Source organism: Stenotrophomonas sp. 10N36, from assembly GCF_056395005.1.
This window is the reverse complement of sequence record NZ_JBFTIS010000013.1, coordinates 1-57671: the sequence shown is the minus strand read 5'-3', so window position 1 is coordinate 57671 and position 57671 is coordinate 1. Positions and strand designations below refer to the sequence as shown.

At 69.0% G+C, this 57671-nt stretch carries 41 protein-coding genes and 1 riboswitch; of the genes, 19 read left to right on the top strand and 22 right to left on the bottom strand.

Features of this window, described 5'->3' with window-relative positions:
* The first annotated feature begins 169 nt into the window (after positions 1 to 169).
* Together AC1DCJ_RS13625 and pilH are read left to right on the top strand one after the other, a co-directional pair.
* Positions 170 to 1165, top strand: coding sequence for a YhdH/YhfP family quinone oxidoreductase (locus AC1DCJ_RS13625; protein ID WP_478071195.1), 996 nt, complete (start codon positions 170 to 172; stop codon positions 1163 to 1165).
* Between the two features lie 89 nt (positions 1166 to 1254).
* Positions 1255 to 1638 carry a twitching motility response regulator PilH gene (pilH, locus tag AC1DCJ_RS13620; RefSeq protein ID WP_128098127.1) on the top strand — a complete coding sequence of 128 codons (384 nt, stop codon included), beginning with the start codon at positions 1255 to 1257 and terminating at the stop codon, positions 1636 to 1638.
* Positions 1639 to 1842: 204 nt separating this feature from the next.
* Here the strand turns inward: pilH and AC1DCJ_RS13615 are convergent, their stop codons facing one another.
* Complete coding sequence (locus AC1DCJ_RS13615) at positions 1843 to 2739, bottom strand: DnaJ C-terminal domain-containing protein (RefSeq protein WP_038686926.1); 897 nt, start codon at positions 2737 to 2739, stop codon at positions 1843 to 1845.
* A gap of 247 nt (positions 2740 to 2986) precedes the next feature.
* Here AC1DCJ_RS13615 and AC1DCJ_RS13610 point away from each other — a divergent pair, with 247 nt between their 5' ends.
* Positions 2987 to 3469, top strand: coding sequence for a redoxin family protein (locus tag AC1DCJ_RS13610; RefSeq protein ID WP_478071194.1), 483 nt, complete (start codon positions 2987 to 2989; stop codon positions 3467 to 3469).
* A gap of 29 nt (positions 3470 to 3498) precedes the next feature.
* Positions 3499 to 4086 (top strand): ferritin-like domain-containing protein, encoded by a 588-nt coding sequence (locus AC1DCJ_RS13605; RefSeq protein ID WP_038686923.1) that lies wholly within the window; start codon positions 3499 to 3501, stop codon positions 4084 to 4086.
* A 373-nt stretch (positions 4087 to 4459) separates the two neighbouring features.
* On the opposite strand, the gene pbpC is transcribed toward AC1DCJ_RS13605, so the two are convergent.
* From pbpC to prpB, 8 genes are all read right to left on the bottom strand, one after another.
* Positions 4460 to 6835: a penicillin-binding protein 1C gene (gene pbpC, locus AC1DCJ_RS13600; RefSeq protein WP_478071193.1), complete on the bottom strand. Its 2376-nt coding sequence runs from the start codon at positions 6833 to 6835 to the stop codon at positions 4460 to 4462.
* Positions 6836 to 6890: 55 nt separating this feature from the next.
* Positions 6891 to 11810, bottom strand: coding sequence for an alpha-2-macroglobulin family protein (locus AC1DCJ_RS13595; RefSeq protein ID WP_478071192.1), 4920 nt, complete (start codon positions 11808 to 11810; stop codon positions 6891 to 6893).
* A gap of 207 nt (positions 11811 to 12017) precedes the next feature.
* Positions 12018 to 13475, bottom strand: coding sequence for a bifunctional 2-methylcitrate dehydratase/aconitate hydratase (locus tag AC1DCJ_RS13590; protein WP_478071191.1), 1458 nt, complete (start codon positions 13473 to 13475; stop codon positions 12018 to 12020).
* A gap of 18 nt (positions 13476 to 13493) precedes the next feature.
* A complete protein-coding gene (prpF, locus tag AC1DCJ_RS13585; RefSeq protein WP_478071190.1) occupies positions 13494 to 14684 on the bottom strand; it encodes a 2-methylaconitate cis-trans isomerase PrpF in 1191 nt (396 codons plus the stop codon).
* 28 nt (positions 14685 to 14712) lie between these two features.
* The gene (locus tag AC1DCJ_RS13580) at positions 14713 to 15420 is read right to left on the bottom strand and encodes a hypothetical protein (RefSeq protein WP_478071189.1); all 708 of its coding nucleotides are present in this window, start codon (positions 15418 to 15420) and stop codon (positions 14713 to 14715) included.
* Between the two features lie 99 nt (positions 15421 to 15519).
* Positions 15520 to 18135 (bottom strand): Fe/S-dependent 2-methylisocitrate dehydratase AcnD, encoded by a 2616-nt coding sequence (gene acnD, locus AC1DCJ_RS13575; RefSeq protein ID WP_478071188.1) that lies wholly within the window; start codon positions 18133 to 18135, stop codon positions 15520 to 15522.
* A gap of 139 nt (positions 18136 to 18274) precedes the next feature.
* Positions 18275 to 19432, bottom strand: a complete 1158-nt coding sequence (gene prpC, locus AC1DCJ_RS13570; RefSeq protein ID WP_137191615.1) for a bifunctional 2-methylcitrate synthase/citrate synthase — start codon at positions 19430 to 19432, stop codon at positions 18275 to 18277.
* A gap of 29 nt (positions 19433 to 19461) precedes the next feature.
* On the bottom strand, positions 19462 to 20352 hold the full coding sequence (prpB, locus tag AC1DCJ_RS13565) for a methylisocitrate lyase (RefSeq protein ID WP_038686907.1): 891 nt from the start codon (positions 20350 to 20352) through the stop codon (positions 19462 to 19464).
* 160 nt (positions 20353 to 20512) lie between these two features.
* Between prpB and prpR the strand changes: the two genes are divergently transcribed.
* Complete coding sequence (gene prpR / locus AC1DCJ_RS13560) at positions 20513 to 22132, top strand: propionate catabolism operon regulatory protein PrpR (RefSeq protein WP_478071187.1); 1620 nt, start codon at positions 20513 to 20515, stop codon at positions 22130 to 22132.
* Between the two features lie 9 nt (positions 22133 to 22141).
* Here prpR and AC1DCJ_RS13555 read toward each other — a convergent pair whose 3' ends face one another.
* The 3 genes from AC1DCJ_RS13555 to pdxH all read right to left on the bottom strand — a co-directional run bounded on the left by AC1DCJ_RS13555 (position 22142) and on the right by pdxH (position 24213).
* Positions 22142 to 22978 carry an ankyrin repeat domain-containing protein gene (locus AC1DCJ_RS13555; RefSeq protein WP_478071186.1) on the bottom strand — a complete coding sequence of 279 codons (837 nt, stop codon included), beginning with the start codon at positions 22976 to 22978 and terminating at the stop codon, positions 22142 to 22144.
* A 75-nt stretch (positions 22979 to 23053) separates the two neighbouring features.
* On the bottom strand, positions 23054 to 23515 hold the full coding sequence (locus AC1DCJ_RS13550) for a DoxX family protein (RefSeq protein WP_428711665.1): 462 nt from the start codon (positions 23513 to 23515) through the stop codon (positions 23054 to 23056).
* Positions 23516 to 23613: 98 nt separating this feature from the next.
* Complete coding sequence (gene pdxH, locus AC1DCJ_RS13545; RefSeq protein WP_478071185.1) at positions 23614 to 24213, bottom strand: pyridoxamine 5'-phosphate oxidase; 600 nt, start codon at positions 24211 to 24213, stop codon at positions 23614 to 23616.
* A 41-nt stretch (positions 24214 to 24254) separates the two neighbouring features.
* Here pdxH and AC1DCJ_RS13540 point away from each other — a divergent pair, with 41 nt between their 5' ends.
* Positions 24255 to 25085, top strand: a complete 831-nt coding sequence (locus AC1DCJ_RS13540; protein WP_478071184.1) for a kinase — start codon at positions 24255 to 24257, stop codon at positions 25083 to 25085.
* 45 nt (positions 25086 to 25130) lie between these two features.
* Here the strand turns inward: AC1DCJ_RS13540 and AC1DCJ_RS13535 are convergent, their stop codons facing one another.
* Positions 25131 to 25334, bottom strand: coding sequence for a dodecin family protein (locus AC1DCJ_RS13535; RefSeq protein WP_038686896.1), 204 nt, complete (start codon positions 25332 to 25334; stop codon positions 25131 to 25133).
* Between the two features lie 95 nt (positions 25335 to 25429).
* Here AC1DCJ_RS13535 and AC1DCJ_RS13530 point away from each other — a divergent pair, with 95 nt between their 5' ends.
* The 4 genes from AC1DCJ_RS13530 to hemE all read left to right on the top strand — a co-directional run bounded on the left by AC1DCJ_RS13530 (position 25430) and on the right by hemE (position 28539).
* Positions 25430 to 25972, top strand: a complete 543-nt coding sequence (locus AC1DCJ_RS13530; protein ID WP_038686895.1) for a shikimate kinase — start codon at positions 25430 to 25432, stop codon at positions 25970 to 25972.
* A complete protein-coding gene (aroB, locus tag AC1DCJ_RS13525) occupies positions 25969 to 27078 on the top strand; it encodes a 3-dehydroquinate synthase (protein WP_478071183.1) in 1110 nt (369 codons plus the stop codon). Before AC1DCJ_RS13530 ends, aroB begins: the two co-directional genes overlap by 4 nt.
* A 72-nt stretch (positions 27079 to 27150) precedes the next feature.
* Positions 27151 to 27402: a WGR domain-containing protein gene (locus AC1DCJ_RS13520; protein WP_128097105.1), complete on the top strand. Its 252-nt coding sequence runs from the start codon at positions 27151 to 27153 to the stop codon at positions 27400 to 27402.
* Positions 27403 to 27465: 63 nt separating this feature from the next.
* On the top strand, positions 27466 to 28539 hold the full coding sequence (hemE, locus tag AC1DCJ_RS13515) for a uroporphyrinogen decarboxylase (protein ID WP_038686889.1): 1074 nt from the start codon (positions 27466 to 27468) through the stop codon (positions 28537 to 28539).
* A 508-nt stretch (positions 28540 to 29047) separates the two neighbouring features.
* Here hemE and AC1DCJ_RS13510 read toward each other — a convergent pair.
* Positions 29048 to 29251 carry a hypothetical protein gene (locus tag AC1DCJ_RS13510; protein WP_478071182.1) on the bottom strand — a complete coding sequence of 68 codons (204 nt, stop codon included), beginning with the start codon at positions 29249 to 29251 and terminating at the stop codon, positions 29048 to 29050.
* A gap of 38 nt (positions 29252 to 29289) precedes the next feature.
* Between AC1DCJ_RS13510 and mdtD the strand changes: the two genes are divergently transcribed.
* A complete protein-coding gene (gene mdtD, locus AC1DCJ_RS13505) occupies positions 29290 to 30693 on the top strand; it encodes a multidrug transporter subunit MdtD (RefSeq protein ID WP_478071211.1) in 1404 nt (467 codons plus the stop codon).
* Between the two features lie 201 nt (positions 30694 to 30894).
* Here the strand turns inward: mdtD and AC1DCJ_RS13500 are convergent, their stop codons facing one another.
* The 4 genes from AC1DCJ_RS13500 to AC1DCJ_RS13485 all read right to left on the bottom strand — a co-directional run bounded on the left by AC1DCJ_RS13500 (position 30895) and on the right by AC1DCJ_RS13485 (position 44967).
* A complete protein-coding gene (locus AC1DCJ_RS13500) occupies positions 30895 to 34449 on the bottom strand; it encodes a hybrid sensor histidine kinase/response regulator (protein WP_313423035.1) in 3555 nt (1184 codons plus the stop codon).
* Positions 34450 to 34527: 78 nt separating this feature from the next.
* Positions 34528 to 37713 carry a two-component regulator propeller domain-containing protein gene (locus tag AC1DCJ_RS13495; RefSeq protein ID WP_478071181.1) on the bottom strand — a complete coding sequence of 1062 codons (3186 nt, stop codon included), beginning with the start codon at positions 37711 to 37713 and terminating at the stop codon, positions 34528 to 34530.
* Positions 37714 to 37736: 23 nt separating this feature from the next.
* Positions 37737 to 41234, bottom strand: a complete 3498-nt coding sequence (locus AC1DCJ_RS13490) for an ATP-binding protein (RefSeq protein WP_478071180.1) — start codon at positions 41232 to 41234, stop codon at positions 37737 to 37739.
* Positions 41235 to 41403: 169 nt separating this feature from the next.
* Positions 41404 to 44967 (bottom strand): hybrid sensor histidine kinase/response regulator, encoded by a 3564-nt coding sequence (locus tag AC1DCJ_RS13485; protein ID WP_478071179.1) that lies wholly within the window; start codon positions 44965 to 44967, stop codon positions 41404 to 41406.
* 175 nt (positions 44968 to 45142) lie between these two features.
* Between AC1DCJ_RS13485 and AC1DCJ_RS13480 the strand changes: the two genes are divergently transcribed.
* From AC1DCJ_RS13480 to AC1DCJ_RS13470, 3 genes are read left to right on the top strand one after another with little or no spacing between them, the layout of a single operon-like run.
* A complete protein-coding gene (locus AC1DCJ_RS13480; protein WP_478071178.1) occupies positions 45143 to 45829 on the top strand; it encodes a YceI family protein in 687 nt (228 codons plus the stop codon).
* Entirely contained in the window at positions 45826 to 46398 is a 573-nt protein-coding gene (locus AC1DCJ_RS13475) for a cytochrome b (RefSeq protein WP_128097170.1), read from the top strand. Before AC1DCJ_RS13480 ends, AC1DCJ_RS13475 begins: the two co-directional genes overlap by 4 nt.
* Positions 46399 to 46400: 2 nt before the next feature.
* Positions 46401 to 46967, top strand: coding sequence for a YceI family protein (locus AC1DCJ_RS13470; RefSeq protein ID WP_137191628.1), 567 nt, complete (start codon positions 46401 to 46403; stop codon positions 46965 to 46967).
* A 136-nt stretch (positions 46968 to 47103) separates the two neighbouring features.
* On the opposite strand, the gene AC1DCJ_RS13465 is transcribed toward AC1DCJ_RS13470, so the two are convergent.
* A complete protein-coding gene (locus AC1DCJ_RS13465) occupies positions 47104 to 47322 on the bottom strand; it encodes a glutaredoxin family protein (protein ID WP_137191676.1) in 219 nt (72 codons plus the stop codon).
* A 97-nt stretch (positions 47323 to 47419) separates the two neighbouring features.
* On the opposite strand from AC1DCJ_RS13465, the gene AC1DCJ_RS13460 reads away from it, so the two are divergent.
* Positions 47420 to 48802: an L-serine ammonia-lyase gene (locus tag AC1DCJ_RS13460; protein ID WP_137191629.1), complete on the top strand. Its 1383-nt coding sequence runs from the start codon at positions 47420 to 47422 to the stop codon at positions 48800 to 48802.
* Between the two features lie 114 nt (positions 48803 to 48916).
* On the top strand, positions 48917 to 49918 hold the full coding sequence (locus AC1DCJ_RS13455) for an alpha/beta fold hydrolase (protein WP_463601474.1): 1002 nt from the start codon (positions 48917 to 48919) through the stop codon (positions 49916 to 49918).
* 595 nt (positions 49919 to 50513) lie between these two features.
* Here the strand turns inward: AC1DCJ_RS13455 and AC1DCJ_RS13450 are convergent.
* From AC1DCJ_RS13450 to metX, 3 genes are read right to left on the bottom strand one after another with little or no spacing between them, the layout of a single operon-like run.
* Positions 50514 to 51581 (bottom strand): homoserine dehydrogenase family protein, encoded by a 1068-nt coding sequence (locus tag AC1DCJ_RS13450; RefSeq protein ID WP_478071177.1) that lies wholly within the window; start codon positions 51579 to 51581, stop codon positions 50514 to 50516.
* Positions 51578 to 52822: an O-succinylhomoserine (thiol)-lyase gene (locus AC1DCJ_RS13445; RefSeq protein ID WP_137191632.1), complete on the bottom strand. Its 1245-nt coding sequence runs from the start codon at positions 52820 to 52822 to the stop codon at positions 51578 to 51580. Before AC1DCJ_RS13445 ends, AC1DCJ_RS13450 begins: the two co-directional genes overlap by 4 nt.
* Complete coding sequence (gene metX, locus AC1DCJ_RS13440) at positions 52819 to 53850, bottom strand: homoserine O-succinyltransferase MetX (RefSeq protein ID WP_314405267.1); 1032 nt, start codon at positions 53848 to 53850, stop codon at positions 52819 to 52821. Before metX ends, AC1DCJ_RS13445 begins: the two co-directional genes overlap by 4 nt.
* A gap of 78 nt (positions 53851 to 53928) precedes the next feature.
* A riboswitch (SAM riboswitch) is annotated at positions 53929 to 54049 on the bottom strand.
* 157 nt (positions 54050 to 54206) lie between these two features.
* Between metX and AC1DCJ_RS13435 the strand changes: the two genes are divergently transcribed.
* From AC1DCJ_RS13435 to trhA, 3 genes are all read left to right on the top strand, one after another.
* Positions 54207 to 55100: a M23 family metallopeptidase gene (locus tag AC1DCJ_RS13435; RefSeq protein WP_478071176.1), complete on the top strand. Its 894-nt coding sequence runs from the start codon at positions 54207 to 54209 to the stop codon at positions 55098 to 55100.
* Between the two features lie 76 nt (positions 55101 to 55176).
* Entirely contained in the window at positions 55177 to 56781 is a 1605-nt protein-coding gene (locus AC1DCJ_RS13430; RefSeq protein WP_137191635.1) for a peptide chain release factor 3, read from the top strand.
* A gap of 84 nt (positions 56782 to 56865) precedes the next feature.
* A complete protein-coding gene (gene trhA / locus AC1DCJ_RS13425; RefSeq protein WP_137191636.1) occupies positions 56866 to 57507 on the top strand; it encodes a PAQR family membrane homeostasis protein TrhA in 642 nt (213 codons plus the stop codon).
* Positions 57508 to 57671 lie beyond the last annotated feature (164 nt).

Sequence of the window (57671 nt, the reverse complement as noted above, 5' to 3'; positions counted from 1 at the left end):
TTCCGCACCGTCAACCATGAATCCTGTTCGATTCTACTAGATGGGGCGGATCGGCAGGATTGGAAGGGGCAAGGGGCCAACGGGATCGATTCATGCGCTGCCCAGCCGGGGGTCCCGGCCCGCGCAGGCAGCAGGTAAGGTGTCGTTCCACACCCCACGAGGCCGCCACATGCCCCTGCCCGCCCCCTTCAACGCCTTCCGCATCCACCAGGACGAGCACGGCCACCGCAGCGGCATCGAGGCGATCGGCCTGGACCAGCTCAACCCGGGCGAGGTGGTGATCCGCGCGCAGTGGTCGTCGGTGAACTACAAGGATGCCCTGGCCGGCACCGGCAAGGGCCGCATCCTGCGCCGCTTCCCGCTGGTGGGGGGCATCGACGTGGCCGGCACGGTGGTGTCCTCCACCGATCCGGCCTACCGCGAGGGCGATGCGGTGCTGGCCACCGGCTGCGGGCTCAGCGAGACCCGGGACGGCGGCTACAGCCAGTACGTGCGGCTGGCCGCGAGTGCGGTGATCGCCCAGCCGGCCGGGCTGAGCCCGCGCGAGGCGATGGTACTGGGCACCGCCGGCTTCACCGCCGCGCTGGCGCTGCTGCGCATGACCGACAACCGGCTGACCCCCGCGCATGGCCCGCTGGCGGTCACCGGGGCCACCGGCGGGGTCGGCTCGTTGGCGGTGGACATCTTCAGCCGCGCCGGCTTCGAGGTGCATGCCATCAGCGGCAAGGCCGACCAGGCCGACTACCTTCACCGGCTGGGCGCCAGCCAGGTGTTGCCGCGCGAGGCGCTGGCCACGGGCAAACCGATGGAATCGGCGCGCTTCGGCGGCGGCCTGGACAATGCCGGCGGCCCCATGCTGGCCAGCCTGCTGGCGCAGACGGTGCCTTACGGCAGCGTGGTCAGCGCCGGCCTGGCGGCCAGCCCGGCGCTGGACATGACGGTGATGCCCTTCATCATCCGCGGCGTGTCACTACTGGGAGTGTCCTCGGCGGCAGCACCGCGCGCGCTGCGCGAACAGGTGTGGGAAAAGCTTGCCGGCGACTGGAAGCCGCGCCACCTGGACGCGATCTGCACGCGCGAAGTAGGCCTGGACGGATTGGCCGACGTGTTCGAGGCGATGCTTGCGGGCGGTGCGTTGGGTCGCACGGTGGTGCGGATCGACTGAGCGTTGCAGGTGGGCGACGGACGGCATGCCGGACGCTTCCCGGCCATGCGGGCGCGGCACTACACTGCGGGCATAACCTGGGGAACAACATGGCACGCATTCTGATCGTCGACGATTCACCGTCGCAGCTGCTGGGGATACAGCGCATCGTCGAAAAGCTCGGGCACGAGATCCTGACCGCCACCGATGGCGCCGCCGGGGTGGAAGCGGCCCGGGCGCAGCTGCCCGATCTGGTGCTGATGGACGTGGTGATGCCCAACCTCAACGGTTTCCAGGCCACCCGCACGCTGGCCCGCGACGCGACCACCAAGCACATTCCGGTGATCCTGGTGACCACCAAGGACCAGGACACCGACCGCATGTGGGGCATGCGCCAGGGGGCCAAGGCCTACATCACCAAGCCGTTCTCCGAGGACGAGCTGTCTGAAGTGCTGGAGCGGGTCTTCAGCAACCAGGAACCGCCGACGGCGTGATGCCGACGGTACGGTGAGCCGACCAACGGTCGGCTCCTACCGCGACCGCGACCCGGTCGACGGCGTGATGCCGACGGCCGGCCCGGTAGGTACCGACCGTTGGTCGGTACGCCCTGACGGTCGGTACGCCCTGACGGTCGGTACGCACCAACGATCGGCACGCAACACCGGGCGGTACGCCGATGCATCGGCGCACCGCCGGCATCACACCTTCTCGCCGAACGCCTTGGCCAGCGCCTTGTAGGCCTTCTTCTGCGCCTCTTCGGTCGGGGCCGGCGCCACGATCTCCAGCTCCACGATCTGGTCGCCGTCCGGGTTGCCCGGCAGGCCGCGACCGCGCAGGCGCAGCTTGCGCCCGGCATCGGATTCGGCCGGCACCTTCAATTCCACCGACCCGCCCAGGGTGGGCACGCTGATGCTGGTACCCAGCGCGGCCTGCCACGGCGTCACCTGCAGGGTGTACAGGATGTTGCGGCCGTCCACCTCGAACTGCGGGTGCTCGGCATATTCCACTTCCAGCAGCAGGTTGCCGCCACCGGTCCCCTGCCCGGTCAGCCGGATCACCTGGCCCGGGCGGATGCCCTTGGGCACGCGCACGTCCAGCTGCTTGCCGTTGACGTTGATGCGCAGGCTGTCGCCGGTGTGGGCCGCTTCCAGCGGCACCGACAACTTGGCGCGGGTGTCGCGGGTGGGCTGCGGGCCCTGGCTGGCGCCGCCGAAGCCACTGGCCCGGCCACCGCCACCGCCGCGCTGGCGCGCGAACAGGCTTTCGAAGAAGTCGCTGAAGCCGCCGCCGCCGGCGCCGCCCCCAAACACTTCCTCGTAATCGAAGCCCTGCCCGCCGCCGTAGTTCGGCGGCGCATGGAACTCCTCGCCCGGCCGGTAGCCCTGGGCCTTGAGCTGGTCGTAGGCGGCACGCTTCTGCGGGTCGCGCAGGGCCTCGTAGGCCTCGTTCACGGCCTTGAACTTGTCTTCCGCGCCCGCCTCTTTGCTGACGTCGGGGTGGTACTTGCGTGCCAACCGGCGGTAGGCCGTCTTGATCTCCGCATCGCCCGCGGTCGGTTCCACCCCGAGCGTGGCGTAGTAGTCCTTGAATTCCATCGATACACCTCGAATAAGTTCGGTCGCCCGCGCCGGCGGGCACCGTCCCGTCAATTCTAGCCGCTGGCAGCGCCGCTGCCGTGACGCGCCGGCTTGATCCGGCGCAATGCGCGGCCAGTGGGCGGCGGCTACGCTGGCCCCGGCAGCGCTGCTCTGCCGTTGAAATGGGTGTCCACGCGATTTTTTCAACGTTTTGACGCCACCCTCCCACCCCGCTTACTACGCTGTCCGTGTCCAAGGAGTCCGCATGACCATCCACGTTGGCGACCGCATTCCCGAAGTCACCCTCAAGCGCATCCGCGAGGGCATGGAGACCATCGACACCCATGCCTTGTTCGACGGACGCCGAGCGGTGCTGTTCGCCGTGCCCGGCGCGTTCACGCCCACCTGTTCGGCCCGCCACCTGCCCGGCTATGTGGAGCACTTCGCCGATTTCCGCCACCGCGGCATCGACGTGTTCTGCATGGCGGTCAACGACCCGTTCGTGATGAAGGCCTGGGGCGAAAGCCAGCACGTGCCCGACGGCCTGCAGCTGCTGTCCGACGGCAACGGCGAGTTCACCCGCGCGCTCGGGCTGGAGATTGATGCCAGCAGTTCGGGCATGGGCCTGCGGTCGCGCCGCTTCGCGCTCTACGTCGAGGACGGCGTGGTGCGCCAGACCTTCATCGAGGAACCCGGCCAGTTCGAGGTGTCCTCGGCAACGTACGTGCTGGAGCACCTGCCCAGCTGATCCCCCGCAACAAAGGAACCCGGCCAGCCATGTCAACGCCAGCCAAGCAATCCAGCCCCGCCCCCGCCACCCGCAGCACCGGCCCGGACGGCATCAGCGATACCGCCACCCTGCGTGCCCGCGCGCGCAAGGACATCGAGGACGGCGCGATCACGCCGACCTACAGCGCCGACCGCGAGGCGGTGATCAAGCTGCTCAACGATGCACTGGCCACCGAGTACGTGTGCGTGCTGCGTTACTACCGCCACTACTTCATGGCCAAGGGCATGCTCGCCGACGCGGTCAAGGGTGAGTTTCTGGAACACGCCCAGCAGGAGCAGGCGCACGCCGGCAAGCTGGCCGAGCGCATCGTGCAGCTGGGCGGCGAACCGGATCTCAACCCGGACACCCTGACCGCGCGTTCGCATGCCGAGTACAAGGAAGGCAAGGACCTGCGCGACATGGTCCGCGAGAACCTCATCGCCGAGCGCATCGCCATCGACAGCTACCGCGAAATGATCAATTTCGTCGGCGACAAGGACACCACCACCAAGCGCATCCTCGAAGAGATCCTGGCCCAGGAAGAGGAACACGCCGACGAGTTCGCCGACCTGCTGGACGGCTGGATAGGGGAATAACGCCCCACGCATCCGAAACCGGACGTGCCGGCCGCTGGCCGGCTCTTCCGGTCCCCCTGCCGGAACCGCTGCTGCCCAGGCCCCTGCTCGCGGATGATCAAACCGGTAGGGTCGCGCCCCAGCCGACTGCCGATACGCCCTCAACATGCGGTGGTGGCGTGACCTGTGGCGGAGACGGGTGATGTTGCGCTTCTCCGATACGGATCATGCCCTACCGGACGTGGAATATGCATCGGCAGTCGGCTGGGGCGCGACCCTACCGGTGATATTGCCGCGTGCCGTTGGGATGGGTGGGCATTCCGTTGAATCGGTGTGGGTGACGTCGGGATGCCTGCGCGTGGTGTTGCCATGGCGGGACGCGCCATCGGGGTTGCTACCGCAGGATGCGGAACCGGACCTGCGTCCAGGCGCCATCGGAGGCGAGCGCGGTAAGCGTGTGCTCGCCGGTCTCGTCGAAATCGCGCTGGAACAGGCGCGCGCCCTCGGTGCGTGCGATCCAGCGACCATCCAGCAGCCAGTCGATGCTGTTGTCGTTGCCGAGCGCGCGCAGCTGCAGGCGTACGCCATGCTCTGCATTGGGCGCGCGCGCCAGCGTGGCGCGGTCGTTGAGGCCTTCGATGTGCAGACTGCCGCCGCTTTCGCGGCCATCGTCGCTGCAGTCCGGCGACAACGCCGGCAGCTGCGACGCATGCCGCTGTGCCAGGGGCAACCACGGGGACAACAGGGCCGGCCAACGCGCGATCTCGCGCACCTCGGTCTCGTGCGGCAGGCGGCAATCCGGCGACACCCGCAGGCCGCTGCGCGCGTCCACGTTGAACCGTTGTCGCCCCGGCTGCCACAGCCGCGCGTCGCGTTCGGCGAAGGTGGGCGGCACCACGCCGTCCAGCACGAACGCATCCAGGCGGCGCTGGCACAACGCGTCCTCGGTGCGCTCGGCCAGCTCCCCGGTCGGCCAGCAGATCGCCTCGCGGGTCACGTTGGGCGGCATCGGCGCGCCGCTGGCGTCGCCGGCCTGGCGAGGCAGGCTGTCCACCACTTCGAACATCAGCGGCAACGCGGTAACCGCACCGTACTGCCCGGGCAACGGCGTGCCATCGGGCCGCCCCACCCACACCCCTACGGTGTAGTGGCGGGTACTGCCGATCGCCCAGGCATCGCGATAGCCGTAGCTGGTGCCGGTCTTCCACGCCACCCGCGGGCGCCCGGTAACATCGAAGGTGCCACTGCCGTACCCGGGCCGCGGGTTGGACTCGAGCACTTCGCGGGTGATCCACGCCGCGCCCGGCGACATCAGGCGGCGCTCGATCACCGGGTCGGCCGCGGTATAGCGCACACGGCCAGCGATGCCATTGCGGTTGAACCCTGCGAATGCCCCAACCAGATCCTCCAGGCGCGCACCGGTGCCGCCCAGGATCAGCGACAGGTTGGGCGCGCTGCCGTGCGGGAAGCGCAGCGTGATGCCGGCGTGCGACAGCCGCGCGGCGAAGCGGGCCGAGCCAACCCGGTCCAGCAGGTCTACCGCCGGCACGTTGAGCGACAGCCGCAGTGCCGTGGCCGAACTGACCGGGCCATTGAACGCCGCATCGAAATTGCCCGGGCGGTAACCACCGAACGCCTGCGGTGCGTCCACCATCAGGCTTTCCGAATGGATGAGCCCATCATCCAGCGCCATGCCGTACAGGAACGGCTTGAGCGTGGAACCGGGCGAGCGCCAGGCCTGCACCATGTCCACGTGGCCCAGCCGCTGCTTGTCGCCGAAGGCCACCGAACCGACGTAGGCGCGGGCCTCCAGGGTGCGGTTGTCGACCACCAGCAACGCAGCGGAGGTACGCTCAGGCAGCTGCGAAAAGTACGACGACACCCGTTCTTCCAGCGTGCGCTGCAGGCCGATGTCCAGCGTGCTTTCGATCCGCGCCGCACGCGGTTGCGCCGAGCGCAGCCGTTGCGCCAGCAGCGCGGCATGCAGCGGTGGCTGCAGTGCGCGGGTGACCACCGGCTCGATGCGGGCATCGTCCACGTCGTCGCGGCTCCACACGCCCAGCGCGACCATGCGCTCGAGCACCTTGTCGCGCGCACGTTGCGCCGCTTCGGGGTGGCGGTCCGGGCGCAGTCGGCTGGGCGCCTGCGGCAACACCGCCAGCAACGCCGCTTCGGCCTGCGACAACCGCGCGGCCGGCTTGCCCAGGTAGGCCCAGCTGGCCGCCTCCACGCCTTCGATGGTGCCGCCATACGGTGCGCGTTCCAGGTACAGCGCCAGGATCTGCGCCTTGCTCAGGTGCACTTCCAGCTGCACCGCGCGCAGCATCTGCTTGGCCTTGCCCCACGGCGTGCGCGTATGCGGATCGAGGATGCGCGCCACCTGCATGGTCAGGGTGGAACCGCCGGACACGATCCGCCCCTGCAGCAGCCATTGCTTGCCGGCGCGCAGCAACCCCCACGGGTTGATCCCGGGGTGCCGCCAGAACCAGCGGTCTTCGTAATTGAGCAGGGCCTGCAGGTACAGCGGCGACACGCTGTCGATGGACGCCGGGTACCGCCACACACCGTCGGCATCGGCGAACGCGCGCAGCGGCGTGCCGTCGCGGGCGACCACCAGGGTACTGGTGTCGCGCAGCTTCGGCAGCGGCGGCGGGAAGGACAGGTCCAGCACCAGCAGCAGGCTGAGCACGGCCACCGTGCCCCAGCGCAGCGTGGGCAACAGCCACTGCCGCGCCCGCAGTGCCAGGCGCTTGAAGGGGGATGACGTCATCGGCTGAACGACAGCGTGGTGCGGGCCATCGCGGTGGCGATGGCCCGCACCCGGCTCACGGTTGGACCACGGTCAACGTGGTCGGGTAGCTGCGGCCCACCCCACGCAGGTCGGGGCGGTACATGTCTTCCACCAGCGGCGGCGGCACCGTGTAGGTGCCCGGGGTGACCGCGCGCACCAGGTAGAACACCTTGGCGGTGCTGCCCCGCGACAGCTTCACCGCGGCCACGTAGCGGTCGTCGCGGAACTCTTCGTGGCGCAGCGTGGCGGCATCGCCGCGGTCGTTGACGTTGAGCCCGTCCACCACCACGTCGGCCCACTGCTTGGCGTCGCCCAGGTTGAAGTTCTCGATCTCCAGGCCCGCCGGCAACAGGTCGGTGAGCAGCGCGTCGGGCATGTCCACGTTCGGGGTGATGCTGACCCGCACGATCAACGCCTCGCCTTCCTTCAACGCGCGCGGCGTCCACGGCTTGCCGTCGGTGGTGTACCAGGTGCGTTCCACGCCCAGGTGGCGGCTGTCCGGTTCCGGCGCGGTGCGCGGAATGCCGGCCACGTCCAGGCTGGCGAACATCGGCGGCTCCCCTTGCGGGGTGAAGCGCACGCCCTTGGCCAGCGCGGCGTAGTCGAAGCTGCGCCCGAACAGGCGGCGCGCGGCGATGGCCTCCACGTCGCCGCCCACGGCCAGTTCGCCGGACACCAGCTTCTTCTGGTTGGCCGACAGGGCCTTGCCCAGGCGCGCGATGGCGACCTGTTCCTGCGTGCTCAACCACAGCCCGCTGCTGCTGCGGCGTGCGTCCAGGGCCCGGCCCAGGTCGACCGCACGGGCGTCATAGCCCGGCTTGGACAGCTTGCGCTCGTGCAGCAGCGCGATCATCAGTGCGTCGTCGCGCACCGCGCTGCCGTAGTCACCGAAGTACTGCGGGCGCTCGCTGCTCGGCTTGGCAAAGCCGGCGGCAATGGCCGCATCGCCGCGCTTGTGGTCGCCCTGCAGCGACAACGCGATGCCCAGGTGGACCAGCGGCAGGCCGGTCAGCGCCTTGCTGCGTTCGTTGTCATACAGCGCGCGCAGCGTACCCAGCGGCGCGCGGTTGACCCGCGCCAGCACGTAACCGGAGTACGCCTGGTTGGCGAACTTGAGGTTCTCGCGGCGGTCTTCACCGTAGAACTGGTTGCCACCGGACAGCAGGTCTTCGCTGAGGCGGTTGAGCGCCTTCTGCAGCACGCTGTCGGGCACCGCGAACCCCCCGTCCTTGGCATCCAGCAGGAACTCGGCGATGTATGGGGTGAGCCATGGGTTCACATAGCCGTCGTCGCCCCACATCGAGAAGTTGCCGTTGGCCACCTGCATCGAGGCCAGCCGGCCGAACGCGCCTTCCATGCGCTCACGGCGGGTCTTGGCATCCAGGCCGTCGGCACCGAGCATGGCCGAGGTCGCCTCGTCCAGCATCAGCGCCGCGTAGCCCTTGCTGGTGGTCTGCTCGGCGCAGCCATAGGGATACTTCAGTGCGTCGTTGAGCGCGCTGGCAAACGGAATCGGCGGCAGCGCACTTACCAGCATGCGGGCGGTCACCGAATCGCTCATCAGGCCATCGGCCAGGCCGCTGCCCATCTCCACTGCACCCAGCGGGTCCAGCGTGCGGGTCTGCGAGCGCAGGATCTGCGGCCAGGCGGCGCGCACCGGCAGGTCGTAGCGGCGGTCCACCTTGAAGCCGTTGCCGTCCACCCGCACCCGCACCTTGGCCACCGTGTAGCCCTCGCGCGCGGTCAGCGGGAAGCTGAGGGTGGTCTTGGCGTCGGCCTTGAGCTGCAGCGTGCGGGTCGGTTCACCCAGGGCGAGCGGACCGATGCCGTCGACCTGCACCTTGAACTCGCCCGGCGTGCCGGTGAAGTTCTGCACGTCCAGGGTGACCGTGCTGCGGTCGCCCGGCGCCATCACCCGCGGCATGCTGGCCTCGGCCAGGATCGGCGCACGCACCACCGTTTCCACATCGCGCTTGCCGTACTGGTCATCGGAATACACCACCGCCGACACCCGCAGGGTGCCGTTGAAGTCCGGCACCTTCAGCGCGATCCGGGCGATGCCCTTGGCATCGAGCTTCACCGGGCCGGAGAACAGGTCCACGGTCTGCACGCGCGCGGTGGGACGCTTGGCCTGGGGCATCGCCGCCAGCGCCATGTCGCCGCCGAACTTGAGCTTGCCGCTGCTGCCGTCGAAGCTCTCGATCACGCGGCTGTAGATGTCATAGGCATCCACGTCCAGGCGGCGCTGCGCGAAGAAGTGGCCGGCCGCGTCGGGCACCGGGAAGCGGGTGATGTTGAGGATGCCCACGTCCACCGCCGACACGGTCACGTGCGCGACCTTGCCCGCCAGCTGCGGCGCGCTCACCGTCACCGGCAGGGTCTGCTCGGGGCGCATCTGCTTGGGCGCCGACAGGCCGACCGCGATCTGGCGCGCCTTGCGGTCCATCGGCACGTGCACCACGCCCACTGCACGGGCCGGGGTGATCTTGCTCGGCGCACTGCCGCCACGGAACACCAGCGCGGTGATGTAGACGTCGTGGCGCTCCCACTCGGCGGTGACCGGGATGTCGAAGGTGCTGCCCGGCTTGGCGTCGATCTCCTGCACGTACAGCATCTTGTCGCTTTCCACCATCAGGATGCCCTTGCCGGCATGCGGAGGGGTGACGGTGACGCGGACCTTGTCGCCGGCCTTGTAGCCGGTCTTGTCCAGGCCCAGCTTGATCTTGTCCGGGCGTGCATCCAGGCCGCGGTTGTCGTCGTTCCAGCTCCAGCCGGCGCGGAAGGGATAGCGGCTGGTCAGCCCGGTGGTCGGATCGAACACCTCCAGGCGGTACTCGCCCCACTCCACCGGCAGGTCGACCGTGGTGGCCACGGTGCCGGCGTCGACGGTGCGGGTGTCCTTGTTCTCGAAGCGGCGGGTGAAGTCGTAATCCCAGCGGTTGTCGTTGAAGGTCCAGTGGTAGTCGCGCAGCTCGCGCACCAGGGTGATCTTCAGGCCCTTGGCCGGCTGCGGCTTGCCTGCGGCGTCCACACGCATCACTTCGAAGCGCGCGGTGCTGTTGGCATCTGCGCCGTCATCGGGATTGAACAGCGGACGCACGCCGACCAGCGCCGGCGCCGGCCACATCACCCGCTTCAGCGTGCGGGTGACGGTGCGCCCGCCGGTTTCGTACACGCTGCCGGACACCACCACCGCGATCGGGGCGGTCGGCTTGACCTCGTCGGGCAGCGCCACGTCCTGGCGCAGCTTGCCGTCGGCGGGGAATTCGGTGTCGATGATGTCGCGTGCCTCACGCGGCAGCGCCATGGTGGGGTCACCGAAGAAGTAGCCCGGCAACGCCTCCACCGGGGACTGCTCGGCCGCCACGGCCAGGCGCGCGGTGAAGCGGTTGCCGTCGGCGGGCGCACCGTACAGGTAGGCCGCATCGGCGATCAGCTTGAGCGGCTCACCCGGCTTGAGGGTCTTCTGGACACTGTCCAGGTCCAGCTTCATGCGCTCGGGCAGGAACTCCTCAATGCGCAGGGTCATGCCCTGGATGGCTTCCTTGCTGGCCGGGTTGGTGCGGAATTCCACCTGCCAGCGCCCGGTCGGGGCTTCGGCCGGAATGGTCTGTTCGAAGCTGAAATAGCCCTGCTCGCCCGGCTGCAGGCGGGTCTCGCGGAAGGTCTTGCCGTCCGGCTGCTTCAGGCGCAGGAAGACCGGCTGCGGCTTGGTCGGCTTGCCATCGTTGTCGCGCAGCAGCGCGGAGATGCGCACCGTTTCACCGGGGCGGTACAGGTCGCGGCCGGACCAGGCGAACACGTCGAACCAGGCGTTGTCGCGCCCGGCCACCGCGAACTCGCTCAGGTCCAGCGCCGGCTGGTTGAACGGCAGCATCGAGGTGTCGGCACCGCTGCTGGCGATCAGCACGTGGCTGGCATCGAGCGTGTAGTTGAGCAGTGCATTGCCGTTGCCGTCGGTGCTGCCCTTGAGCACCACCTCGCCCTTGCCGTCGAGGATGCGCAGCTCGATCTTCTTCAGCGCCGCCCCGCTCTGCAGCGAGGCGGTGTGCACGAACAGCTTGTCCTTGTAGGCGCGGGTGTGCAGGCCGATGTCGCTGACGGTGAAGAAGGCGGTGTCGAACTCGCTTTCGAACGAGCCGCTACGCTTCATCACCGCGAAGTACAGGCCGGGCTCCTGCAGCTGCTTGATCTCCTGGGTGGGCAGGTAGGTCAGCACGCGCTCGTTCTGCTTGCCGCCCAGCACGAACCGGTTGACGTACACCGGCTCGGCCAGCTTGGACATCGGCACGCGGTCGTCATAGTCGCTGTCCAGGTCCCAGCTGCCGCGACGCCCGCCGCGCTGGTACTGGCTGAAGAAGGTGGGCAGCTGGTTCTCGCGCACGCGCAGGAACTCCACGTCCACTTCCTGCACGTTCACCGACACCACCGGCAGGCCCCGGCTGTCCTTGGCCGGCAGCACGCTGCCCTGCGAGGCGAAGCCGGCCACCGGCTTGAGCTCGCCGGTGAATACCTTTTGGCGCAGCTCCTTGCCGATGCGGCTGCCATCGGCGGCCAGCAGGTCGGGCGAGACGATGAGGTTGTATTCCTTGGCCGCCTCGACGAACGGGTAGCGCAGGGTCAGGCCGTCATCGGACAGGGTCCAGCTGCTGTCCTCGGTGCCCACCTTCTCGGCGAAGCGGACCAGCGCGTCGAAGTCCTGGGTGCCCACCAGCGGGCGCGAGAATTCCAGCGCCAGCGACACGCCGTCGCCCTTCTGGTCGGGGTAGGCCCGCACCAGGGTGAACTCGCTGACCTTCTCGGCCTTGGCCGCGATCGGTGCGCCGGACGGGGTGGGCAGCTGCCCGCTGTTGTTGCGGTTGCAACCCCCGATGCCCAGGGCCAGGCCGGCGACCAGCGCCAGGCCCGCGATTCCCTTCCAGCTCCACTGCCCGACCCGACTGCGGCTAGCCATGATGACGCTCCTTGATCAAGGCGGCCAGTATAGAGGGCGACCCGGCTTGAGCGGAGCCGGGCGACGGTCGGGTTTGTGTGGCGTCCGGGGCAGCCGACCAACGGTCGGCTCTACCGGGGATGGGGTGTGGCCGACCGTGCATCGGGCGTCGCAGACCGGGTATCTGGTTTGACCGACCGGGGATGAGCAGCCGACCGACGGTCGGCTCTACACGGCTACGTAGAGGTTTACGTAGTCGTGTACGGGCATCGCTTCGAGCACCACCGGGTCCAGTGAGGCGTCGAGGATGCGGCGCTGCTGCTGGGTCGGGTAGGTGGCGGTGAGGTGGGCGCGGAACTTGTCCTCCAGCAACGGGATGCCCTCGGCGCGGCGGCGGGCATGGCCCAGCGGGTACTCCACCTCGGCCTCCAGGGTGCTGCCGTCGGTGAACGCCAACGTCAGCGCGTTGGCGATGCTGCGCTTGTCCGGGTCCAGGTAGTCGGCGGTGTAGCGCGGCTCCTCGACGCAGGTGATCTTCGCCCGCAGCGCATCGATGCGCGGGTCGGCGGCCACGTCGTCCTCGTAGTCCTCGGCCACCAAGCGGCCGAAGATCAGCGCGATGGCGACCATGTACTGCACGCAGTGGTCGCGGTCAGCCGGGTTATGCAGGGGGCCGGGCTTGTCGATGATGCGCAGGCAGGCCTGCTGGGTGCGCAGGGTGATGTGGGCGATGTCCTCGCTGCGCTTGCCGGCCGCGCGCATGCGCGCATGCAGTTGCATCGCCGCCTCCACGGCGGTCTGCCCGTGGAATTCGGCCGGGTAGCTGATCTTGAACAGCACGTTCTCCATCACGTAGCTGCCATACGGGCGCTGGAAGCGGAACGGCTGCCCGCCGAAGCTGACGTCGTAGAAGCCCCACGTGGGTGCGGTCAGCGCACTCGGGTAGCCCATCTCGCCCGCCGCGGCCATCAGTGCCAGCCGCACGGCGCGGCTGGTGGCATCGCCGGCCGCCCAGCTTTTGCGCGACCCGGTGTTGGGGGCGTGCCGGTAGGTGCGCAGCGACTGCCCGTCCACCCAGGCCAGCGACACCGCGTTGAGCATGCGCTCGCGGTCCAGCCCGAGCAGGTGCGCGACCACGGCGGTGGAGGCCACCTTGACCAGCACCACGTGGTCCAGCCCGACCCGGTTGAATGCGTTTTCCAACGCCAGGCAGCCCTGGATCTCATGCGCCTTGACCATCGCCACGAGCACGTCGCGCATGGTCAGCGGCGGCCGCCGCAGTGCTTCGGCGTTGCGGCTGAGCCAGTCGGCGGTGGCCAGGATGCCGCCGAGGTTGTCGGACGGATGGCCCCATTCGGCGGCCAGCCAGGTGTCGTTGAAGTCCAGCCAGCGCACCATCGCGCCGATGTTGAAGGCCGCCTGCACCGGGTCCAGTTCGAAACGCGTGCCCGGCACGCGCGCGCCGTTGACCACCCGGGTGCCAGGCACCAGCGGTCCGAGCAGCTTGCTGCAGGCGGGAAACGCCAGGGCCGCCAGGCCGCAGCCAAGGGTGTCGATCAGGCAATGGCGCGCGGTGCTGAAGGCCAGCGGCGACTCCACCCGGACGTCGCGCACGTAGTCCACGATGTCGGTCATGACCGCATCCCACGGGGGTCGCTGGTTGCTGCTGTTGTCGTGACCGGACATCGTGATCTCCTGTTGAACCTACACCGTGTCGGCGGGTACCCGCACCGCGCCTTCCATCAGCACGCGTGCACTGCGGCTCATGATGGCCTTGGTGACCGTCCACTGCCCGTCAACGAACGCCGCCTGTGCGCCCACCCGCAGCGTGCCGGACGGATGCCCGAAGGTCACCGCCTCGCGCTCACCGCCACCGGCGGCCAGGTTGACCAGCGTGCCGGGGATCGCAGCCGCGGTGCCGATCGCAACCGCCGCCGTGCCCATCATCGCGTGGTGCAGCTTGCCCATCGACAGCGCGCGCGCGTGCAGGTCGATGTCGCCCGCGGCGATCTGCTTGCCGCTGGAAGACACGTAGTCCTGCGCCGGGGCGACAAATGCGACCTTCGGTGTGTGCTGACGGGTCGCGGCCTGCTCGATGGTCTCGATCAGCCCCATGCGCACCGCGCCGTGCGCGCGGATCGCTTCGAAACGCGCCAGGGCCGCCTTGTCCTCATTGATCGCCGGCTGCAGCTCGGTGCCGGTGTAACCCAGATCCGCGGCGTTGAGGAAGATGGTCGGGATGCCGGCGGTGATCATCGTCACCTGGAAGCTGCCCACGCCGGGCACGTCCAGGGTGTCGACCAGGTTGCCGGTCGGGAACATCGACCCGCCCTCGCCGTCGCCGTCATCGGACGGGTCGAGGAACTCCAGCTGGATCTCCGCCGCCGGGAAGGTCACCCCATCCAGCTCGAAATCGCCGATCTCCTGCACCTGGCCGTCCACGACCGGCACGTGGGCCAGGATGGTCTTGCCGATATTGGCCTGCCAGATCCGCACGGTGCAGGTGCCGTTGTGCGGGATGCGCGCCGGGTCGATGAAGCCGTTGCTGATCGCAAACGGGCCTACCGCGGTGCTGAGGTTGCCGCAGTTGCCGCTCCAATCCACGAACGCGGTATCGATCGCGACCTGACCATACAGATAGTCCACGTCATGATCGGGCACCGACGCGGCGGCGATGATCACGCACTTGCTGGTGCTGGAGGTGGCACCGCCCATGCCGTCGGTGTGCTTGCCATACGGGTCGGGCGAGCCGATCACGCGCATCAGCAGCGCATCGCGGGCCGGGCCCGGCACCTGCGCCGCCACCGGCAGGTCGGTCAGCCGGAAGAACACGCCCTTGCTGGTACCACCACGCAGGTAGGTGGCCGGAATGCGGAGCTGGGGGAGGAAGGTCATAACGGATGCCTTGGAAGTCTCAGAAAAATCAGCGCTGGGCGACCAGCGCGGGAAGAGGATGACGTTTGTGCGCGGCCAGGGCGCTGCGCTGCTCCCAGCGGAACAGCCACAGGATGGCCAGCTTGGTGCTGCCGCTGACCACGGCCAGCAGCAACAGCGGCCAGCCCAGGTGCAGCCCCATCGCGAAGGCGAAGACGACCGTGGAAACATCCATCAGCAGGATCAGCTGGCTCATCCGCAGCGATACCGCACCGGTGCGGCCGGAGCGCCAGATCAGCAGGATCTGGTGCGCATACCCCTGCGCCAGCAACGCGGTGATGGCCACGATCATCGCCGAGGCCAGCACCCGCCCTTCGTCGACGTGGCGCTGCCCCCAAACCAGCCCGGCCAGCGCACACAGCAGTGCCAGGCAGGCCAGCACCAGCCCGGTGGTGGCCGCGCGGCTGCGCCGGTCCGTCCAGATCTCGCGCAGGATCAGCAGCACCAGCACCGAGGCGAGCAGGCGCGGCCAGACAATGAAGTGGTTGAACGGCTGGATGGTGTAGCCGTAGACGAAGAACGACAGATAGGCCAGGAAACTGACCGTGAACTGGTTGAGCGACAGGATGTCGGTGGCGCCACCGTTGGCCGCGCCCGCGCTGCGGCGCCGCCAGACCTTGCGCAGCTGCGCCCACACGCCGACCAGGCTGAGCAGGATGAACGCGGTGTTGATGATGCCCGCCACGGTGTAGAACATGTCGCCGACCGTCCTGTCTGGTATCGCTTGCCAGCGCATCGGTGGCCCCATGCCACCGACGCTGCGGGCGCGCACACCGGGTGCGCGCCCGTGTTGCCCTCACGCCACCTGCGACGCTTCCAGGAAATCCTGGGCGAACCGCTGCAGTACCCCGCCGGCCTCGTAGATGGACACTTCCTCGGCGGTGTCCAGGCGGCAGGTGACCGGCACCTTCAGCTGTTCACCGTTGTGGCGGTGGATCACCAGGGTCAGCTCGGCACGCGGCACGCGTTCGCCGATCACATCGAAGGTTTCAGTGCCATCGATGCCCAAGGTCTTGCGGTTGACGCCCTCCTTGAACTCCAGCGGCAGCACGCCCATGCCGATCAGGTTGGTGCGGTGGATGCGTTCGAAGCCTTCGGCGGCGATCGCCTCCACGCCGGCCAAACGCACGCCCTTGGCGGCCCAGTCGCGCGAACTGCCCTGGCCGTAATCGGCACCTGCAATGATGATCAGCGGCTGCTTGCGCGCCATGTAGGTTTCAATGGCCTCCCACATGCGCGTGACCTGCCCGTCCGGCTCCACGCGCGCCAACGAGCCCTGCTTGACCTGGCCATCGACCACGGCCATTTCGTTGATCAGCTTCGGGTTGGCGAAGGTGGCGCGCTGTGCGGTGAGGTGGTCGCCGCGGTGGGTGGCGTAGGAATTGAAGTCCTCTTCCGGCAGGCCCATCTTGGCCAGGTATTCACCGGCGGCGCTGCTGGCCATGATCGCGTTGGACGGCGACAGGTGGTCGGTGGTGATGTTGTCGCCGAGCACGGCCAGCGGACGCATGCCACTGAGCGAGCGCGCACCGGCCAGTGCGCCTTCCCAGTACGGCGGGCGGCGGATGTAGGTGCTCTGCTCGCGCCACGCATACAGCGGGCTGATCGGCGCGCCGTGCTCCACCTTGAAGGTGAACATCGGGTCGTAGACCTGGCGGAACTGCTCCGGCTTGACGCAGGCCTTGACCACCGCATCGATCTCGGCATCGCTGGGCCACAGGTCCTTAAGCGTGATCGGGTTGCCATCGGCGTCGTGGCCCAGGGCGTCCTTCTCGATATCGAACCGCACGGTACCGGCGATCGCGTAGGCCACCACCAGCGGCGGCGAGGCCAGGAACGCCTGCTTGGCATACGGATGGATGCGCCCGTCGAAGTTGCGGTTGCCCGACAACACCGCCGTGGCGTACAGGTCGCGGTCGATCACTTCCTGCTGGATCTTCGGGTCCAGCGCGCCGCTCATGCCGTTGCAGGTGGTGCAGGCGAAGGCCACGATGCCAAAGCCCATCTTTTCCAGGTCGCCCAGCAGGCCGGCCTCTTCCAGGTACAGCTGCACGGCCTTGGAACCGGGCGCCAGCGAGCTCTTCACCCACGGCTTGCGGGCCAGCCCGGCGCGGTTGGCGTTGCGCGCCAGCAGCGCGGCGGAGATGACGTTGCGCGGGTTGCTGGTGTTGGTGCAGCTGGTGATGGCGGCGATGATCACCGCGCCATCGGGCATCAGCCCCTGCTCCTGCTCCAGCTTGCCCGAGGCCAGCTTGGCTTCATCGGCGATGCCGCGTGCGGCCAGCTCGCTGGTGGCCACGCGCTTGTGCGGGTTGGACGGGCCGGCCATGTTGCGTACCACGCTGGACAGGTCGAACTGCAGCACGCGCTCGTACTGCACGTTGGCCAGGTCCTCCGACCACAGGCCGGTGGCCTTGGCGTAGGTTTCCACCAGCTGCACCTGGGCTTCCTCGCGGCCGGTCAGGCGCAGGTAATCCAGGGTCTGCTGGTCGATGGAGAACATCGCCGCGGTGGCGCCGAACTCCGGGGTCATGTTGGAAATGGTGGCGCGGTCGCCGATGGTCAGCGCGGTGGCGCCTTCACCGAAGAACTCGATCCACGCCCCCACCACGCGCTCCTTGCGCAGGTATTCGGTCAGCGCCAGCACGATGTCGGTGCAGGTGATGCCCGGCTGCGGGCGACCGGTGAGTTCCACGCCGATGATGTCGGGCAGGCGCATCCACGAGGCGCGACCGAGCATCACGCTCTCGGCTTCCAGGCCGCCCACGCCGATCGCGATCACGCCCAGCGCGTCCACGTGCGGGGTGTGGCTGTCGGTGCCCACGCAGGTATCGGGGAAGGCCACGCCGTCGCGCACCTGCACCACCGGGGACATCTTCTCCAGATTGATCTGGTGCATGATCCCGTTGCCCGGCGGAATCACGTCGACGTTCTTGAACGCCTTCTTGGTCCAGTTGATGAAGTGGAACCGGTCTTCGTTGCGACGGTCCTCGATGGCGCGGTTCTTCTCGAACGCAGCCTTGTCGAAGCCGGGGAATTCCACGGCCAGCGAGTGATCGACGATCAGCTGGGTCGGCACCACCGGGTTGATCTGGGCCGGGTCGCCACCGGCATCGGCGATGGCATCCCGCAGGCCGGCCAGGTCCACCAGCGCGGTCTGGCCCAGGATGTCATGGCACACCACGCGTGCGGGGAACCACGGGAAATCCAGGTCCTGGCGGCGCTCGATCAGCTGCCGCAACGACGCGTCCAGGGTGGCCGGGTCGCAGCGGCGCACCAGGTTTTCAGCCAGCACGCGCGAGGTGTACGGCAGCGTGGCATAGGCGCCGGGCTGGATCGCATCGACCGCGGCCCGGGTATCGAAATAGTCCAGCGCGGTGCCGGGGAGATTCTTGCGGTACTGAGTATTCATGGCTGGCGATAGCTGCTTGTTGGCGGGCCGGGGCGTCGTGACACCGGCGAAGAAGGAGTAGCGACGCCGCAACGGATCAGACCGGCATCACGCCGGCCTGCTCCGCAAGGCACCCGCGAACGGGTGCGGTACGTCTGTCTTACTTGCGCTGGTCGATCGGCACGAAGGCCTGGTCTTCCGGGCCGGTGTAGTTGGCGCTGGGGCGGATGATCTTGCCGTCGATGCGCTGCTCGATGATGTGCGCGCTCCAGCCGGAGGTGCGTGCGATGACGAACAGCGGGGTGAACATCGCCGTCGGCACGCCCATCATGTGATAGCTGACCGCGCTGAACCAGTCCAGGTTCGGGAACATCTTCTTGATGTCCCACATCACCGTTTCCAGACGCTCGGCGATGTCGAACATCTTCACGTTCTGCTGCTCGGCCGACAGGTCGCGCGCCACTTCCTTTATGATGTTGTTGCGCGGGTCACTCACGGTGTACACCGGGTGGCCGAAGCCGATCACTACTTCCTTGCGCTCGACGCGGGCCTTGATGTCGGCCTCGGCGTCGTCCGGGCTGTCGTAGCGCTTCTGCACTTCGAAGGCCACTTCATTGGCGCCGCCGTGCTTGGGACCCCGCAGCGCACCGATGCCGCCGGTGATGCAGCTGTACATGTCGCTGCCGGTGCCAGCAATGACGCGGCAGGCAAAGGTGGACGCATTGAATTCATGCTCGGCGTACAGGATCAGCGAGGTGTGCATCGCCTTCACCCACGAGTCCTGCGGCTTCTCGCCGTGCAGCAGGTGCAGGAAGTGGCCGCCGATGGAGTCATCGTCGGTTTCCACGTCGATGGCGCGGCCGTTGTGGCTCCAGTGGTACCAGTACAGCAGCATCGAGCCCAGGCAGGCCATCAGCTTGTCGGCGATGTCGCGCGCGCCCGGATGGTTGTGGTCATCCTTTTCCGGCGACACGCAGCCCAGCACGGACACACCGGTACGCATCACGTCCATCGGGTGCGCCGACGGCGGCAGTTCTTCCAGCGCGGCCTTGACCGCGGCCGGGATGCCGCGCAGCGACTTCAGCTTGGACTTGTAGGCCACCAGCTCGGCGCGGGTGGGCAGCTTGCCATGCACCAGCAGGTGGGCGATTTCCTCGAACTCGCTGGTGTTGGCCAGGTCCAGGATGTCGTAGCCGCGATAGTGCAGGTCGTTGCCGCTGCGGCCCACCGTGCACAGCGCGGTGTTGCCCGCAGCGGTGCCGGACAGGGCGACGGACTTCTTCGGCTTGAAGCCGGGGGCGGTGGTTGCTTCGCTCATGATCCCTCCAGAAAACAAGTGGTGCGACGTTACTTCTTGGCGGCGAACAGCGCATCGAGCTGCTGCTCGAAGGCGTGGTAGCCGATACGGTCGTACAGCTCTTCGCGCGTCTGCATCGCATCGACCACATTACGCTGGTGGCCGTCGCGGCGGATGGTCTCATACACGTTCTCGGCGGCCTTGTTGGCGGCGCGGAACGCGGACAGCGGGAACAGCTGGATGGCAACGCCGGCCGAGGCCAGTTCGTCGCGGGTGAACAGCGGGGTCTTGCCGAACTCGGTGATGTTGGCCAGCACCGGCACCTTCACCGCGTCGACGAAGCGGCGGTAGGTGGCCAGGTCGTAGGCGGCCTCGGCGAAGATGCCGTCAGCGCCGGCCTCGACGCAGGCGATGGCACGTTCGATGGCCGCATCCACGCCGTCCACCTGGATGGCGTCGGTGCGCGCGATCAGGAAGAAGTCCGGGTCGGTCTTGGCGTCGGCGGCCGCCTTCACCCGATCGACCATCTCGCCCTGGGTGACGATTTCCTTGCCCGGACGGTGACCGCAGCGCTTGGCGCCGACCTGGTCTTCGATATGGCAGGCGGCGGCGCCGGCCTTGATCAGCGACTTCACGGTGCGCGCGATGTTGAACGCGCTGGGGCCGAAGCCGGTGTCGATGTCCACCATCAGCGGCAGGTCGCACACATCGGTGATGCGGCGCACGTCGATCAGCACGTCTTCCAGGGTGTTGATGCCCAGGTCCGGCAGGCCCAGCGAACCGGCAGCGACGCCGCCACCGGACAGATAGATGGCGCGGTAGCCGGCGCGCTGCGCCAGCAAGGCGTGGTTGGCGTTGATCGCGCCGATCACCTGCAGGGGCGATTCGGCAGCCAGTGCGGCGCGGAAACGGGCGCCAGCGGAAGAAACAGGGGTGCTCATCGGGCAGCATTCCAGGGTGGTTGACGGGAGTGAAGGCGCAAGGGCCGTGCCAAGTGCCAAGTGTCTGATTTGATTGAGACAGGGCGGTAACAGGCACGTTTCACCGTGCAACATTGAAACACCTGTAACATGGATGGAACTGAAACATTGAAACACCGCCATGTCGATCAGCCTGCCCCGCCACCGTTCCCGCCTGCCCGACCCGGACGCCGGCAGCCTGCCGGTGATCTGGACCGTCAGCGTGTCGCGCCTGACCGGGCTGCTGGGCGATGTGATCCCCGAGTTCGACCGCCGCGCGCGGATCGTGCCGATCAACCTCGGCTTTGAGGAAGCGGTGGACGTGATCGGCCAGCGCCTGCGTCGCGAGCACTGCGACGTGGTCATCGCCGGCGGCTCCAACGCGGCTTATCTGCGCAGCCGGCTGGAGGTGCCGCTGGTGCCGATCCAGGCCAACGGCTTCGACCTGATGGAGGCGCTGGCGCGGGCGCGCCGGATCGCGCCCCGGATCGGTCTGGTCACCCACGCCACCGACGTGCCCACCTTCGGCAGCTTCCAGCACAGCTTCGGGCTGGACATCGAACACCGCCGCTTCGTGACCCGTGAAGACGCACGCGACTGCATCGCCGACCTGCGCGCCAACGGCATCGAAGTGATCGTCGGCACCGGCATGGCCATCGACCACGCCGAACAGGTGGGCCTGCCCGGGGTGCTGCTGTACTCGGCCGATTCGGTGCGCCAGGCGTTCGAGCACGCACTGGAACTCACCCAGACCCTGGCGCGGGTGGGCGCCCCCTCGCCACGGCGTCGCCTGCCGGCCCGTCGCCGCGATGCCGACCACGCGTTGCTCGGCGACAGCACCGCGATGCAGCAGGTCCGCGACCGCATTGCGCTGTATGCCCCGCACGACAGCACGGTGCTGGTGACCGGCGCGACCGGCACCGGCAAGGAGCTGGTCGCCCGGCAACTGCACGGCAGCAGTGGCCGGCGCGGGCGTTTTATCGCGCTCAACTGCGGGGCCATCAGTGAATCGCTGCTGGAAGCGGAGCTGTTCGGCTACACCGAAGGCGCCTTCACCGGCGCGCGGCGCGGCGGCCGTGTCGGCCTGGTCGAGGCGGCCGATGGCGGCACCCTGTTCCTGGACGAGATCGGCGAATTGCCGCTGCCGTTGCAGACGCGGCTGCTGCGGGTACTGGAGGAGCGCGAAGTCCTGCGCGTGGGTGCCACCGAACCTACCCCGGTGGACGTGCGCGTGGTTGCTGCCACGCTGCAGACGCTGGAATCGCTGGTGGATGCCCAGCGCTTCCGCCGCGACCTTTATTACCGCCTGGCTGCATTGCGGATCGCGTTGCCGACCCTGCACGAACGCCGCGACGACGTGCCGCTGCTGCTGGAACACTTCTTCACCCTGCTGGCCGGTACGCCGTCACCGCTCGCCGCCGCGGCTTTGCAGCGACTGTGCGATTACGCGTGGCCGGGCAATGTGCGCGAGCTGCGCAACATGGTCGACCGGCTGCGCATCCATTGGCCGCATGGGCGGGGCGAGCTGTCGCTGGCGCAGATGCAGGCCTGGCTGCCGGAGCTGGCATCGGTTCCCACCACGCCGCTCGCTGCGGCCGACGCAGTGCCGGGCGGCGTGGCCCAGCGCGCTGGCGCGCGCCCCGGCAACGACACGCTGCAGCAGCTTCTCGACGACCACGGCGGTAACCGTGAGCAGGTCGCCCAGCGTCTGGGCGTGTCGCGTACCACGCTGTGGCGCTGGCTGCGCAGCACCACGGAATAACGATGCGGCTTACGCCACGCCGCGCAGGTCCACCGTGGGCCGCTGCGCTGCCGAGCCATTCCAGTCCACCACCAGCCCCGCCGCAGTGAAGGCATCCACGATCGTGCGCCCCACCTGTTCCATGGCGGCGCTGGCACCTTCCGGCCCGGCCCAGAAGCCCAGGCTGAGATCGCTGCTGCGCTTGGCCCGGTTGAGATCCTGGCGGGTGTAGAAGCACAGACCCACCAGGCCGGCGTCCATACCGCCGCGTTCGATGAACTGCTGGGCGGTGTCGGCGAAGCCATCGTCCTGGGTCAGGCCAATGTCCTGCGCAGTGACGATGCCCTCGGCCTCAAGGCCGGCAAACACCGCTGTGATTCTCGCGTGGGCGGCGCGCCAGTCGGCGGCCCGCATCTTCTGCGCCGGCCGGGGTTCGGCCTGCACCGGGATGGGAAAGCCGGTCACCGCAGACAGCAGCGCCTGTACCTCCGGCATCATCGCGTTGACGACGATATGGTTGCCGCCGCCGTCGCGCACCGCCGGGTTCGCACCGGCGTCGAGCAGCATCTGCACCGGCGCGCAATCCAGCGCGAATTCAGCGGCCAGGTACAGCGCGGTCCGCCCACCGCCGCCAAGGTGTTCCAGCGGGCTTCCTGCATCGATGAGCAGGCGCAGTACCTGCAGGTGCTGGTCGGCCGGGGTGTCATGGGTCGCGCGTGCCGCACATTCCAGCGCAGTGAAGCCATGGGCGTTTTCTGCGCTGAGGTCGGCGCCCGCCGCAAGGCCAGCCTGCACTGCCGCCACGTCGGCCGCCAGGGCGGCCGCGCACAGATCGATGGCAGGCGAAGAAGCGGATGCGGTCGTCACTTAACAGTCCCGTGCACAGGTGGATTCCTCCGCAAGTATGCAGGAGCCCGCATCGCGGGCGCTGCGCGCCACCGTTCATGCCACGGGCGAAGCGGCGCGTCCGGTCCAGAGCGCATAACGCCCGGCACCCAGCACGCACACCCATGCAAGGACCATCCCCAGTGGCACCTCAGGCAGGTACAGGAACCAGCTCAACCAATCCAGAGGTCCCAGGCCCGCCGGGATACGTCCGATACCGTCGGTGAAGGCCGCCACCGCGCAGATCATCATCAGCGCCGCGGCCGAAAGGCGCGGCAACACGCCGAGCACCAAGGTGGTTCCCAGCACCCATTCCACCATCGCCACTGCAGGGGCACTGGCCGCCGGCCACGGGATACCCGCCTCGGCGAGTGTGGCCAGCATGCGATCCCTGCCGTCATCGGTGAACAGCTTGTTCCATCCCGATACGGCGAACATCGTGCCCGCGACGATGCGCGACAGCAGCAACAACAGCGAGGCGGGGATACGGGTCTCGACAGGCAGGGCAGAAATTGGCATGGCAGCGCGGTTCCAGGGCAGACAGTGTCGTCCGCCCCGATCCTAACCGGCGGTTTCCCACCCCCGCATGCCGCGCACGGTTTTCGATGGACGCGCCCTTACGGGAACAGCAACCGCTTGTTCCACTGCCCGTCGTGATCGACCTCGTAGCACCAGCGCTCGTGCAGCCGGAACTGCGCGCCGTACCAGAACTCGATCCGCTGCGGCACCACGCGCAGCCCGCTCCAGCCTTCCGGGCGCGGCACCTCGCGGTCGGCGAAGCTGGCTTCGGTGGTGGCCACGCGCGCGTCGAACTCCTCGCGCGATGCCAGCGTTTTGGATTGCAGCGACGCCCACGCGCCGATCTGGCTCATGCGCGGGCGTGAGGCGAAGTAGGCATCGGCTTCGGCATCGTCCACCTGCTCGACACGGCCTTCGATCCGCACCTGGATGCCCGCCTCGCGCAGGCTGCGCCACAGGAACAGCAACGCGGCACGCGGGTTGCTGCGCAGCTCGCGGCCCTTGTGGCTGTCCAGATGGGTATAGAACACGAACCCACGCGCGTCGAACGCCTTCAGGAGCACGGTGCGTGCCGACGGCTGGCCACTGGCGTCGGCTGTCGCCACGGTCATCGCATTGGGTTCGATTTCCGCGCTGTGCTTGGCCTCCTCGAACAGCGCGGCAAAGGTGGACAACGCTTCGGTATACAGATCGGTCATGGTTGGTTTCTTGCCATTCGATTTGGGTTTATTGTCACCGCATGCCTGCTACCGCGTACATGCCCCGCAACAAAGGATTTCCCGATGCGCTGGTCGCCCAGGCACTGGAAGATGCGCTGGCAGCGGGCACGGAGGTGCCAGTATTGGCGATCAGCGGGCTGCAGGGCAGCGGCAAATCGACGCTGGCAGCCCAGGTGGTGGCGCTGGCCGAACAGCGCGGACTGCGCGCAGCGGCCCTGTCCATCGACGATTTCTACCTGACCCGCAGTCAACGCCAACGCCTGGCCCGCCAGGTGCATCCGCTGCTGCTTACCCGCGGCCCGCCGGGCACGCACGACCTGCCGCTGGCGCATGCCACCCTGGACGCCATTGCCGCACGCCAGCCAGTGGCATTGCCCCGGTTCGACAAGCTGGCCGACGAACGCATGGCGCAGGCCGAATGGCCGCGCGTGAGCGGCCCACTGGACCTGCTGGTGTTCGAAGGCTGGTTCCTGGGCACGCCTGCCCAGCCCGAGGCCGACCTGCAGCCGCCCTTGAACGCCCTGGAGCGCGACGCCGACGCCGACGGACGCTGGCGGCAGTGGTGCAACCAGGCGCTGGCCGCGCACTACCCCGCGCTGTGGCAGCGCTGCGACCGCCTGTGGTTCCTGCAGCCGCCGGACTTCGCGGTGGTGCCGCGCTGGCGCTGGCAACAGGAACAGAACCTGCAGGCCGCCCAGCCCGAGCGCAGCAGCATGAGCCGCGCCCAGCTGGAGCGCTTCGTGCAGTATTACGAACGGGTCAGCCGCCAGGCGCTGCGTACCCTGCCGGGCATGGCCGACCGGATCATCGCGCTGGACGAGCAGCGCCAGATTGTCACGGCGCCTGTGTAGGCGGCGCCGATCCCGGTCGGATCGACCGGGCGGCCACTGTTTTCCTCAGCCCACCACGAAGGTCACCCGCAGGTTGACCCGCCATTCGGTGATGTTGCCCTCCCCGTCGGTGACCACCTTGGTTTCGTTGATCCATGCGCCCTGGATGCCCTTGACCGTTTCGGACACCTTCTTCAGCCCGCTGCGCACCGCGTCTTCGACGCTGGTCTTGGAGGACGCATTGATCTCGATGATTTTGGCCACTGACATGGGCACGCTCCGGCTGCCTGCGGGACATTCCGCAACCCTCACCATGGGGGCCGGCGCGTAAAGGCCACGGCACGGAAATGTTAGGATCGGGGGTAATGAACCCTGCTCCGAACCTGATCCTGATTGGCCCGATGGGCGCCGGCAAAACCTGCATCGGGCGCCGCCTGGCCGAGCGTTTCACGCTGGACTTCGTGGACGCCGACCAGGCCATCGTGGACGCCGCCGGGGCCAGCATCCCGGCGATCTTCGAGCACTCCGGCGAAGCCGGCTTCCGCCAGTACGAACGCCAGGCGCTGCAGACCCTGCTGCGCGGGCGCAACCAGCTGGTCTCCACCGGCGGCGGCGCCGTGCTGGACCCCGACAACCGCGCCATCATCGCCGAACGCGGTTTCGTGGTGTACCTGCGGGTCAGCGTGGCCGGGCAGCTGGAACGGCTGGCCCGCGACCGCACGCGGCCGCTGCTGCAGCGCCCGGACCGCGAGCAGGTGCTGCACGAGATGGCGGCGCTGCGCGACCCGCTGTACCGCGCGTTGGCCGACCTGGCCCTGGATACCGACCTCTACACCCCCGCCGAGGCCACCGCGCAGCTGGTGCTGCGGCTGGCCGCCCAATGGCAGCGACAGGACCCACCCGCATGACCCCCGCCCCCCGTACCGTCGCCGTTGGCGGCGACACGCCCTACACCATCCATATCGGCCCCGGCCTGCTGGGCCAGGGTGACCTGCTCGCCCGCCACGTGCGCGGCCGCCACGTACTGCTGCTCAGCGATTCCTCGGTGGCCCCGCTGTACCTGGACGGCGTGAAAGCAGCGCTGCTGGCCGCGCGCCCGGACCTGCGGGTCGGTGAGCTGGTGCTGCCGGCCGGTGAAGCGTCCAAGACCCTGGCCAACTTCGGCGCGGCCATCACCGCCTTGGCCGCGCTTGGCGCAACCCGCGATGCCTGCGTGCTGGCCCTGGGTGGCGGCGTTGCCGGCGACCTGGCCGGCTTCGCGGCCGCCTGCTGGATGCGCGGCGTCGACTGCGTTCAGCTGCCCACCTCGCTGCTGGCGATGGTCGACTCCTCGGTGGGCGGCAAAACGGCCGTGGACATCCCCGAAGGCAAGAACCTGGTCGGCGCATTCCACCCACCGCGCGCGGTGATCGCCGACACGGCCGCGCTGCGCACCCTGCCGCCGCGCGAACTGCGCGCCGGGCTGGCCGAAGTGATCAAGTACGGCGCCATCCGCGACCCGCTGTTCTTCCAGTGGCTGCAGGCCGAACACGCCGCGCTGCTGGCTGGCGACGATACCGCGCTGGCCCAGGCGATCGCGCGCAGCTGCGAGCACAAGGCTGAGATCGTGGCCCGCGACCCGCATGAGAAGGGCGAACGCGCCCTGCTCAACCTCGGCCACACCTTCGGCCATGCGATCGAAACCGAACAGGGCTATGGCGCGCCCGGCAACGACAACCTCAACCATGGCGAAGCGGTGGCGGTGGGCATGGTGCTGGCGGCGCGCCTGTCGGCCCAGCTGGGCATGAGCAGCGAGGCCGACACCGCGCAGCTGCGCGACCTGCTGCTGCGCTACGAACTGCCGGTGGAAATTCCCGCCGGGCTGGCCCCCGAGGCGTTGCTGGCGCGGATGCGCCTGGACAAGAAGAACATCGCCGGACGCCTGCGTCTGGTGCTGTGGCGGGGCATCGGCCGCGCCGAAGTGGTGGCCGACGTCGACGAAGCCGACGTGCTGCGCGTGCTGGTCGCCCGCTGACCTGCGACCGTTGGCCGCAGGTGGGGTGGGCCGCCACGGCCTGCCCCGGCGTTCACGGCTACAATCGCGGCCATGCGCGTCTTCCTGCAGCACCACCCCGGCGGCACTGAACCGGCCCGCTACCTCCAGCTGACCCTGCAGCCGGACCTGTTCGGTAGCTGGGAACTGCTGCACGAATCGGGCGTGGTCGGCGGTCGCGCGCGGTTGCGGTGCGAGGTGTTCGCGCAGGCCGAGCCGGCCCAGCGCGCCTTCGAGAAGACGCGCGACATCCACCTGCAACGTGGCTACCAGATCACCTACACCAGCGGCGTCGCGCCGCGCTGAGCGCCGGCCCGGCCCCGCTCTTTCATCCCGGCCCCGTGCCACCAGAGTCCAAGGAAGCGTTACGTGACCAGCCCCTCCCGCCATGATCGCCTGCTGCGCGCCCTGCGCCGCGAACCGGTGGACTGCACCCCCGTCTGGCTGATGCGCCAGGCCGGCCGCTACCTGCCCGAGTACCGCGCCACCCGCGCCAAGGCCGGCAGCTTCCTGGCGATGGCCAAGAACCCCGACATCGCCTGCGAAGTTACCCTTCAGCCGCTGCGTCGCTTCGACCTGGATGCGGCGATCCTGTTCTCGGACATCCTCACCATTCCCGACGCGATGGGCCTGGAGCTGTACTTCGTCGATGGCGAAGGCCCCAAGTTCCGCCACCCGGTACGTGACACCGCCGCCATCGCCAAACTGGCCGTGCCGGACATGGAAACCGAACTGCGCTACGTCATGGACGCGGTCCGCGTGATCCGCCGCGAACTGGACGGCAGCGTGCCGCTGATCGGCTTCTCCGGCAGCCCGTGGACCCTGGCCTGCTACATGGTCGAAGGCGGCGGCAGCAAGGACTTCGCCCGCATCAAGGCCATGGCCCTGAACGAACCGGCCGCCCTGCACCAGCTGCTGTCGGTGGTCACCGACGCGGTCATCGCCTACCTGGCCGCCCAGCGCGCCGCCGGCGCGCAGGTACTGCAGGTCTTCGACACCTGGGGCGGCGTGCTCAGCCCCGGCATGTACCGCGAATTCTCGCTGCGCTACCTGACCCGCATCGCCCAGGAACTCGAACGCGGCCAAGGCGACCAGCGCACCCCGCTGATCCTGTTCGGCAAGGGCACCGGCCTGCACCTGGGCGCGCTGGCCGACACCGGCGCCGACGCCCTCGGTGTCGACTGGACCCTCGATCTGTCCGACGCGCTCGCCCGCACCGGCGGCCGCGTCGCCCTGCAAGGCAACCTGGACCCCGCCACCCTGTACGGCAACCCCGCGGCCATCGAACGCGCCGCCGCCCGCGTGCTCGACAGCTACGCCGACGGCAACGGCGGGTCCCGCGAAGGCCACGTATTCAACCTGGGCCACGGCATGTCCCCGGACATGAACCCCGAACACGTGGGCGTGCTGGTCGAGGCCGTGCACCGGTTGAGCAAGCGCTGACCCATCGGCGCGAAGGGCAGCCGACCAACGGTCGGCTCTACCCCCAACCACCGCGCCGCCGGCCGTCACACCCAACGACCCCGCCACCGGTAGAGCCACCCCATGGGTGGCTACACGTAGCGCCGGCAATAACAGCAGCCACGCGAGCCCGTGCATCGGTTGATGTAAGCGTTGATCGATCGGCGCCAAGGCAGCCGACCAACGGTCGGCTCTACCCCCTACCATCCCGCAATTACACCCAACCATCCCGCAACCGGCTGGGCCACCCGATGAGTGGTTACCAGCAGCACCAAAAGAACAGCGGCCACGCATGGCGTGGCTCCACCGCTGGTGCCATGCACACCGACAAACTATCGGGGGCTGGCGTGGGTGGGTTGGCGGGACCGTTGGGCGCCATGGATGGCGCCCACGAGCCTCCAGGGGTGAGGGCGCATTGCTTGCGAGGCACTGCCTCGCATGCGTCCGAACGCACAGCCGCCGGCGGCTGGGCCGGGCCGCGGAGCGGGATTTACGGCGTGTCCCGCCAACCCACCCACGCCAGCCCAGCCTGGTCGACCATCACATCAACGGCTTCGGCTTCGGCTTCGGCTTCGGCTTCGACTCTGGCTTCGCTCTGGCTTCGGCTCTGGCTCCGGCTCTGGCTCTCCAGCTTCTGAAACAACTTTGCCAATCCAGTCCACAACCGCATCTTGACCACACCCTGATCCCACATCGGCGATCATGTGCGCCTCGTTGATGAAGGCCCCCACGATGACCACCAGCAGCTACGCCTCGATCCGGCCCCTGTTGTGGCTCGTATCGCTGGCGATCTTCATGCAGATGCTGGATTCCACCATCGTCAACACCGCCCTCCCCGCCATGGCCCGCAGCCTCGGCGAAAGCCCCCTGCAAATGCAGTCGGTCGTCTTCAGCTACGCCCTCGCCGTCGCCACCTTCATCCCCGCCTCCGGCTGGATCGCCGACCGCTTCGGCACCCGGCGCACCTTCCTCGTCGCCATCATCCTGTTCACCCTCGGCTCGCTCGCCTGCGCCCTGGCCCAGACCCTCCACCAACTCGTCGGCGCCCGCGTCCTGCAGGGCATCGGCGGCGCCATGCTGCTCCCCGTCGGCCGCCTCGCCGTCATGCGATCCGTCTCGCGCGAAGAATTCCTCCGCGCCATGAGCTTCATCGCCATCCCCGCCCTCATCGGCCCCCTCATCGGCCCCACCCTCGGCGGCTGGCTGGTCGAAGTGGCCTCCTGGCACTGGGTCTTCCTGATCAACCTGCCCATCGGCGTCATCGGCTACATCGCCGCCACGAAGGTCATGCCCGACCACTACGCCGAACACCGCACCCGCTTCGACATCACCGGCTACCTCATGCTCGCCTTCGGCATGATCGTCCTGTCGCTCGCACTCGACGGCATCTCCGGCATGGCTACCCCGCATGCCCTGGTCATGCTCATGACCGTGGCCGGCCTGGCCGCCCTCGTCGGCTACTGGCTGCACGCCGCCAATTCCACCGCACCGCTGTTCTCGCTCGCCCTCTTCCACGTGCCCAGCTACCGCATCGGCATCCTCGGCAACCTGTTCTCGCGCATCGGCAGCAGCGCCATGCCGCTGCTTATCCCCCTGCTGCTGCAGGTCGGCATGGGCATGAGCCCGATGAATGCCGGCCTGCTCATGATCCCCGTCGCCGCCGCCGGCATGCTCGCCAAGCGCTACGCCGTCAAACTGGTCGAACGCTTCGGCTATCGCCGCGTACTGATGGTCAACACCGTGCTGGTCGGCCTGGCCATGGCCAGTTTCATCTTCATGACCCCCGGCCAGCCGCTGTGGGTGCGCGTTATCCAGCTGGCCCTGTTCGGCGCCGTCAACTCGCTGCAGTTCACCGTCATGAACACCGTCACCCTGCGCGACCTCGACCGCGATTTCGCCAGTGCCGGCAACAGCCTGCTGTCGATGGTGATGATGCTCGCCACCGGCTTCGGTGCGGCCGCCGCCGGCAGCCTGCTGGCGGCCTTCGCGCACCTGGACCAGCTGCATGGCGCCACCGCCGCCCTGCATGCCACCTTCGTCTGCGTCGGCGCCATCACCCTGACCTCCACGCTCATCTTCTGGCAGCTGCCCGACACCCGCCCATCGCCGCGCGATGTGGAGGAGTTCGCCGAATAGGCGACCTCCGGGTAGCATCGGACCGTTGGTCCGATGACCTTTAAAAAACGCGTTTACCCACCGCGCCCGTTGGTCCGATGAAAGGCCAGCGCACCAACGGTGCGCCGCTACCCTGGTTCGTCCGATGACCCACCAGCGCACCAACGGTGCGCCGCTACCCTGGATCGTCCGATGACCCACCAGCGCACCCACGGTGCGCTGCTACCCGCGGGGTTGCCGCAGCGCGCGCGCGATCGCTTCCACCAGCAGGTCACCGGTCACCGGCTTGCGCAGGAATCCGCTGAAGCCGGCCTCCTGCACCTGCTGCTCGATCCCCGGGTCGGTACGCGCCGTCACCGCGATCATCGGCATCTCGTAGCCCTGGTTGCGCAGGTGCCCGGCCAACTCGATGCCGCCCAGGCCCGGCAGGTCCAGGTCCAGCAGCGCCACGTCGAACGGTGCCCCGCTGACCTCGCGCAGCGCCGCCAGTGCGTGTTCGGCATGCACCATGTCATGCCCGCGCGCGCCCAGCAGGCCGGTGATCACACTGGCCACCGTTGCATCGTCCTCCACCAGCAGGATGCGCAGCGGTGGCAGGCGCAGGCTTTCACTGCCCGGCTCGCCACCGGACGGCAGCGCGGCGATGTGCAGCGGCAACGGCAGGCTCACGCTGAAGCGCGTACCCACGCCCAACTGGCTCTCCACCCCGATCTGGCCCTGCATCGCCAACGCCAGCTCCCGGCAGATCGCCAGGCCCAACCCGCTGCCGCCGTACTGCGCCGCCGTGCGCGCCCCGTCGGCCTGCTCGAAACGCCGGAACAGGCGCTGCTGCTGGTCACTGCTGATGCCCGGCCCGGTGTCGGACACCTCGAAATGCAGGCCACGCTCGGACGACAGCGTGCTCGCCTTCAGCCGCACTTCGCCATGCGTGGTGAACTTCACCGCATTGCCCAGCAGGTTGAGCAGGATCTGCCGCACGCGGACCGCGTCGCCCACGCTGGCCAGGCCCGGCGGCAGCTGGTTGTCCACCACGAAACGCACGTGCTTCTGCTCGGCAAGCGCGGCCATCAGCGTGCAGACGTCGCTCACCACGTTGTGTACGTCGAACGGCTGCGACTGCAACTGCAGCCGGCCCGACTCGATACGGGCCAGGTCCAGCGCATCGTTCACCAGGTGCAGCAGGTGCTCGCCGGCATGCCGGATCGACGCGGTCCAGCTGCGCTGCTGCGGGTCCAGCGACGACCCCAGCAGCAACTCGCTCATGCCCAGCACGCCGGTCATCGGCGTGCGCACTTCGTGGCCCAGGTTGGCCAGGAAGCGGGTCTTGGCCGCCGATGCCTGCTCGGCCAGCTCCTGTTTCTGCAGCGCCAACTGATAGGCATGCCGACGCTGCAACCGGCGCCGGTACATCCACGCAATCAGGCTCATCAGCAGCAGCGTCATCGAGGTCAGCACCAGCAACCCGGACATGCTCCGCCACCACGGCGGCATCACCCGGAATTCCAGCGACTGCACCCGCGACCACACCTGGTCGGCCGAACGCGCCTGCACCTCCAACCGATAGCGGCCCGGAGGCAGCCGCGAGAACACGCGCTCACCCGCCGGTCCCACTTCCACCCAGTCCGGGTCGTAGCCGGCCAGCCGGTAGCGGTAGCTGTTGGACGACGAATCGGCGAACGACAGCAGACGCGCCACGATGCGCAGATCGCGGTCGGCGTCGGCAACCTCCAGCGGGGTCAGGTGGGTCAGGTCGGCGACGCGGTCGCCGCGACGCACCTCCACCCGCTCGATCACCAGCGGCGCACGCCGGTTGGACGGGCGCACCTGGCGCGGGTCGAACACCACCACGCCGGCCGGCGTGCCGCCCACGATGCGGCCGCTGGCGGTGCGGCTCAAGGTACTGCGACGGAACTCCTGGCTGGGCAAGCCATCGTGCACGCCATACAGGCGCACGTTGCCCATCTGCGGGTCCACGCGGATCAGGCCGCGCGCGTTGGCCGCCCAGACCACGCCCTGCGCATCGACCACCAGCCCGGTCGCCGACACTTCCGGATAGCCCGCGCCACCGCCGATGACGGTCTGCAGCAGCAGCCGCCCGCCCTGCCAGCGGTATTGGCTGAGCCGTCCTTCTTCGGACAGCCACAGGCTGTCGTCATCGCCACGCGCCAGGGCGTGGATCGCGGTCGACGGCCCGCCCGGCACGGGTTCGAACCGCGAACGGCCCGGTATCCACTGCAGCAGGCCCTGATTGGTACCCACCCACAGCGTGTCGTCCGGTCCGCACAGCAGGTCCAGGGTCAGCTGCCCGGCCGCGAGCCCGGCATGCCCGGCCGGCACCCGGTGCAGCACGCGGCCGTCCAGGTCGCGCTGCTGCAGGCCGGTTGCAAAGGCGCTCCACAGGCGTTGGCCATCGCATACCGCCAACGATTCCAGCTGGCCCTCCATCGCCGCATCCACCGCGGCATCGTGCCCCCAGCGTCGGATCGTTCCATCGCGGGGGTCGTAGCGCAGCAAGGCAGACGCCGACCCGATCCATACCTGACCGCGGGGGTCTTCCTGTACCGACTGCAGCCACTGCGTTCCGTCCACGCCCCTCCGGTGCTGGATCACCTGGCCGCTGACCGGATCGAACTTGTCCAGCGCCCCGTGCGTTCCCACCGCCCATACCCCGCCGTCGGCGGCGGCGGACATGCCCAGCACGTACCCATTGCGCAGCGACGCCGGGTCGTCCTCCAGGCGCGACAGCACCGAGAACTGCCACCAGCGCGGCAACAGGTGCCACAACCCGCCATTGATGCTGGCCAACCAGATCCCGCCTTCGCGGTCTTCGTAGGCGCCGGTCCAGTTCGGGCGCACCTGGCCACGCGCCACCGCGCTGTACAGCGGCACCTGCTGGAACTGGTTGTCGTAGGCGCGCCCCAGCCCGGACCGGGTATCCAGCCAATAGCCGCCCTGCTCATCGCGCAGCATCATGCCCAGCACCTGGTCGCCGGGGGCCACCTTCCACGGTGCCGGTTCGAAGCGCCCGTCCGGTCGCCGCACCAGTACGCCGGTATTGGTGCCGATCCACAGGCTGCCATCGATCTCGGCGGTCAACCCGTTGATCACCTGGGCCGGCACGTCACGGCTGGACACACGTTCGAAATCCGTGCCGGTCCAGCGTGCCAGGCCCGCCTGAGTGCCCACCCACAGGCTGCCGTCGCGGGTGGTGGCCAACTGGGTCACCGACGCGGCCGGCAGGCTGCGCGGGTTGCCACGCTCGGGCATGAAACGGGTCACCTTGCCGTCGCGGTCCAGGCGGTGCAGGCCGCCTTCGTAGGTGCCGAACCACAGGGTGCCATCGGCGGTGGAGGTGATCGACCAGATGGTGTTGCTGCCGATCTGCGGGTGGCTGGCCCGGTCGAAGAAGCGCAGCTCGCGGCGATCGGCCGACATCATCGCCAGGCCGGCATTCTCGGTGCCGATCCACAGCTGGTTGCGGGCATCCACATGCACGCTCCAGACATGGTTGTCGCGCAGGCCGTCCTCGGCGCGCCAGACCCGGTAGTTGCGCCCGTCATAGCGGGCCAGCCCGTCGTTGGTGGCGATCCACAGATAGCCGTAGCCATCTTCGGCCATGCGGTTGACCGTGTTGGACGGCAAGCCGTCGAACACCGTGAGCTGGCGTGGCGTTGGCGGCACGGGCTGGGCCTGGCCGAGGGTCGGCCACAGCCATGCGATCCCGATCAGGAGCAGCCAACGCAATGACACCACCGGTGGATCTCCCCCATCGTCCATGGATGCATCCCAAGGGCTGCGGTCGCGCGTTGCCGCCGGCGCGCCGATCCCGGGCCAGTCCGCATGGTAAACGGTTCGCTACGCGGCGACGATCCGCCCAGGCCTGCCCGCGGCACGCACCGCCGCCAGCAGCTGCTCGCCGCTGGCCGGCTTGTGCAGCCATCCTGCCGCACCGGCCGCCGCCGACCGCCGGGCCAGGTCGGGGTCGCGGCGCGCGGTGAGGACCACCACCGGCACCGGGCACCCCTGTGCGCAAAGCATGTCCAGCAGTTGCCACCCGTCCACGCCGGGCAGGTCCAGGTCGAGCAGCACCACGTCGAAGGGCGCCATCGCCAGTTCGCCCAGCGCGGCCAGTGCATGTGCTGCGGTAACCACCGTCGCGCCGCCTGCGGTCAGCAGGGCGGCGTGCACGTCGGCCACCAACGGCTCGTCTTCGACCAGCAGCACCCGCTCGCCGTGGCACGACGCCGCGGTGTGCACGACCACGCTGGACGGCTCGGGTGGAGGCGCACAGCGGGCGCATGCCGGGCCTGTCGGCATCGGCAGGCTCAGCAGCACCCGTCCCCCCGACCCGCCTCCGGCGCCGACCGACTGCAGGCGTCCACCCAACGCGTGCGCGCAGGCCCGTGCAGGCTCCAACGCGTCGCCGCACACTTTCCTGGCCGGCAGCGGCGTTGCTGCGGTGACGAACGCATGGACATCCACCAGCACGCCACTGCGCCCTGGCAGCCAGCTGGCGCGCACTGACACCCTGCACGCCCCCAACGTCTGCACCATCACATCCACGACCCGTTGCAGCACCTGCTGCACGCGCGCCGGGTCGGTATGCACACGCGCCGCACCCGGCAGGTCCACGCATGCCGCCAGGCTGCTGCCCTGCTGGCACAGGTCCAGTTGCGCGCAGTGCCGCCAGCGCTGCAGCAGCGCGGCCAGGTCGACCTCGGCGCAGTGCAGCGGCGATCGGCCCGCATCCAGGCGGGCCTCATCCAGCGCCTGGTTCACGATCGCCAGCAACTGCCGGCCGCCCCGATCGATCCGTTGCAGCCGCTGCCGCTGCTGTGCTTCCAGCGGTGAGGCCAGCAGCAGTTCGGTCATGCCCAGCACCCCCGTCAAGGGCGTGCGTACCTCGTGTCCGAACGTGGCCAGGTAGCGCGCCTTGGCCTGCGCCGACTGCTGCGCCCACGCGTGCCGTTGCACCGTGGCGCGGCGCGCGCGTGACCGCGCCAGCGCGCGCCCACCCAGCCAGATCAACAGCCCCAGCATCGCGACCACACCGGCGGCATGCGCAACGGTCGGCCGCTGGTACGTCCAGCCCTCGGGCTGCACATGCAGCACCAGCGTCTGCGCCTCCGACCAACGCCCCTCGCCACTGCGCTCCTGGTAGTCCAGCGCATGCCGACCGGGTGCCAGCGTCGGAAAAGCCACCGTCCCGCGGCTGCGGGTGCGGTGCCAGCCCCCCTCGCCATTGCGCAGGCGGAAACGATATTGCTGGCCCGGGTCGAGCTGGGCCGACAGAACCCTGGCGGTGATCTGGATCTCGCGATCGCCGGCACGCAGCTGCACCGACGCCGCCGGTGGCAGCGTGAGCAGTTGCTGGTCGCGGCGCACCTGCACCCGTTCGATCACCAGCGCCGACGGCGGGGCCGGACGCGCCAGCAGGGCCGGATCGAACGCAATCGCGCCGTCGGCCTCGATGGCCAGCATCTGCCGTCCCTGCGCCTGCAGCCGCGCCTTCAGCAGTGCGGAAGGAATGCCGTCGTCACGGGTGTACACGTGAACGTCGCGGCGCGGTGGTGCCACCCGCAACAGGCCATGGCTGGAACTGCCCCACACCACGCCGTCGGCATCGGTGGYCAGGGCATGCACGGTCTGTACCGGCACCCCGTCGCGATGGTCCAGGTGCAGGCGGCGCAGCAGCCGCCCGTCCTGCCATTGATAGCCATGGAGGGCGCCTTCGGTGGCCACCCACAGCTGCCCGTCGGCGGCGACGTGCAGCGCACTGATCGCGGCGGGCGCACCGGCCACCGGCTCCAGCTGCGCGCCATTCCAGCGCATCAGCCCATCGCGGCTGCCCAGCCAGACCCCACCGTCGGCCGCACAGTGCAGCGACACCGGCCCGCGCAGCGGCGCCTGCCCGCTGCCCGGCAGCGCCCAGCGCACCTCGCGCCGCCGCGCCGGTCCCCGACGCTCAAGCATGCCGTCGTGAATACGCCAGTAGCGCCCGTCGTCGCAGGCGATCTCCTCGCTGGCCCGCGCGGATCCCGGCAGAAAGCCGTCCAGCCCCCGACGTTGCGCTGGCGCCGGCTGCCGCGCGAACTGGGCCCAGCGCGGTGGCAAGCGCCACATGCCCACGTGGCGACCCAGCAGCCACACGCCGCCGTCGCGGTCCTCGAACGCCCCCTGCAGGCTGGGGCGCGTGTCCTGTCCCGGTGCGGCCAGCCGCACCGGCGTTGCGGCGCCCCCGCCCACCGGTTGGCGCCAGATCCGGCCGGGCTGGGCCAACCAGTGCGCCCCATCCCCGCCGATTCCCAGCAGGCGACGGTGCGCCGGCCCCGACGCCGCCTGCAGCCCACTGCAGTCCGTGCCGTGCCACTGGCCCCGCGCCGTGCTGACCCACACAACGCCCGCGGCCGTCTGATGCAGGCCCATCACCGCCGCGCGCGCCAGGCGCGGATCCGGCGGTCGATGGAACCGGCCCGCGCGCCAGCACGCCAGGCCGTGGGGGGTGCCGATCCACAGCACGCCGCGCGCGTCGACCAGCAGATGGCCGACATCGCCCGCCGGCACGCCGTCATCGCGCAGGGTGGGCAGGAACTGGCGCAGGCGCTGCTGCCGGTCGAGGCGGAACAGCCCCGCGCCGCGCGTACCGAACCACACCCCGCCTTCTGTATCGGGCAGCACCGCGCTGATAGGAACCCCGGCCAGGGCCGGATGGGTATTGCCACCAAACCCGTCGATCCGGCTGCGGTCCGCCGACATCCGCATCAGCGCGCCGTAGCCGGTTCCCATCCAGAGCTGGTCGTGGCGGTCGACGGCCAGGCTGAGCAACGCGCTGTCGGCCAGCCCCTGCTCGCGGCGCCAGGTGCGGAAGGTGCGTCCATCGAAACGCGCCAGCCCATCGTCGGTGGCGAACCACAGGTACCCCTGCCGATCCTGGACCACCTGGTGGACGGCATTGGAGGGCAGGCCGTCGGCGGTGGTAACGCGGGCCGCCTCGGGCACATCCGCCGCCGCGGACGCGCACCACGCCAGCAGCAGGGCCATGCCCCACCGTAGCGGTCGATGCGTCATCGCCTGGCCCGGCACTGCAGCAGAGCCGCACGCAGCGCGGCATCGCCCAGCGGCAGCCGCACGAAGGCGGTGTACCCGGCCGCCATCGCGTCGCGTTCTGCGTTGGCATCGGCACGCGCGGTCAACGCCAGTCGCGGCACGCCCGGCCAGTGTCGCGCCAGCCACGCGCCCGCCGAGGCATCGCCGATACGAAGATCCGGATCGGTGGCGAGCACGTGCCACGGCGCACCCGGGAGCGCGGCCAGCGCCGCCGGATCCGCATGCCCCTGCGCCACCACGCAGCCCTGCGCGCGCAGCAGTGCCGCAACAACCTCGGCAATGTCCGGATCGGGCACCACCACCAGGACCGTCATCCCGACCATCGCCGCGTCGTCGGTTGCCGCACCCGTGGCGGCAGGCGGTGCCGGCGGGGAGGCGGTTGCCAACGGCAACCACACCTCGAACCGGGTGCCCAGGCCCGGTCGGCTGTCCACCGTGATGTCCCCGCCCATCGCCTGGGCCAGTTCGCGGCTGATCGCCAAGCCCAGGCCACTGCCGCCATGGCAGGCCATCGTCGCCGCCCCGTCGGCCTGCTCGAAGCGCTGGAACAACCGCTGCACCTGCGCTGCGCTCATGCCCGGCCCCGTGTCGGCCACCACCAGATGCAGGCCCTGCCCGCCAAGGCCGGCGCGCACCGACACCTCGACGCTGCCGCGCGCGGTGAACTTCACGGCGTTGCCCACCAGGTTGAGCAGTATCTGGCGCAGCCGCCGCGGGTCGCCCAGCAGCCACTTCGCCGGATCCAGGTGGCTGCACCACTGCAACTGCACCTGTTTGGCAGTGGCGACCGGCAGCATCAGCGCATGCAGTTCGTGCAGCAGCACCCGCGGTGAGAACGCGACGGTGTCCAACTGCAGGCGCCCGGCTTCGATGCTGGCCAGGTCCAGCGCGTCGTCGACCACCTGCACCAGGTGCAGGCCCGCGCGGCGCAGACTGTCGGCCTGCGCATGCTGCTGCGGCGACAGCGGCCCTTGCAGCAGCAGGTCACTCCAGCCGGCAATACTCGTCATCGGGATGCGGATACGCCGGCCAAGACGGCTCAGGAACCGGGTGCGGCGCGCCGACGCCTGCTCGGCCAGGCCGCGCTGGACACGGGCCTCGCGCCGGGCCGCGCGTTGCCGCACCGCGTAGGTGACCAGCCGTCCCAACAGCACCGCGACCAGAACAGTCGTCACCAGCAACACTGCCTTGCCGGTGCCGGTCTGCCACCACGCAGGTGCGACCTGAAGCAGACGCTCGCTGGGCGCCGACCACGCACCTTCGCCATGCCGTGCCTGCACCACCAGGCGGTGCGTGCCAACCGGCAGGCGCGCAAAGGTGCGCAGCGCTACCGGCCCGGTGTCCACCCAGTCCGGGTCATGCCCGTGCAGGCGGAACCGATGCTGGATGCGATCGGCATCACCGGGACCGAGCAGATTCACCGCGATCTGTATGTTGCGGTCGCTGCTGGTCAACGGCACCGTCGCCGCACCGGCGCGCACGCTCAGCGCGCTGCCATCGCGCTCGACGCGCACCGCGTTGACCACCAGCACCGGCGGCAGGTCACGCTCTACCACCGCCGTCGGCTCGATCAGCAGCAGTCCGCCTTCGCGCACGGCGGCGGCCAACGCGCCGGTGCCCAGCCGCACCAGGCGGTGGGCGAGGATCTCCTGCACCGGCAGGCCATCGGCGCTGCCCAGCACCCGCACCCGCCCCCGGTCCGGGTCCACCCGCACCACGCCGCGCGCGGCACCGGCCCAGACCACGCCCTGTGCATCCACTACCAGCGCCTCGGCACGCAGCAGCGGGTAGCCCTGCGCTCCGTCGAACCGGCGCAGCCGGTGCAGCGTGCGTCCGTCCCAGCGGTGCTGTTCCAGCGCATCCTGGCGGCTGAGCCACAGGCTGCCATCGTCAGCTTCGGCGATGGCAGCCACTGCACTGCCCGTGCGTTCGGCAGCGATAAAACGGCCACGGGGGACATCCCAGACCTTGAGCCCATCGCGATCGGTCGCCCACAGCACACCGTCGCGGCTGCACAACATCTGTCGGCGCGCCGTCGCCGCACTCAGACCCAGCCGCTCCGGCGGCTGCGCACGCTGGCGTTCGCCACGCGCTGACCACTGCTGGATCTGGTCGGTCCCGGCCACCCACACCGTGCCATCCGGGCACGCCTGCAGATGCAGGGCTCCAGTAGCCGCCAATCCGCCCAGCGGCCACCGACGGACCTCGCCGCGTGCGGGATCGTAACGTGTCAGGTGCCCCGCACTGGCGATCCAGACACGCTGCTGCGGGTCTTCGGCCATGCCCACCGACAGCGCGCTCAGCCCCGTGTGTGGCAGATCAAGATGGTCGCTGCTGGTGCCGGTGCGCAGGTCCAGGCGCTGCAGCCGGCCCTGACTGCCTGCGACCCACAGCCGTCCATCCGCCGCCCCTGCCAGGGCCACCGCGTAGTGGCTGCGAAGGCCGGGAAGCCCATCGCCCGCCCGGGGCAATGCCGTGAATTCGCGCCAGCGCGCCGACAGCCGCCACACGCCGTGCGCGCTGCTCAGGAACCAGATGTCGCCCTGCCGGTCCTGCAGCGCCGTGTGCATTTGCACCGCGCGCGCCGAGGGTCCCTGCACCGGGCGGAGTGGGACGCGCTGGGTGTGCCTTCCGCGCTGCAGGTACAGCCCGGTGTCGCGCTGCTGCCACAGCACGCCGTCGCCACTGCGCAGCAACGATCGCCCGGTTGCCGACACGGCCTCGAAACGCGCGCCGGTGCCTTCCACCCACGCGTGCACCGCGCCGCTGACATGCACGCCGCCCTGCGGATCGGGCCATAGCGCGTGTATCGCACCATCGGCGCCGGGCCCGACGCCGGCGCGTTGCAGGCGCCCGTCGGCGAACTGGCGCAGCCCGTGCGAGGTACCCACCCACAGGCCTCCGGCGTGGTCGACCGCCAGGGCGGTGACGGCATCGGCAGCGGCATCCACCGCCTGCCACGGCGCGTCCAACGCCGGCAACATGTACAACCGGTGATCCGACCCGATCACCCACAACGCGCTGTCACCGCCACCGGCAATACCGTGGATGGCACCGCTGCGCACGGCCCACGGTGCCTGCACGCCAGCACGTTCGAAACGGCGACGGTCAGGGCCCATCAGCAGCAGGCCGCGCGAGCTGGTGCCCAACCATAACCGGTCGGCGTCGTCGATATGCAGCAGGCGCAGGGTGGTGTCGGGCAATCCGTCGTCGTGCCCCCACACGCGCGATCGCCGCCCGTCAAAACGCATCAGGCCATCGGTGCCCGCCATCCACAGATAACCGGTGGCGTCTTCGGCCATGGCGTGGATGCCCGTGGTGGGCAGCCCATCGATGACACCCAGTTGACGTGGCCACGGCAGGTCGAGCACCGTCGCCAGCACCGTCCAGGGCCAGCAGGCCAGCAACAGCCCGGCCAGCCAGCAGCGGCCGCCCCCTCGCCCTGCGCTGCTCACCCCCACCTGTCAATCGAACCCGAACCCATTCATCGCGGGAACGATAAACCGGCGATGCGACCCACGCAGCCCATCGCCCGTGGCGAGATCACATCCTGACAAATTCCAGATTGGATCGATCGCGCCCTAACAACTGACGCGGTCAATCAGGAGGCGCGAAGGGCGCGCCTCAATGCTCCCGCTGACGCAGTGCCCGGGCCTGCGCGATGGCCTCGATCAGCAGGTCACCGGTCACCGGCTTGCGCAGGAAACCGTCGAAGCCCCCTTCCAGCACCTGCTGTTCGGCGTAGGCATCCGAGCGGGCCGTGACGGCGATCAGCGGCAACTCATAGCCCATCGCACGCAGCTGGCCGGCGATGGCGATGCCATCCAGTGCCGGCAGGTCCAGATCGAGCAACCCGACATCGAAGCTACCGGCGGCCACTTCGGACAAGGCGGCCAACCCATGCAGCACGTGCACCACCTCGTGGCCACGCGCCTGCAGCAGGCCGGCAATGACGTTGGCTACGGTCGGGTCGTCTTCGACCAGCAGCAGCCGCAGCGGCGGCAACTGGATCCGCGCGGCGTCCGAGGCGTGGCTGGCAACGTTGCCCTGCTGCAGCGTCCAGGGCAGCGGCAGCTGCACGCTGAAACGTGCGCCGTGCCCAAGCCGGCTGTCGATGTCGATACGCCCGCCCATCGCCACCGCCAGCTCCTGGCAGATCGCCAGGCCCAACCCGCTTCCGCCATAACGCGATGCGGTGCGTGGTCCGTCGGCCTGTTCGAAGCGATGGAACAGGCGCTGCTGCTGATCGGTGTTGATGCCCGGCCCGGTGTCGGCCACCTCGAAAATGATGCCCATGCCGCCATCGATCAGCTCGGCGCCCAGGCTTACGTGCCCGCGCTCGGTGAACTTGATCGCATTGCCCAGCAGGTTCATCAGGATCTGTCGCACGCGCATTTCGTCGCCACTGACCAGGATCGGGCCGGGCAGATTGAAACTGCGCTCGAACGCCAGGCCACGGTGGTGCGCCATCGGCTCCATCAGCGCCTGCACCTGGGCCAGCATCGACATCAGGTCGAACGGACGGATATCCAGCTCCAGGCGGCCGGCTTCGATCCGGGCCAGGTCCAACGCATCGTTGACCAGCCGCAGCAGGTGCGTGCCAGCATGCTGGATCGAGGCCGCATAGCCACGCTGCAGTTCATCCAGCGGCGTGGCCAGCAGCAGTTCGCTCATGCCCAGCACGCCGGTCATCGGCGTGCGCACTTCGTGGCCCAGCGTGGCCAGGAACTGGCTCTTGGCCTGCGATGCCTGCTCGGCGATCTGCTGCTTGTGCACGGTCAGCTGCCATTGCTGGCGACGTCGCAGGCGCACGCGTGCCACGTACACCACCACGGCCACCAGCAGCAGCCACAGCAGCAGATAGCCCAGGATCGCCCAGCTGCTGCGCCACCACGGCGGCAGCACGTCCACGCTGAGCGTGCGCGAGGGCGTCCACTGTCCCTGCGGGGTGGCCGCCTGCACGTCGATGGCGTACTGGCCGGAGGGCAGGCGCGACAGCAGGCGTTCGCCATCGGCCGCCTGCATCACCCAGTTCTGGTCGTAGCCGGACACGCGGTAGCGATAGCGGTTGCCCTGCGGGTTGGCGAAGGACAACAGCCGTGCGGTGATGATCAGGTCGCGGTCCTGCGGCCCCAGCACGATCGGTGCATCCGGTGGCAGCGACTGCTGGCCTTCGGCGTCGTCGCGGCGTACCTGCACGTTGTCGATCACCAACTCCGAGGGCGGCAGCGGCACATCGGCGGCATCCGGGTCGAAACTAACCAGTCCGGTGGCGGTCACCGCCAGCACCCGGCCGTTGGCCGCGCGGACCGGCGGCCGCCCGCTGAATTCCACGTCGGGCAGGCCATCGCGTTCGCCATAGACGCGCAACCGGCGCTGCGCGCCATCCCAACGCACCAGCCCGCGCGGCGTGGTGGCCCACACCAGGCCCTGACGGCCGGTGACCACCCCGCCCATCGATACCGCCGGCAGGCCCTGCACAGCACCGACCCGCTCGCGCAGGGTCATGCTCAGGCCATCCCAGCCATAGCGTTCCAACGCCCCGTTGCGCGCCATCCAGACTTCGCTCGGGCTGGTCCAGGTGATGTCATAGATGCTGCCACGGGATATACCGGGGACCTGCTCGAAGCGGTCCTCGTTCCAGCGCAGCAGGCCCATGTCGCCCATGATCCACAGCTGCCCGCGCGGGTCGAACAGCATCTGCTCGACCGGGTTCTCGGTCAGGCCGCGGCCCTCTTCGATGCGAATGGTCTCCAGCAGGTTGCCCTGTGCATCGCGCCGCTGGATGCCAAGGCTCATGATCGAYATCCACAACTCACCGTTGGGTGCTTGGCGGATCAGGTCGATGCGCTGGCGCACGTCTGAACCGCCGCCGATCTTCCACTCGCGCAGCTGCCCGGTACGCGGCTGGTAGAGGCCCAGGCGCCCGCCCCGACCGATCCACAGCGCGCCATCGGCGCGCGGCAGCACCGACCAGATGGCGCCCACGCCGACCTGCGTATCGTCGGCGATCTGGCGCAGCGTGCCCTGCGCGTCCAGCTGGTAGATTCCGTGCGCCCCGCCGATGTAGAACTCATTGCCGGCCGCGGCACCGCTCAGCAGGTAGACGCTGTCCAGCGGCTTTCCCTCCAGCTGGTACCAGGTGGAAAAGCGCTTCCACCCCGGCGGCAGATACGCCAGGCCCTGGGTCAGCATGGCCACCCACAGCCCACCTTCGTGGTCCTGCAGCATGTCCAGCACGCCGCTGCGCGCGGTCAGGAAGCCGCTGCCGGCATCGCCGGCCAGCAGGTGCACGCCGGCCTCGTCGCCGCGGTACAGGCCATCGGCCGTTCCCAGCCAGTAGCCGCCGTTGCGGTCATGGATGACGGTGGCGGCACGCACATCGGCGCTGAGCGTCCACGGCGCCTTGCGCACGCTGCCGTCGGCATCAATGCGGAACAGGCCGCCTTCGGTGCCGGCCCACACGGTGCCATCGGGTTCACGGGTCAGGCGGAACACGCTCTTGCCGCCCAGCAACGCCGGCGCGATGCGATGGAAACGCTGTCCGTCCCAGCGCGCCACGCCACTGCCGGTGCCTACCCACACATGCCCCTTCGGGTCGGCCAGCATGGTGTAGATGGTGTCATCGGGCAGGCTGGTGGGATCGTTGGGATCGGCGTGGTACTGCACCAGGCTGCCGTCTTCGCCCCGCCGGCAGATGCCGTGCCGGTTGGTGCCGATCCACAGCGACTTGGCCGCATAGGCCAGCGACCAGAACTGGCCATCGCAGCGGGCATTGAGGTCGGTGAAATGCTTGAACGCCGCACGCCCGGGGGCCAACATGCTCAGGCCGACGCCGTTCACCCCCACCCACACACGGTCCATGGGGTCGACCAGCAGGGTTTCCACCTCGTTGCCGGGAATGGAGCCGGGGTCGGCCGGATCGTGCCGCCAGACCCGCAGGCCCACCCCATCCACGCGTGCCAGGCCGTCGTCGGTGGCTGCCCATATGTAGCCCTGGCGATCCTGCGCCAGTGCCAGCACCATGCGCGACGGCATGCCGTCGGCAGCGCCGAGGCGGCGCATGCGCGGCGTTTCTGCCGATGTTCCTGCCGTTGTTTCTGCGGCCCATGCCGCCGCCGGCAGCAGGCACAATGCCAGTACCAGCAGCACGATGCCCGCGCAGCAGCCACGCGTTCCCATCGCCATCCAGATCTCCCTGTAGCCGCTGATTGTCCCACAGCCCCTGCGCCCGCGCGCGGGCGTCAACCGCCGCCGGGCCGCCCGAACCGGAAAGTTGCACCACGATCTGTTGCAGCCATGACACTGCTGCCGATAACGGTGCTGTGCGTATGATCGGCCCTGACCTTCCCGGAGCCCGGCCATGATCCTGCGCCTGACCCTTGCCCTGCTGCTGTGCACTGCCCCATGGGCAGCGCGTGCCGCGCCCGATACCTACCGCTTGGATCCAGTCCACACCCGCGTGCTGTTCGCGGTGGAGCACGCCGGCTTCTCCCACGCGCTGGGCACGGTGTCCGGCAGCGAAGGGGTGCTGGTGTTCGATCCGCAGGACTGGCGGACCGCCACGCTCAGCGTGAGCGTTCCGATCCAGCGGCTGGACCTGGGCGATGACAAATGGAACACGGCTACCCTGGCGCGCAACCTGCTGGATGCCGAACGCTTCCCGCAGGCCCGGTTCGTCTCCACCCGGGTCGAGCCCATCGACGACAGCCACGCCAACGTGACCGGCCAGCTGACCCTGCACGGCGTCACCGCCGAGGTCACCCTGGCGGTCACCCTCAACGCCCTCAAGCGTCACCCGCTGCCCCCGTTCCGCCGCACCGCCGGTTTCTCCGCGACTGCCACGCTCAGCCGCAGCGCGTTCGGCGTGTCTGGCTGGCCGTCGATGATTGGCGACGCGGTGGAGCTGCGGATCGAAGCGGAAGCCGTTCGCGACAGAAACGCCGCCGATCCGGCGGACACGCCGCCTGTCGATGCCACGGGAACTCCCGTGCCGCGCGACGACTCCCAGATTCCATCCCCACAGCCGGTCGAGGAGACCACGCCATGACTGCCAAGAACACCGCGACCCGCTGGGGCGGCGTCAGCCAGACCCTGCACTGGGTGATCGCCCTGCTGATCCTGGCCATGGGCATCCTGGGCCTGACCATGGGCGAGTTCCCCAAGACGCCCAAGTACTTCTGGATCTACACGCTGCACAAGTCGGTGGGCATCACCGTGCTGGCGCTGGTGGTGGCGCGGCTGGGCTGGCGCCTGTACGCCGGCGCCCCCGCCCCGGTGCCCGGCACACCGACCTGGCAGGAACGCATCGCCTCGGCCACGCACTGGCTGCTGTACGTGCTGATGTTCGCCCTTCCGCTGTCGGGCTGGCTGTACGACTCGGCCAGCGGGCTGCGCCCGTTCCGCTGGTTCGGCCTGGTGGACGTGCCCAAGCTCAGCGGTCCGGATGAACGCACCACGCAGCTGTCCCATGCCATCCACGAGTGGGGCTTCTGGCTGCTCATCGCGGTGGTGCTGGCCCATGCCGGCGCCGCGCTTTACCACCATTTTTACCAACGCGATGCCACCCTTGCGCGCATGCTGCCGCAGCGCTGGCTTGCCTCCCCCCAGAAGGACTGACCATGAACATCAAGCTCTCCACTCCCGCGGCCGTGGCCGCCGCCCTGGCCGGGCTGATGGCCACCGCGCCGGTGCTGGCCGCCGATTACGTGCAGGCGCCGGGTTCGGTGCTGGTGTTTGCCACCAAGTACGACGGTGAAGTATTCACCGGCACCTTCCCCGGTTTCGACACCAAGCTCAGCTTCGACCCGGCCAAGCTGGAAGGATCGAAGCTGGAAGTGACCATCCCGCTGGCCGGCGCCAAGAGCGGCAACAACGACCGCGACTCGACCCTGCAGGGCGCGGACTTCTTCAACGTCGGCAAGTTCGCCCAAGCCAAGTACAGCGCCACCACGTTCCGTGCGCTGGGCAACAACCAGTACGCCGCCGACGGCACCCTGGAACTGCGCGGCGTGAGCAAGCCGGTCACCCTCACCTTCACCTGGACCCCCGGCGCGCAGCCGGTGCTGAGCGGCAAGGCCACGGTCAAGCGCCTGGACTTCGGCGTGGGCGGCGGCGACTGGGCCGACACCAAGACCATCCCGAACGAAACCGCGATCAGCACCAAGGTCGTACTGAAAGCAAAATAACCCGCCCAGATGCGGCCGGCTCGCCCAAACCGGGTAGAGCCGACCGTTGGTCGGCTGCCACAGCGCCGACAAGACCCCGGGTAGAGCCGACCGTTGGTCGGCTCCCGTAGTCCGCGCAGCCGACCAACGGTCGGCTCTACCGGATCCAGGCCTCCACCGCCGCCACATCGAACGGCCAGTCCAGTTCCCGCCCCTGCGCATCGCGCAGCACCGGCACGCGCAGCCCGTAACGGGCCTCCAGCGCCGCATCGTCGTCAACGAACACACTGTCCAGCCCAGGTACCCGGGCCTGGGCCAGGACCGCCAGGGCCTGGTCGCACAGATGGCAGTCATCACGCTGGAACAAGGTAAACACCGGCCCACCCGCCTTCGGAAATGTTGCGCCGCACTCAAGGCTGGCGCCTGCGACAGCATAGAATAGTGCTCCATCCGATACCCGCAGTTTGGCAATCATGGCTGTCAGCACGTTCGACGTTTTCAAGATCGGCATTGGCCCGAGCTCCTCGCACACCGTGGGACCGATGAAGGCCGCCGAACGCTTCGTGCACCGCTGGTTGCTGGACCCGGGCCGCCTGCAGGACGTGGTGCGCATCCGCGCCGACGTGTACGGCTCGCTGGCCCTGACCGGGCGCGGGCACGGCACCGACAAGGCGGTTCTGCTCGGGCTGGAAGGCCAGCGCCCGAACCTGATCGACCCGGACATCATCCCCGAGACCCTCGAGCGCATCCGCAGCAGCAAGCGGATCCAGCTGATGGGCACCCACGAGATCGCCTTCGACGAGAAGCGCGACCTGGGCCTGAACAAGCGCCAGAAGCTGCCGTACCACACCAACGGCATGCGCTTCACCGCCTATGACGCCGACGAACAGGTCATCGCCACGCGCGATTACTACTCGGTCGGCGGCGGCTTCGTGGTCAACCAGGACGATGCCGCCGACGACCGTATCGTGCCCGATGAAACCCCGCTGCCCTATCCGTTCAAGAGCGGCGACGAACTGCTGGCGCAGACCGCGCGCAGCGGGCTGAGCATTGCCCAGATGATGTTCGAGAACGAAAAGTGCTGGCGCAGCGAAGACGAAATCCGCGAGCAGCTGCGCGAGATCTGGAGCGCGATGCAGGCCTGCGTGGCCCGTGGCATCCGCCAGGAAGGCACCCTGCCCGGCGGCCTGCACGTGTCCCGTCGCGCCCCTGCGCTGTACCGCGAGCTGTCGTCCAAGCCCGAAGCGGGCATGCGCGACCCGCTGACCACCCTGGACTGGGTGAATCTATACGCGCTGGCGGTCAATGAAGAAAACGCCGCCGGTGGCCGCGTGGTCACTGCGCCGACCAACGGTGCAGCCGGCGTGCTGCCGGCGGTGCTGCATTACTTCGACCGTTTCTGCCCCGGCGCCAACGAACAACGCATCTTCGACTTCCTGCTGACCTCGGCGGCCATCGGCATCCTGTACAAGGAAAACGCCTCGATCTCCGGCGCCGAAGTGGGCTGCCAGGGTGAAGTGGGCGTGGCCTGCTCGATGGCGGCCGGCGGTCTGGTCGCCGCGCTCGGCGGCAACCCCAGCCAGATCGAGAACGCCGCCGAAATCGGCATGGAGCACAACCTCGGCCTGACCTGCGACCCGATCGGCGGGCTGGTGCAGATTCCCTGCATCGAGCGCAACGCGATGGGCGCGGTGAAGGCGATCAACGCCAGCCGCATGGCCATGCGCGGCGACGGCAAGCACAAGGTCTCGCTGGACAAGGTGATCAAGACCATGCGCGACACCGGCCGCGACATGCAGGACAAGTACAAGGAAACCAGCCGCGGCGGGCTGGCGGTCAACGTCATCGAGTGCTGATCGACCGCCCCCGGCGGTAGAGCCGACCGTTGGTCGGCTGCTCGCATGCGCATCATCGGCCCGCCTGCACGGCCGCTCCGGTACAGTCGGTACTCCCCTGTTCCGGAGACCGCCATGCGTATCCTGGCTGCCGCCCTGCTTGCCTGCCTGCCGCTGACCACGCTTGCCGCCGACACCTACGGCCCCCGCCTGGAGGGCTTCGACTACCCGTGGCCGGTCAAGACCTTCGACCTGGAATCACAGCGGCAGCCGCTGCAGATGGCCTACCTGGATGTCCCCCCGTCCGGCACGGCCGTGGCGGGCACGGTGGTGCTGCTGCACGGCAAGAACTTCTGCGCGGCCACCTGGAAAGACACCATCACCGCACTCAGCGCGGCGGGCTACCGGGTGATCGCGCCGGACCAGATCGGGTTCTGCAAATCCAGCAAGCCCGAGCGCTACCAGTATTCGTTCGGCCAACTGGCGGCCAACACGCATGCACTGCTCGCCCACCTCGGCCTGGATGCGGCGCAGGTCGACCTGGTCGGCCATTCCATGGGCGGCATGCTGGCCGCACGCTATGCGCTGATGTATCCGCAGCAGCTGCGCCGGCTGGCGCTGGTCAACCCGATCGGACTGGAAGACTGGAAAGCCAAGGGCGTGCCGTGGCGCAGCGTGGATGCCTGGTATGCGGGCGAACTGAAGACCAGCTTCGAGAGCATCAAGAAGTACCAACTGGACGTGTATTACAACGGCGACTGGACGCCGGCGTACGCGCAGTGGGCGCGCATGCAGTCGGGCATGTACGACGGCCCCGGAAAACAGGCGGTTGCCTGGAGCCAGGCGCTGACCTCGGACATGGTGTTCAACCAGCCGGTGGTCTACGAACTACCGGACATCCGCGTCCCGACCACGCTTTTCATCGGGCAGAAAGACCGCACCGCGATCGGCCGCGACCTGGCGCCGCCCGCCCTCAAAGCCACCCTCGGCGACTATCCCGCATTGGGCAAGGCCGCAGCAGCCGCCATCCCCGGTGCCACCCTGGTGACCTTCGACGACCTGGGCCATTCGCCGCAGGTGCAGGCCCCCGCGCGGTTCAACGCCGCGTTGCTGAAGGCGCTGTCCACCGCCCCCTGACCACCGGCGTAGAGCCGACCGTTGGTCGGCTGCCGTTCGCGCAATGCATGACATCAAGAGCAGCCGACCAACGGTCGGCTCTACGMGCGGARTGCGCCAGCGTTGCTATGCCCCGTGTCACCGATGCGCMCGMACCGGTAGAGCCGACCGTTGGTCGGCTGCCGTTCGCGCGATGCTGAGATCAAGAGCAGCCGACCAACGGTCGGCTCTACGSGCGGAGTGCGCCAGCRTTGCWATGCCCCGTGTCACCGATGCGCMCGCACCGGTAGAGCCGACCGTCGGTCGGCTGCCGTTCGCGCGATGCATGACATCAAGAGCAGCCGACCAACGGTCGGCTCTACGGGCGGAGTGCGCCAGCGTTGCAATGCCCCGTGCCACCGATGCGCCCGCACCGGTAGAGCCGACCGTTGGTCGGCTGCCGTTCGCGTGATGCATGAGATCAAGAGCAGCCGACCAACGGTCGGCTCTACGCGCGGAATGCGCCAGCGTTGCWATGCCCCRTKTCACCTATACGCCCGAGCCGGTAGAGCCGACCGTTGGTCGGCTGCCGTTCGCGCGATGCATGACATCAAGCGCAGCCGACCAACGGTCGGCGTTACCGCCGCACGATCGCCAGTACGTCATCCAGCAGCGCCGCCGCGGTGACGTCCGCGCCTGCGCCCGGCCCCTGGATCAGCAGCGGCTGGGTGGGGTAACGATCGCTGTGGATGGCCACGCGGTTGTCGGTCTGGCCGCCACCGGCCAACGGATGGCCCAGCGGCAGGATGCGCAGGCCGACCGTCGCGCCGTCATGGTCGAAGCCGCCGACGAACCGCAGGCAACCGCCCTGTTCCTGCGCCTGCTGCCAGAGCGCCTGCAGCGGTGCATCCAGCAGCGACAGCTGCGCCAGCGCGGCGTCGGTCGGCAGCGCGGCAAGTGCGGCCGGCACCAGCGAGGTCACCGCCACCTGCTCACCGCGCAGTGCGATACCACTGGCCCGTGCGAGGATCAGCAGCTTGCGGCGCACGTCCTCACCGGACAGGTCCACGCGCGGATCCGGCTCGGTATACCCGGCGCTGGCCGCTTCACGCACCCATTCTGAAAATGCGCGCTGGCCGTCATAGTGATGAAGCAGCCAGGCCAACGAGCCGGACAGCACGCCTTCCACGCGGTGGATGCGGTCGCCGCCGGCCACCAGCGCGCGCAGGCTGCTGAGCAGGGGCAACCCGGCACCGACCGTGGCGCTGTCACCGTACTGCGCACCGCCGCCGAGCCGCCCTTCGGTGATCGCCTGCGCCCGCGCCAGCTGCGCGCCCTGGCCCAGCTTGTTGGCGGTCACCACGTGCACGCCGCGCGCCAGCCATTGTTCGTGCCAGTTGGCCACGTCGTCGCTGGCCGTGGCATCCACCACCACGTCGCCACGTTGCAGACCTTCGGCTTCGGCCCACGGTTGCAGCGCCGGCGCCCCGCGCACGGCCAGGTTGGCCTGCTGCAGTTCGTGTTCGGGTGCCTGCGCGCACGCACGGGCGGTACGCGAATTGGCCAGCCACGAGAACGCCGGCAAGGCCACACCACGCGCCTGCAGTGACTGGTAGCGCTGCACGAACGCAGTGCCCACGGTGCCGGTACCCAGCAGCGCCAGGCGACGTGCGGGGGCGGCCACCAGGGTCAGAACCGCGCTCATGCATCCACCTGTTTGCGCACCACGGCCTGCGCGTGCAGGTCGATCACCGCCTGCGCGCGCTCCAGCCCGGCCTGCAGGTCGGCCACCAGGTCTTCCGGCGACTCGATGCCCACCGACAGGCGCAGCAGGCCCTCGCTGATGCCGGCATGCGCGCGCGCTTCCGGGGTCATGGCCGCGTGGGTCATGGTCGCCGGGTGCGCAACCAGGCTCTCGACACCGCCCAGCGATTCGGCCAGGGTGAAACAGCGCAGGCCATCCACGAACGCGCGCACCGCCGCATGCGGATCATCGCCCGGGCAGGAGGCCAGTTCGAAGGACAGCATCGCGCCGAAGCCGTCCTGCTGGCGGGCGGCAATGGCATGGCCGGGGTGGTCGGCCAAGCCCGGGTAGTAGACCTTGGCCACCGCGTCGCTGGCAGCCAGCAGGTTGACCACCTCGGTGGTGTTTTCCTGGTGCGCGCGCAGGCGTGCACCCAGCGTGCGCAGGCCGCGCAGGGTCAGGAACGCGTCGAACGGGGAGCCGGTCAGGCCCAGCGCGTTGGCCCACCACACCAGCTGCTCGTGCACGGCCGGATCGCGCGCGATCACCGCGCCGCCGACCACGTCGCTGTGGCCGTTGATGTACTTGGTGGTGGAATGCAGCACCAGGTCGGCACCGAAGGCGATCGGCCGCTGCAGCGCCGGCGACAGGAACGTGTTGTCCACCACCACCTTGGCCCCGGCCTTGTGCGCGGCATCGATGACGAAGCGCAGGTCGGTGATGCGCAGCAGCGGGTTGGACGGGGTTTCCACCAGCACCAGCGTGGGCGACTGTGCCAGCGCATCGGCCAGCGAGCGCGGGTCGGTGAGGTCGGCGGTGATCAGGCCGAAGTGGCCCTTCTTCGCCAGTGCGTTGAACAGGCGCCAGCTGCCGCCGTAGGCATCGTGCGGCACCACCAGCGTGTCACCGGGCTGCAGCAGCGCGTTGAGCACCAGGTTGATCGCGCCCATGCCGGTGGAGGTGATCACGCCGCCCGCGCCGCCTTCCAGCTCGGCCAACGCTTCGCCCAGCAGGTCGCGGGTCGGATTGCCGCTGCGGGTGTAGTCGTACTGGCGCTTGTTGCCGAAGCCATCGAAGCTGAAATTGGAGGACAGCACGATCGGCGGGGTCACCGCGCCGTGGGCGGTATCGCGGTCGATGCCGGCGCGCACGGCGGCGGTGACACGGCTACAGGACGGCTCGGTACCGGTGGACAGGCTCATGCGGTTTCTCCCAGGGAACGGATGGCGTTGGCGAGGATCGCGTCGATGCGATCGGTTTCTTTGAGGAAGGCGTCGTGCCCGTAGGGCGAGCGCAGCACGCGCAGGCTGCCGCGCGGACCCAGCCCTTCGACCAGGCCGACGCAGTCGGCCAGCGGCACCAGGCGGTCGCCTTCCACGGCCACCACGACGGTCGGCACCCGAATGGCGGCCGGGTCGACGCGGTGCAGATCGATCGATTCGGACAGGCGCAGGTAGGCATCCACCGGGGTGCGCGCGGCGTACTGCGCGCCTGCGGCATCCAGATAGTCTTCGGCGGCAACGCGCACGCGACCGTTGACCACTTCCGGCGGCGCATCGAAGCGCTCGCCGAATTCTTCGGGCGTGCGGTAGCTGAGCATCGCGAACTGGCGGGCCAGGACCAGCCCGTGGCTTTCAGCGCACTGCAGCTGGCCCAGCGCCACGGCACGGCGCTGCAGCGCGCGCCACGCGGCGGCATACGGATGCGGGCGATGCGCGCCACTGACCGCGACCAGCTTGAGCAGGCGCTGGCGGTGGCGGATGGCAAACTGCTGCCCCACCAGCGCGCCGTAGGAGTAGCCCACGAAGCACTGCAGCTGGGAGATGCCAAGATGATCGAGCAGCAGCGCCAGCGCATCGGCCTGGTCGGCGGTGTCGATCGGCAGGTCGAGCGCGCCATCGGCACCGATGAAATCGAACGCCAGGATGCGCTGCACCGCAGGATCCAGCGCGCGGCCGGCCGCGACCAGTCCTTCGGCCCAGCCCTTCTCGGGGAACTCCGCATTGGCGGCCACGTGGCGATGCGCGGAAATGCCCCCGGCCAGCACCACCACCGGCGCATCGCCACGCCCGACCAGTTCATAACGCAGCCGGACCGGGCGCGGGCCGTTGTGACGCATCGACAGCACCGCGGCGATTTCGCCGCGCACGGCGTGCAGTCCAGCGTCGAGCGGAACGCTGACGGGAGCGAAAGTGTCGGTGGCAACAGCGGCGGCAGTGGCGAAACCCATGGCGGTATCCAAAGTAGGAAAACGGCCATCGAGCTTTCGCGGAGCTCGCGTTCGAAGTACACGCACGGTGCACGGTTCGAACCATCTTTCGGAAGACGCCAACGGTCTCCGCAGGATTTGGCACCTACGCAGGTCGCTTGCGCGTCTGCGGGCTGCCCCGGCTTCAAAGGGCCTGTCCCTCTGCCGGTCTCGATGGTGGAGCCACGATGCCAGCCCTTTCCGGACATGTCAATCCTTTCATCGGGATGAAGCGATATAGTTTTTTCTCATCAGTCGCCCAGCCCCCGCCGAGGCGGTCGCTTTCCTGAATGAACCCGGTTGCGTACAGTCGCGCCCATCGTCCCTGGATGGCTGCCATGCGCCGTACCCTGCTGCTGACCGCGCTGCTCGTTCCCCTGGCCCTGCAGGCGGCCACCGCCCCCGGCGGCGCGGGCTGGCGCGCCGGCTGGGGCCTGGTCGGGACGCACCCGGCCGATGCCCCCGCAGCGCCGGTCAGCGCGGGCATCGCCACGGTCAGGCTGGAGGGCGGCGGCAACCGCTGGCAGGCCCGGGTGGACAACCACCTGCCGGGGCCGGTGCAGGTGGTGCTGCGCCAGCCGGCCGGGGCAACCGCCCTGCCCGGCCTGCCGCTGCAGACGGTACTGGCGGGTTCGGCCAGCGTGGTGGTCAGCCGCCTGCAACTGCCCGGCGACGTGCCGCGCCTGGACGTGCTCTTGGACGCGGTGCCGGGCGACCCGAGCGCCACCCCGCAGGACGTGGCCTATGCGCTGCCCTTTGATGCCAGGGGCGTCCAGGTCACCCAGGCCCCGCAGGGCCGCTTCAGCCATACCGATGCCGAAAACCGCGATGCCATCGACTTCGCCCTCCCCGAGGGCACCCCGGTGCTGGCCGCACGGGCCGGACGGGTGATGCAGGTGCAAGGCAGCTTCGTTGCGCATGGTCTGGACCCGCAGCGCGACCGCGACCGTGCCAACTTCATCCGGATCCTGCACGAGGACGGCAGCATGGCGGTCTACGCCCACCTGCAGGCCAACGGCGTGCTGGTGCGCAGCGGCCAGCGGGTGGAGGCCGGCCAGCGCATCGGGCTGTCGGGCAACACCGGCTACAGCACCGCCCCGCACCTTCACTTCGTGGTCCAGGCCAACAGCGGCATGCACCTGCGCTCGGTGCCGGTGCGTATCGTGACCCCGCAGGGCGAGCTGCACTTCGCCCGCGAGGCCGCCGCCAGCGGCGACGCCGGGCAGCCCTGACCCCGGCCGCGCCCCACCCCCGCTATACTGGGCGGCTTATCTCCATGAAAAGCGCCCCGGGCGGGCGCGTCACGCCATGTCCGAAGTCGCTACCGAAGCTGCGCGCCGCCGTACCTTCGCCATCATTTCCCATCCTGACGCCGGCAAGACCACGCTGACCGAAAAGCTGCTGCTGTTCGGCGGTGCGATCCAGATGGCCGGCTCGGTGAAGGGCCGCAAGGCCGCCCGTCACGCCACGTCCGACTGGATGGCGCTGGAAAAGGAGCGCGGGATCTCGGTCACCTCCTCGGTGATGCAGTTCCCGTATGAAGGCAAGATCGTCAACCTGCTCGACACCCCCGGCCACGCCGACTTCGGCGAGGACACCTACCGCGTGCTCACCGCGGTGGACTCGGCGCTGATGGTGATCGACGTGGCCAAGGGCGTGGAAGAGCGCACCATCAAGCTGATGGAAGTGTGCCGCCTGCGTGACACGCCGATCATGACCTTCATCAACAAGCTGGACCGCGAAGGCAAGGAGCCCATCGACCTGCTGGATGAAGTGGAGAGCGTGCTGGGCATCCAGTGCGCCCCGGTGACCTGGCCGATCGGCATGGGCCAGCGCCTGAAGGGCGTGGTCCACCTGATCAGCGGCGAAGTGCACCTGTACGAGCAGGGCCGCAACTTCACCCGCCAGGATTCGACCATCTTCCCGTCGATCGATTCGCCGGGCCTGGCCGAGAAGATCGGCGAGCGCATGCTGGCCGACCTGCGCGACGAACTGGAACTGGTGCAGGGCGCCAGCCATCCGTTCGACCTGGAGGCCTACCTGGCCGGCAAGCAGACCCCGGTGTTCTTCGGCTCGGGCGTGAACAACTTCGGCGTGCAGCCGCTGCTGGACTTCTTCGTCGCGCACGCGCCGTCGCCGCAGCCGCGCGCTACCACCGGCCGGGTGATCGCCCCGCAGGAAAACAAGCTGACCGGTTTCGTGTTCAAGATCCAGGCCAACATGGACCCGCAGCACCGCGACCGCGTGGCCTTCATGCGGGTGTGCTCGGGCCGTTTCGTGGCAGGCATGAAGACCTTCCACGTGCGCACCGGCAAGGAAATGAAGCTGGCCAATGCGCTGACCTTCATGGCCAGCGACCGCGAGATCGCCGCCGAGGCATGGCCGGGCGATGTGATCGGCATCCACAACCACGGCACGATCTCCATCGGTGACACCTTCACCGAGGGCGAGGCGGTGAGCTTCACCGGCATCCCGAACTTCGCGCCGGAACTGTTCCGCCGCGCCCGCCTGCGCGATCCGCTCAAGCTCAAGCAGCTGCAGAAGGGCCTGGCGCAGCTGTCCGAAGAGGGCGCCACCCAGTTCTTCCGCCCGTTGATGAGCAACGACCTGATCCTGGGCGCGGTGGGTGTGCTGCAGTTCGACGTGGCGGCCTACCGCCTGAAGGACGAGTACGGCGTGGAAGCCACCTTCGAGCCGGTGAGCGTGACCACGGCGCGCTGGGTGACCTGCAGCAATGAAAAGAAGCTGGAGGAGTTCCGCGAGAAGAACGCGGGCAACCTGAGCATCGATGCCGCCGGCCAGCTGGTGTACCTGGCACCGACGCGGGTCAACCTGCAGTTGGCGCAGGAACGCGCACCGGACGTGCGGTTCGCGGCCACGCGCGAGGCGGCACACAGCGTTTCGGTGTCCTGAGACAGCGGCTGAACAGGCACGCGTGCATGCGCGTGCCAACGCGGCGATGATAGGGGGGAGCGGGTCCCCCTCCCCGCACCGTCGATGGCCATGACTACAGTTGCTTCTGTTCGTGAAGAAATCGCCAGCGCCTTGACCCACGGGCTGGGCGCGGTTGCCGCGCTCGCCGCCAGTGCGGTGCTGATCACCCTTGCCGCCATTTATGGCGACGGCTGGCAGTTGGCCAGCGCGATCGTGTTCGGGGTGGCCTTGTTGCTGCTGTACACGGCGTCGACGCTGTACCACGCGATCCAGCACCCGGTAGCGAAGGGGCGGCTGAAGGTCTTCGACCATTGCGCGATCTATGTGTTGATCGCCGGTACGTATACGCCGTTCACGCTGATCGGTCTGCGCGGGGGTCCGTGGGGCTGGGGGATGTTCACGGCGATCTGGGCGCTGGCGCTGGCCGGGGTGATCTTCAAGCTGTTCTTTACGGGCCGCTTCAAGCTGCTGTCGACGATCATCTACATCGCGATGGGCTGGATGGTGATGGTGGCGATCAAGCCGATGTGGGCGTCGATCGACGGCTGGACGCTGGGCTGGCTGCTGGCCGGCGGTCTGTCCTATACGTTGGGCACGTACTTCTACCACCGCGAGTCGATCCGCTATTCGCACGCGATCTGGCATCTGTTCGTGATCGGCGGCAGCGTCTGCCATTTCGTCGCGGTTACTGCGCAGATTCTTTGAGGTTGTTGGTTTTTTTCGGCAACTTTTTAAGGTCAAGGTCAACTTCAACTGCTGGAGCCGGTTGGCCGGTGCTGTCGGCCGGGTCGGGGCGGGTGGGTTGGCGGGACACGCCGCAAGTACGTCCTTGTAGGCTCGTTCGCGCCATCCATGGCGCTCTACGGTCC

Excerpts from the sequence above, each read along its gene's own strand:
- acnD (WP_478071188.1), bottom strand. The coding sequence starts at position 18,135 with ATGAATACTCAGTACCGCAAGAATCTCCCCGGCACCGCGCTGGACTAT.
- AC1DCJ_RS13625 (WP_478071195.1), top strand. The coding sequence starts at position 170 with ATGCCCCTGCCCGCCCCCTTCAACGCCTTCCGCATCCACCAGGACGAG.
- metX (WP_314405267.1), bottom strand. The coding sequence starts at position 53,850 with ATGGGTTTCGCCACTGCCGCCGCTGTTGCCACCGACACTTTCGCTCCC.
- prpB (WP_038686907.1), bottom strand. The coding sequence starts at position 20,352 with ATGAGCACCCCTGTTTCTTCCGCTGGCGCCCGTTTCCGCGCCGCACTG.
- AC1DCJ_RS13450 (WP_478071177.1), bottom strand. The coding sequence starts at position 51,581 with ATGAGCGCGGTTCTGACCCTGGTGGCCGCCCCCGCACGTCGCCTGGCG.
- AC1DCJ_RS13550 (WP_428711665.1), bottom strand. The coding sequence starts at position 23,515 with ATGCCAATTTCTGCCCTGCCTGTCGAGACCCGTATCCCCGCCTCGCTG.
- AC1DCJ_RS13605 (WP_038686923.1), top strand. The coding sequence starts at position 3,499 with ATGTCAACGCCAGCCAAGCAATCCAGCCCCGCCCCCGCCACCCGCAGC.
- AC1DCJ_RS13540 (WP_478071184.1), top strand. The coding sequence starts at position 24,255 with ATGCCTGCTACCGCGTACATGCCCCGCAACAAAGGATTTCCCGATGCG.
- mdtD (WP_478071211.1), top strand. The coding sequence starts at position 29,290 with ATGACCACCAGCAGCTACGCCTCGATCCGGCCCCTGTTGTGGCTCGTA.
- trhA (WP_137191636.1), top strand. The coding sequence starts at position 56,866 with ATGGCCATGACTACAGTTGCTTCTGTTCGTGAAGAAATCGCCAGCGCC.
- AC1DCJ_RS13455 (WP_463601474.1), top strand. The coding sequence starts at position 48,917 with ATGCGTATCCTGGCTGCCGCCCTGCTTGCCTGCCTGCCGCTGACCACG.
- pilH (WP_128098127.1), top strand. The coding sequence starts at position 1,255 with ATGGCACGCATTCTGATCGTCGACGATTCACCGTCGCAGCTGCTGGGG.
- AC1DCJ_RS13615 (WP_038686926.1), bottom strand. The coding sequence starts at position 2,739 with ATGGAATTCAAGGACTACTACGCCACGCTCGGGGTGGAACCGACCGCG.
- AC1DCJ_RS13520 (WP_128097105.1), top strand. The coding sequence starts at position 27,151 with ATGCGCGTCTTCCTGCAGCACCACCCCGGCGGCACTGAACCGGCCCGC.
- AC1DCJ_RS13435 (WP_478071176.1), top strand. The coding sequence starts at position 54,207 with ATGCGCCGTACCCTGCTGCTGACCGCGCTGCTCGTTCCCCTGGCCCTG.
- prpF (WP_478071190.1), bottom strand. The coding sequence starts at position 14,684 with ATGACCTTCCTCCCCCAGCTCCGCATTCCGGCCACCTACCTGCGTGGT.
- aroB (WP_478071183.1), top strand. The coding sequence starts at position 25,969 with ATGACCCCCGCCCCCCGTACCGTCGCCGTTGGCGGCGACACGCCCTAC.
- AC1DCJ_RS13430 (WP_137191635.1), top strand. The coding sequence starts at position 55,177 with ATGTCCGAAGTCGCTACCGAAGCTGCGCGCCGCCGTACCTTCGCCATC.
- AC1DCJ_RS13580 (WP_478071189.1), bottom strand. The coding sequence starts at position 15,420 with ATGTTCTACACCGTGGCGGGCATCATCAACACCGCGTTCATCCTGCTC.
- prpR (WP_478071187.1), top strand. The coding sequence starts at position 20,513 with ATGTCGATCAGCCTGCCCCGCCACCGTTCCCGCCTGCCCGACCCGGAC.
- AC1DCJ_RS13510 (WP_478071182.1), bottom strand. The coding sequence starts at position 29,251 with ATGTGGGATCAGGGTGTGGTCAAGATGCGGTTGTGGACTGGATTGGCA.
- AC1DCJ_RS13475 (WP_128097170.1), top strand. The coding sequence starts at position 45,826 with ATGACTGCCAAGAACACCGCGACCCGCTGGGGCGGCGTCAGCCAGACC.
- AC1DCJ_RS13460 (WP_137191629.1), top strand. The coding sequence starts at position 47,420 with ATGGCTGTCAGCACGTTCGACGTTTTCAAGATCGGCATTGGCCCGAGC.
- AC1DCJ_RS13590 (WP_478071191.1), bottom strand. The coding sequence starts at position 13,475 with ATGTCCGGTCACGACAACAGCAGCAACCAGCGACCCCCGTGGGATGCG.
- AC1DCJ_RS13480 (WP_478071178.1), top strand. The coding sequence starts at position 45,143 with ATGATCCTGCGCCTGACCCTTGCCCTGCTGCTGTGCACTGCCCCATGG.
- AC1DCJ_RS13470 (WP_137191628.1), top strand. The coding sequence starts at position 46,401 with ATGAACATCAAGCTCTCCACTCCCGCGGCCGTGGCCGCCGCCCTGGCC.
- AC1DCJ_RS13610 (WP_478071194.1), top strand. The coding sequence starts at position 2,987 with ATGACCATCCACGTTGGCGACCGCATTCCCGAAGTCACCCTCAAGCGC.
- AC1DCJ_RS13445 (WP_137191632.1), bottom strand. The coding sequence starts at position 52,822 with ATGAGCCTGTCCACCGGTACCGAGCCGTCCTGTAGCCGTGTCACCGCC.
- pdxH (WP_478071185.1), bottom strand. The coding sequence starts at position 24,213 with ATGACCGATCTGTATACCGAAGCGTTGTCCACCTTTGCCGCGCTGTTC.
- AC1DCJ_RS13500 (WP_313423035.1), bottom strand. The coding sequence starts at position 34,449 with ATGGACGATGGGGGAGATCCACCGGTGGTGTCATTGCGTTGGCTGCTC.
- prpC (WP_137191615.1), bottom strand. The coding sequence starts at position 19,432 with ATGAGCGAAGCAACCACCGCCCCCGGCTTCAAGCCGAAGAAGTCCGTC.
- AC1DCJ_RS13530 (WP_038686895.1), top strand. The coding sequence starts at position 25,430 with ATGAACCCTGCTCCGAACCTGATCCTGATTGGCCCGATGGGCGCCGGC.
- pbpC (WP_478071193.1), bottom strand. The coding sequence starts at position 6,835 with ATGACGTCATCCCCCTTCAAGCGCCTGGCACTGCGGGCGCGGCAGTGG.
- AC1DCJ_RS13595 (WP_478071192.1), bottom strand. The coding sequence starts at position 11,810 with ATGGCTAGCCGCAGTCGGGTCGGGCAGTGGAGCTGGAAGGGAATCGCG.
- AC1DCJ_RS13535 (WP_038686896.1), bottom strand. The coding sequence starts at position 25,334 with ATGTCAGTGGCCAAAATCATCGAGATCAATGCGTCCTCCAAGACCAGC.